This is a genomic window from Coraliomargarita sinensis, from assembly GCF_003185655.1.
GTDB classification, from domain to species: domain Bacteria; phylum Verrucomicrobiota; class Verrucomicrobiia; order Opitutales; family Coraliomargaritaceae; genus Coraliomargarita_B; species Coraliomargarita_B sinensis.
Window position 1 is genome coordinate 288,095 of the sequence record NZ_QHJQ01000004.1, and the last position, 57,671, is coordinate 345,765.

The following is a 57,671-nucleotide window of genomic DNA, read 5'->3' on the forward strand; positions in this document are numbered from 1 at the left end:
GCGCATCGTTGACCGCGTTAACTGTAATCGAGACCGTCGCGGTGTTCGAGTCCACCGTGCCGTCGTTCGCTACGAAGGTAAAACTGTCCGAGCCGTTGAAGTTCGCAACCGGCGTATACGTGAGGTTCGGAGCCGTGCCGCTCAGGCTGCCATTGGCAGGGCCAGTAACTACAGAGTAGCTCAGCGTGTCGCCGACATCCACATCGCTGGCCGTCAGCGTGATCGCGACTGCGTTGTCTTCATCGGATGCCGCCGAATCATCATTCGCGATTGGCGCATCGTTCGTATTATTCACCGTAATGTTCAACGTGGCCTCGATTGGCGTGGCAATAATGCTATCGGTCACGCTGATCGTGAAGGGCACCGATCCTACGTCATCGTTGGACGGCGTACCGCTGAGGTCACCATTGGTGGCCACAGTCAACCAGGCCGGACCACTCACCTTGGCGTAGGTCAACGGATCACTGTCTGCATCGCTGGCTGAACCGGCGATCGAAGCATTGTAAAGTGTGTCCTCGGTGGCATCGACCGCATTGAACGGGTCGGCGGCGAAGACCGGTGCGTCGTTGGTGTTGATGACCGTGATGTTCAGGGTCGCCTCCACCGCAGGAGCCGCACCATCGCTGACACTGACCGTGAAGCTGTTGGCGCCCACATCACTGTTCGACGGTGTGCCGCTGAGGTCACCATTAGTGGCGACAGTCAACCAAGCCGGGCCACTCACCTTGGCGTAGGTCAACGAATCACTATCCGCATCGCTGGCATCATCGGCGAGTGTGCTACTATAGGCCGCATCCTCGGTCGCATCGACCTCATCAACCGGATTAGCCGTCCAAGTCGGTGCAGTGTTTGGCCCCGCTACGGTGATGGTCACTTCATCAAAGCTTTGATCCGTCCCGTCATCTGCGGTCAGGCGCAGCACATAGTCTCCTAGCGTATCGAAGCTCGCATTGGTATCAACTGCTGAAGCGTCGTCGAAAGACACCGAAGCCGGACTACTCGAGACGCTCCAGGTTGTCGTCACTGTATCGCCCACGTCGGGATCACTCACCGTGCCGTCAAGTGCGACAGTGGTAGCAAGGTTGCCCTGTGGAGCGGCATCCTTGTAGGGATGACCTGCTGGCAGGCTGGCGGCAAAGCCCCATTTGTGAGCGAGGTAGCCTTCGATCTTCTGGCGGGTCTCTGCACTGACGGTACTGCCGATGGTAATGAACTCCGCAACCGCCCCGTCGAAATCGTCGGTCGTTCCGCCAGCACCGATCATGACCCCGGATGTGGTCGTGGTCACTCCCGCAGAAACACCTTCAGCTTCATTGACGCCATTCACCCACAGCTGCTTGATGTCCTCAGTGGTCGAATCATAAGCGCCCAGGAGGGTCGTCACACCTGAGGTGTTGGGAACGTAATTTCTTAGACTCACCGCAGTGCCGTTGCTGTAAAAGCGGAACATGGCATCCGGATTGTCCCAGACCCAGGTTTGGAGGTACCAGTCTGGGTTGAGTTCAAAGAAGTCTTCCCGCTCTTCTTGAGCACGATCCCGCTGCACAACCATGAAGACAAAGGCATCGTCAATCGTGGCACCAAAAGCATTGCTGTCCTCCTGCAACGCATCAGCACCATCGAAGTCCATGACGTTGAGGCCGTTGATGCTTCTAGCTCCGGTGACCGGCTGACTGGAGGCGCTGGCCTGTTTCATGTGATTGGCGTTGCCGCTCTTGTCATTCCATTGGGATACCAAGCCCGCGGACTCAATGATCGTTGAGGCATCGCTGGCATCATACCATGCCGTCGTCGTGATGTCCGTAGGCGTCCAGGGTCCACTCGCCCCATCCAGGCTGACCGTTTGATTCGTACCCGCATCGACGCTCGGCGCGTTGTTGATCGGATTGATCGTGAGGCTCACCGTCGCGATATTTGAATCCACCGTACCGTCGTTGGCCACGAAGGTAAAGCTGTCGGAACCATTATAATCCGGATTTGGCGTATACGTGAGGTTCGGAGCCGTGCCGCTCAAGCTGCCATTGGCAGGGCCAGTAACTACAGAGTAGCTCAGCGTGTCGCCGACATCCGCATCGCTGCCGGTCAACGTGATCGCGACATCCGTGTCTTCAGCAGTCGTTGCCAAGTCATCGTTGGCAACCGGTGCATCATTCACAGCCGTGACCGTGATGCTTACCGTGGCAATATTCGAGTCCACCGTGCCGTCGTTCGCCACGAAGGTAAAGCTGTCGCTGCCGTTGTAATCGCCGTTCGGCGTGTAGGTCAGGTCCGGTGCCGTACCGCTGAGCGTGCCGTTGGAAGGACCGCTCACGACCGAGTAGGCAAGCGTATCACCCGGGTCCGCATCCGTCGCGACCAGCGTAATCCCGACAGCGCTATCCTCGTCCGTGGTCACCGAATCGTCACTGGCCACCGGTGCGGTATTGCTGGTGTCCTCCTCCACTGTAATCGTCACATCATCGAAGGGCTGCACGGTTCCGTCGTCCGCAGTCAGGCGCAGCACATACGTGCCTGCCGTATCGAAGGACGCCGTGGTATCCACCGCAGCTTCGTCTCCGAAGACTGCCGTGGCGGGCCCAGAGAAGGTGCTCCAAGTGGTCGTTACGATATCACCCACATCCGCATCCGTCACCGTTCCATCGAGGGTGGCCACTGCAGTGATTACAGTATCTGGAGTCACCCGGTTGGTCATGGCATAGAGGTGGAAGGTACTCCCGCTTGCTGGCGTAATGGTGAATTCCTGAGTGGTGGCTGTCGCCGTGTAGACACAGGTGATACGGATGCCGTTGTTATTCCCATAGACCGACTGGTTGATATCCATGAATTCGCCGCCTGTGGCACTGAATGTCTGGATACGGTCGTCGTCTTCCCAGGCGACGCTATAGAAATCGACTTGATAGGTCTCGCCGACGGTCAAACCGCTCAAGGTTACGGTTCGTGGATCGCCATTGTAGACGAATTCCTCCGCAAGGTCTTCGCTACCGTCGGTGATAAGGGCGTCATCATCACCATTCCAATTACTCTGAGTTCCGGCGATGGTCCAACCCGTTCCCGAGCTGGCGAAGGCCTCTTCGAAGGCCACACCATTCACGGTCACAGGACCGCCATGGTTGTTACCGAAGTTGTGCGCAACGGTGTAGGTGTAAGCGCTGGAGATGTCGGCATCCGCATCGCCTGTCCAAGGGGCGAAACTCCAGCCCGTCGCAACCGGTCCTTCACTCAGGGTCACGGTTTGAGCATCACCGGCCAGTACGACCGGAGCATCATTAATGGCGCTGATTGTAATGCTGACCGTCGCGATATTTGAATCCACCGTGCCGTCGTTGGCCTTGAAGGTGAAGCTGTCGGTACCGTTGTAGTCCGCATTCGGCGTGTAAGTCAGGTCCGGAGCCGTGCCGCTCAAAGTACCATTGGACGGAGCGGTCACCACCGTGTAGGTCAGCGGATCGCCGTCCAAGTCGGTGGCGGTGAGAGTGATGGCCACCGAGCCGTCTTCGTCGACCGTTGCCGAGTCGTCATTGGCCACCGGGGCATCATTGGTATTGATCACAGTGATGTTCAGCGTGGCCTCAACCGCAGTTGCGGTTCCATCGCTCACACTCACCGTGAAGCTGTTCGTCCCCACATCGCTGCTGGTCGGCGTGCCACTGAGCGTTCCGTCGCTGGCCACACTCAACCAAGTCACAGGGCTGACCAGTGCGTAGGTCAGGGTATCCCCATCCACATCCGTTGCGCTGCCTGCAATCGTGTCACTGTAGGCCGCATTCTGGGTCGCATTGCTCGTGCTGAACGGATCGCTGGTGAAGACCGGTGCATCATTGACCGCATTGACCGTGATCGAGACCGTCGCGATATTCGAGTCGACCGTACCGTCGCTCGCCTTAAAGGTGAAGCTGTCACTGCCGTTGTAGTGACCATTCGGCGCATAGGTCAGATCTGGAGCCGTGCCGGTGAGCGTACCGTTAGCCGGTCCGGTCACAACGGCATAAGTCAGCGGGTCGCCGTCCACGTCGGTGGCCGTCAGGGTCACCGCAACGGATGTGTCCTCGTCCGTGCTGACCGACTGGTCGTCCGCCACCGGAGCGTTGTTGCCCCCCGTTGAATCCCCGCCGACCACCGTGGCAAATGTTTTTCCGATGCGGATATCATCGTAGGCATGATCCCCGCGTGCATTCGAGAAAGTCAGGATATTCAAGGTGCTTTCATCCACCACCCCGCTTGCCGACACTGCATTGGCCTCAAAAACCGCCTCGTCGAGAGTCTCCGACTCCTCAAAGGCATAGACCGAGACCTTGTCCGTGGCACCGAATTCAAACTTGAGCACCACCACGTAATCCCTGTCCCCTTGACCCGGCTGATGTGCGATATCCACTTGGCTACCACCGTTGAAAACAGCGACGCTGTAGTCCGTTGAATTGGACCCCTTCCATGCCAATCCAAGGCCATCGCCTGCCCCACTTCCATAGCTGCCGCTGGTATCCAGCGCCGTGCTTCGGGACTTGAAAGAGTCCGTCGTCAAGGCCAGCGCTCCATGCTGCCCGAACGAGTAGCTCCCCTTATGCCACAGCATGCTGGCCCACAAGACTCCGTCGGCACCCGCCAGGGTGCCCGCATCCAGAGCCAAGGGGCGGTAGGACTCCCATTTATCCCCGTCATTCGCGGTTCCACCCACAAAGTTGGCCGTACCGGTTTGGGTGTCAGGAAGGTTGTTCAAAACACCGTCCCAACTCAGGGTTCCGTAACCCGTGTCCACAGGAGTGACCGCAGTCGTCTCATCGTAAACCGAGGCGGTTCCCGATTCGGGGCCATCGGCCCAAGCGCCACTCAAACCTACCCCACCGCTGGCCCCAGCCAAGGGGCCAACCGGATAGTCGAACGGCTCGTGCACGTACAAATCAGACTGGCTCTCGGTTGTTGCGCTCAACGGGCTTGATGGCGCTGTCATGTTTTTGTTCACGCTTTTGTCACGTGCCACCACGGTGAATGTAAATTCCGTTTCCGGTGTCAGCCCATCCACCGTGTAGATCGGACTATCCTGCCAGCCGCTATCCGGCGCGCCTCCCGCAGTGCAGGTGAAGTAATATTCCACACCACTGGGATCGCTGGCCGTCGTGGCAGTCATGGTGATGCTGGAATACCCCTGTGCGACCGGTGCCACATCAAAGGTCATCGGATCCGGAGTGGGACTAGTTACATCGTAGTTGTTCTCCGCAAATGCCGCCACCGACGCCAATGTGTTGCCCACACGAATGTCATCGTAGGCATGATCCCCGCGTACATTCGAGAAGGTCAGGATATTCAAGGTGCTTTCATCCACCACCCCGGTCGCCGTCACCGCATACGCCTCGAAGACCGCCTCGTCAACGATGGTCGTCTCCTCAAAGGCAAAGGCCGAAACCTTGTCCGTCGCACCGAATTCAAATTTGAGCACGAGCAGGTAATCCTTGTTTAATTGACCCGACCGTATTGCGAGATCCACTTGAGAACCACCGTTGAATACGGCGACACTATAGTCCTTTGTGTTGGTTCCCGACCATGCCAATCCAAGGCCATCACCTGCCCCGCTTCCATAGCTGCCGCTGGTATCCAGCGCCCTGCTTTTGGACTTGAAACAGTCCGTCGCCAAGGCCAGGGCTCCATGTTGCCCCCATGACCAACCCTCCTTGTGCCACAACATGCTGACCCACAGGACGCCGTCGGCACCCGCCATTGTGCCCGCATCCTGGGCCAAGGTGCGGTAGGACTCCCATTTATCCCCGTCATTCGCGGTTCCACCCACAAAGTTGGCCGTACCGGTTTGGGTGCGTGGCATATTATCCAGCACACCGTCCCAACTCAGGGTCCCGTAACCCGTGTCCACAGGGGTAACCGCAGTCGTCTCATCGTAAATCGAAGCGGTTCCCGGTTCGGGACCGTCCGCCCACGCACCCACAAAACCGGTTCCCCCGGTATTACCGGCGAGTAGACCAACCGGATAGTCAAATGGCTCATGGACGTACTGTTCGATGCCTGCGTCCGGATCCACGTTGATTGTCACCGTGGCAGTGTCCGTATTTCCTTCGCTGTCCATCACGATGAAATCGAAGCTATCCGACCCCAGCGTGTAGGTGTAATTCGCAGTATATATCAAATTGGGTGCCGTGCCACTCAGTACTCCATGCTTCGGAGAAGTAGCGACGAAATAGACCAGCGGCAAACCTTCCGGGTCGCTACCGCCGAGGGTGATCGCTGCACGCACAGCGGGAGCCACTGAGACAGTTTGCGCATTGGCCACGGGCGGGTCGTTCGCAGGCAGCGTGCCGTCGGTGTCATACAAGGTGACGGCCACCGTCTCCGAGACTTCGGTGAGTTCGTATTCATCACTGGCCACCACTTCGAAGGTGTATTTGCCGGGCGTTCCATCAAATTGAACGGTCGTGGTGGAACTGGCCGTGGTTCCATTAATACTGAAGGTCACGTTGCCCGCACCATGAAGCTTGCGCCAGGTGTAAACGGTGTCGACTTCCCCGAGGTTGGTGACGGTTGCATGCAACTGCGTCTGGTCCGCGGGAAGGGTCAGCTGCGAATCATCCGCGCTGACCGAATCAAAGCGTTTCAATGACGTCAGCGACTCCGGATCGCTGTCGGCCGCGATCGCGTCCAGCGCCGCCTGGGCTGCAGCCTGATAACCCCCGGTGAGGAGTTTCTTGAGGAAGAATTCCACATCAGCCGACGGGGTCACATCGTCAACCGAGGCACCATAGCTGCCGAGGTTGTTGACCGCACCCGTTCTTTCGACCGAATCATTGAACAAATAAATGCTCGCCGGAACCCCATCCATGACATCGTTGGCTTGGAGATACTGGATGGCTGCCTTACGGTCGGCTCCGGCAAACATTCGATCCGCCAGAACCACGCTCATGGCGGACTTCAAAACCGTTCCCACCATGGGCTCAAAGTCCTCTGGCGCGAGGGATGGATAGGTTTGCACCAATGAGTTGCGCGTCAAGGCTTGCGGATGCTCAGCGACCGCCCGAATCGCAGGATACAGCAGGTTGCGATCGACACCATCAAGCTGGTTTCCGGCAATCACGCCTTGGGGGCCGAACGTGCCATCCGAATTGAACAGCAATCTTGATAGCTGTCCGTGGGCATGGTGCAGCGGATCCTCAGGATCGATCGGAAGCGCCGGTTTGGCCGTGGTCGCAACTGCCGACAGGATGGTGTCCAGTACAGTCAAGTTGGCCGATCGTGACAACTGTTGCATCGCTTTCGCCGATTCAAGGCGGACGCGGACATCCGCATCGGTCAGCAGCCCAGCGAGCACCGACGCACTGCTGTCATCGGCAATTCCCCCCAGAGCCATGCAAGCCCCTGCGCGCGACCTACCCCCATCCGGATCAGTCGCCATGCTGTGCAATGTCGGAAGAAGCGTGGCGTGCTCGGCAGTACGGCTGGCCAGTTCATTGGCAGCTTTTTGCTGCACATTTGAAGACCAGCTGTTCAAATCACTCAGAAGATCATTACTACTGCGCCCGGATGCATCGAAGCTAGCCGAGAACAGGGCATCCGCGACCTCGGCACTGCTCAGCCAATCCGCCGGGTCCTGATTGCGCCCGGTAATGTGCAACTGACGCAGGGGCATCGCATAGGTCAGCAGGGCTGGCGTCGACATCCAAAACTGATCTTTCCACTGCAAGCTGTTGCTTGAATCATTCACATCGTAGTCGAAGCCCCAATCCCAACGCCGGTTAAAGTCCAGCAGCCAGCTGATTTCACTGAAGTGGGCGGCCGCAGCCTCTTCGCCGCCAACGTTGGCACCCAAGGGTGTCCACAGGAAATTGAAGAAAGGACCGGTATGACCGCTCTCGCGCTCTTTGGCGCTGGCAACCGAAAGCTTGGCAAAATATGTGCGCTCGAAATCCCGTGTAGAATCGAGCGCAAAGGCCAGGGCCGCGGCACCTGACTTGCCGTTGCCTGCATGCTTTTGCGTCGTTGGCTCATGCTCGCCATAGGACATGCTTCCCCAGCCGGCATGGTATCCGACATATTTGCTCATCCGGTCGATCGCGGCATCGACCTCCGCAACGGAAATGCCACATTCCTTGGCCAGGCGCAGTCCCATAAAACAGGGCACCACGGTGGAGTTGATCACCCCATAGCCGACCCGATAGGGCCCGTTGAGGGAACCATCCGCGGCCTTGCCGGTGAGCTGGTGGCCCATGGTGCCGAACAAGCTGGTGCCGTTCGCAATCTGGATCGCCATCGCCTCAATGGTCGGCAACACGCTGGCGTCGTTGGTCTGCAGATAGTATTCCGTGAGTACGGTCAATTCATGCCCGAGCTTCCAGGAAATTTTACTTTCCCTGTCGATATCGCCGGACTTCCAGAAATCAATCCTCGCCTGATCCACGATCAAGCTGGTGGCATAGGTCTGGGCCTGACTCTGGCGCGCCGCATTCTTCGGATTCGACGGATCGTTGGCCGCCAGCAAAGCGAGCGCAGCCATGGAAAACTTCCCGGCGTCTTCATTGGCCATGATGTAATCGAGCCCATTCTCAAGGATGGCTGCCGACTTGGCGCAGTTGTAGGGCGCCGTGGCCGAATAGGCTCCGAGATATTGTAGCGGCACCTCTACCGTGGTAACGATGTCATCCCGCCATCTCAGCAGCTTGAGCACAGCCGGATTATTGGCCTCCGCATCCCCGATCGCGAGGGCCAGAGTCTTGCGCGCATCCGAAGTGAACTCCACAGGTTCGGCCCCGGTTCCATCCGCCCCGAGAATCACATCGCCCACGGCCAGGATGCCATCCGCAGGCGAGCCGGTCTCAACCGTGGTCACCAGAATCTGGCGACTGTCGCGAATGGGGCGATAGAGGTAGCCCCGCATGCCCGTCGGCCCGAGGTTGTAGCGGTAATCGTGGTCCGGCACCCCACCATTGGTCAAATCCGGCGGTGTCGCGTGGGACACGATTGAAAACAATGGCAGCAGGAAGCAGAGAAACAGAGTTCTCTTGAAGGAGAATACTTTATTCATAGTTAGGGGAAGTAGACTTAGGATAAGGTTTGTAGGATCAGACCTGGAAACTTGAATTAGATGAATGATTCCAACCTAAGCTAATACGAGATATTATTGTCAGTCTTGCTCGTATCTTTCCGGTCATGCTTTGAGCAAGAAGCCATAATGATAACCTGCATCTTCTTCCACTTCCTGCGGCTTAAAACATGTCGGCCATCAAATGATTCCAGCTATTTTCGCTCACTTCAAACGAGGGCAGACAAACACCGGAATGATCCGCTTTTTTGCTCCCCAAAGACGTTCGCTCACTTGGCGCCTGTAACGACGAAGAAACAGGAGCTAATACCGATTAATATGTTATGATCCGAAGGGTCGCAGGGCCCTGGAAGCGCTTGCTGGAATTACGTAGTGCGCCGCTTTAGCAAGCACTCCGCAGGCAACTTGGGTAGCGCTACGTGGCGCACGACGAACTTTTTACAGGCAGTTAAAGGTCAAAACTGTATGGCACTAACTTAAGCATCTAAATCGAACTTTCATCTTATATTTACAGATTTTAGGCCATCCCAACCCGGACGCCTGAGGGCAGGACGTCCCTACCTGCATATCGGATCAACACTTGGTTTCGAGGGTAGGGACGGCTGCCCTCAGCCGTCCGCGATCAGTTCGACCAGCAAGCCAATTCTCCCCGTTTAATTTCTTAAGTTAGCGCCATTCAGGTCATAACTTTTTAAAATTAGTATAAGGTTCAAAGTGGATTTCGAGCCTGCCGAATCTGGACCCTGCGGGGGAAAGGCACCTTCACCATCTCCTAGTTGGTGGAATCCGGATCGGAATCCGCCACCCAGGTGGGTACTGTCCCGCTGTCGGTGAAGTCGCTGGGATCCGTCGAAAACTGCACGGTATACCTCACGCTGCCCGAAGTTCCGTGGTCCTTGCGCCGCAGGAAGTAGAATTCCATCACACGCCCTGCCCCTTTCTGGACGAACGACCCGCCGTTGGAAGAACCATCGGTGGCAAGCTTGGGCTTCCCTCCCAGAGAAGAGGGTCTCCACTCCCCTTCTGGATCTTCCATGAACGACTCCCGGTAATGATCGACTCGGTCCAACCTGTGGGGAAGTCCGCCGATCCAACGAAACTTTCATCCAGCATGCTAACTGCATGCACATGACTGGTTAGGAGCGCCAAGGACAACAGAGCAGAGAATTACAGATTGATTGAAAAGGTACAAGTGAAGCCAAAGACTTGTGCTGGACCAATTGGTTGATGCCAATCACTAAGGAAGCCTTTCTTCAAACCGTAATAAAAAAAACGAAGTAACATCATGAAATGCAGCCTAGTCTTTTCATCCATTTTAATAACCGTTGCACTTTGCTCAGCACAACCAGTCTGTTGCGAAAATGCGCCGAAAGCCAGCGCTCTTCCGGACCCTACCAATGAAGCCGCACTTCTGGAAGCCGGTTTTAAACCCCTCTTCAATGGCAAGGACCTTGCTGGATGGAAGAAAGTGGGCGGCAATGCCAGCTATGAAGTCAAGAACGGCGCAATCCGTGGATTTGGGACTAAGATCAATCGCAACACCTTTCTTCGAACCGAAAAAGACTACAGTGATTTCATCTTCGTATTTCAGATGAAGATGTTGGACCGCAAGGGCAACTCGGGTTGCCAATTCCGCTCGAATCATAGAGAGGGCAATGGTCGCGTCTACGGTTACCAGTGCGAACATGACAACTTCAAGAAAGGCAAGCGCGCCTGGACCGCTGGTGTCTATGATGAAGCACGACGGGGCTGGCTCTACCCCGGCAAGTTGGGTGGCAACGATGAAGTGACCAAACAGGCGTTCACCGAACAGGGCGTAAAACTCTTCGACTGGGACGGCTGGAACACCATCGTCATCCGTTGTCAAGGCCGCCACATTCAAACATGGCTGAACGGGGAGAAACGGGCCGACTTCATTGACAAGGATGAAGAGAATTTCAGCCCCGAAGGCTTTTTCGGCTTACAAGTACATAGTGGCGAGTCAGGTGACATCCTGTGGCGGAATATATACATCAAGGAGCTATGACATGAACCCGGTGGGAAACATGGACCTCGGGTCCGTGGCCGGTTATCATCATGTGCGAATTTTGCACGCCCGGAGGTGGCCATGATACCCAGTACAGTGTTTTCGAATCGGTCAGCGTCGCCCCAATACCCGGAGGAGCCCGTTATCGGAAAGGAAGACGGGAATGGTGGAATTTGGTTAGAGCTTCGACTTTAAGAAAGCGTTATTAGCGAGTTCAGGCACCTCAAATCCCTTTCGGAATTGCGGGCGATTGAATGCCGCAGCGTTCGCCGGCCCGGAAACATCTCCAGTGGCAGGGTTCAAGATGACATTTGAACCCACCGTGCAAAGGGTCTTCTCGAAATCGATATTCCAATTTTTCAGCTGCTTCGATTGACGCTCGATCACATCGGCAAACTCTGCGGTTTGCGGCAAAACAGACGGTAACTTTGCCAGTGGCACTTGTTCGCCGGTGCGCAGTGAGATGTTGGCAAAATGAGGAATCGCTGCCGACTTGCACGAATTGATCAGTGGAGCTCGTAGATCCTGCGTCCGACGTGAACGAACCGCATCGAAAAAGTTCAGCATGTGCCAACGACCCGCATCGCCGGGAAACTTGGCGATCTTGGTTTTTCCGTCAGGACCCAGAACGTAACCACCACCACGACCACCGCGGAATTCACCGCCTTCGCAATTGACGACAATACCGATGCGAATGCCCTTGTAGTTCGCCGGGACATTGGCGTCCGGTTTTAAACTCATGTCGTTGACCTCAAAGTAACAAGGCACCCCATTGAGCTGGTAGGTCGCGAACTGCATATTGGCCGTCTCGCCCGCATCATCCCATCCAAAGCGACCACCATAACTAAAGACCTCCGTTGGCATTTCGGGGTCACCTAAAAGCCAGCTGATGAGGTCAAACTCATGCGGACCCTGATTACCAATATCGCCATTGCCGGTATTGTAGTCCCAATGCCAATCGTAGTGCAATTGTGGGCGGTAGATCGGTTTGTCCTGCGACGGCCCCAACCACAAGTTGTAGTCGAGGGAAGCCGGAGGCACCAGAGGCTGGTCGAGTTTGCCAATCGAATTGCGATTTTTGATACACAGCCCGTGCACGGATTGAATTGCGCCCAAATTGCCCTCTTTGAGGTATTTAAATGCGTCGATTAAACCAGAGTCCGACCGGTTTTGCGTGCCCGCCTGCACGATTTGTCCGTATTTTTCGACAGCCGCGAGCATTTGATTGCTCTCCCATACCGTGTGGGAAACGGGCTTTTCGACGTAAACATCTTTACCTGCCTGGCAGGCATGAATGGTGTGCAAGGCGTGCCAGTGGTTCGGGCTGGCTATAAACACCGCGTCAATGTCTTTGCGCTCAAGCAGCTTGCGATAATCGCGGATCATAGCCGGCTTCGTACCCGCCCGAGCGGCTGCCTTTTCCATGTGCTCCGTATCCGGATCACACACGGCCACCAACTTCGCATTCTTGATATATCCCTTCTTGGTCTGAAAGAGGAATTGTCCCAGCAAAGAATTGCCGCGCCCACCCAGACCAATGAAACCCACGCGGATTTGCTCGTTGGCTCCTACCACATCCTGCCCTCTCAACGCCATCGTCGATGCTATAAAACCACCGGATGTCGCTAAAAAACGGCGACGGGAAAATACGTTCACATCAGAAGATTTCATCGGAAAAAATTGAGATTGCCCGTCTCCCTGGTCAAAAAAAATCAAGAAACTTTCCCGTATCTTTTTAATCAGCCTTATCCTGCCGTATTCGCCTAGTCGTTCCTCCTCTCCGTTTTCTCGATGATAGTCGTTTAACAGCCCTCCGAGTCGGACGCGCGGGGCACCATCCGCCGTTCAAATTTTACGACCGAACCGCTATTCGATTGGTTCTGAGGGCTGCTCGGAAAAGGGATCAGGTACAGGTTGACACTGCCCAAAATTCGCAAGTCGTTGTTTTTGATGTATATAAACAAAAAACGTCAACCACTTTGTCGTTGGTTGACGTTTTCTGTTGAATGGCTGGCCAATCACTTTTGAAAAGGCGAACTAATCGTAATTGAAGCTAAGTGGTTAACAGCTCCAGAGCCCACTATTAAAGGGATTCCGAGCGTTTCGCCGATTTGATTTCGATCATTCCGATCAAAACCGGAGACTACAACCAAAACAGAAAGCTCCCACCAACGCCGATTTCTCTGCACGATTTCAATCATTTCGATCACTTTGACCGTTCCACGGAGCAAAGCGCAGTGCCACCGGAGGTGACCAAGCGAGCTAGTTCAGTCACGCGGGACTCCGCAACAAAAAGGCCGAAAAATCCCGCACGATTACGATCATTAGTCACCTTCGGTGGCACTTCTTGGGCAATCGCATCCTGCCGTTTACGGTTCACTTGTCACGGCGTAGCTTTAGCGTAGACGGATCTAACCCGCAATCCGGCCAATACCGAGGCGAAGCCGACACCCGAAGGCAATATTGCCATCTGCGTTTTCAAGTCGCTTTTTTCTTATTTCCGTAAGTCACTGGCGAGCAGAGCAGATCCAAAGTTTGAAGGGTACACCCAAAGCCAACTTCACATCCTTCTTCTCCAGCTGTTCTTTAAGTATCTCAAAGGCCAAAAATGAAATGAGGTCAATCGACACTGAGCTCTTTGACCTTGAGCTTGCGCCAGTGAATCGTGCCCTTTTTCCCGGAATGCACCTGTAGCCCGAAAAAACCGTTTTCACGCTCGTCGTTGACCAGATGGGCGACCGGCACGCCATTGATCCAGGTCTTGATTACGTTTCCTTCGGCTTTGATCGTAAGGCGGTTCCATTCAAAGTGATCGCGGACGGCCTGACGGGCATCCTTGAGGGCATCGCCTTTGAGAGGATATTTCCATCCGCCCATGGCTTCGCCGTAGATGCCTCCTGTCCAGCGTCGGCCCCCGGGGTCCATCTCTGCCTGGTATCCGAAAACCCGGTCGTTGGAATCCTTCGTATCCGCACGAAACATCACTCCGGAATTCCCCTTTTCCTCCCACTTGAATTCAGTCGTGAAAACGAAGTCGGAATAGGTCGCCTTGGTGCAAAGGAAACCGTTGGCTTCGCCCGGCACGCAAGTCCCGACGATCGCCCCGTCTTTAACTTCAAACCGGTGGTCGCCACCCTCCTGGACCCAGCCGTTCAGGTTTTTGCCATTGAACAACTCGACAAAGTCTTTCCCGCTGAGCGCGGGCTCGGGCGATGTATTCAGTGGCTGTTTATCGGCTGGGTCTGCCGAAGCGGTCAAGCTTAGCGCGAAAAGCGCTGCAAATAGAGTCAAGTATTTCATAATCGATTTTGTTGAGGTTTATTGGCCGGGTTTTTTATTGATGAAGTTTGTAAAATTCTTCCCATCCCCCGCGTGGCTTGGGATCGAGGAAGGCGCTCGCCAGCTTATTTCCTTCGATCTGTTTTGTCTCCCGGTCGAAATTAATTTCTCCACCAATCCGTTGAGCGATGCAGCCGAGGTTGAAGGTTTGCGAGAGAGGCCCGGCTACGCTGAAAGGAGAACGGGTTTTTTCTTCGCCCTTACAAGAGAGAATGAAGTTCGCATAGTGATTGGAGTTTTTCTGAGGGAATTTCGGTAGAGATTCACGTAGATCCATCATTTTTTCCCTCGGGATGATTTGCAGCGCAGAACCGTGGGTTCCGCCCTTGAAGACAAGATCCTTGGAATAAATCACCTTTCCGGCCCCTTTCAGGGTTTCCGGTTCCAGCCCTTCCGCCGCGCTCGTGTCCAACTCGGGATCGTTGTCCTGCCCGTCATACCATGTGACTTCGCAAGCCGGATGTTTTCCACGGGCGGGGAAGTTGAAGCGAATGGTCGACTTTTGCGGGTAAACAAAAGGATTTTCGCCGAGCCGCTTGACTGCGGTTATTTTCTGCGGCAGTCCGAACTCGAGAAATTCGTGACAGGTGTCGAGAATATGAGGCCCCCAATCACCGAAGGCACCGCTGCCGTAGTGAAACCAGCTGCGCCACTCCTGCGGATGCAGCTTTTGACTGTAAGGGTGGACCGGAGCGGAATCGATCCACTGATCCCAGTCGATGCCTTCCGGCATCGGATCGGTCGGATATTTCGTCGCGGTCTCCCCCCAGCCATGCCAGCGGCGCCAGCGCGTCATGAATGCCGTGACCTTGGTCACGTCCTTAATGACACCGGCCTCAGACCAGGCTTTAAATTGGAAATAGTTTGCCCCGGAGTGCCCCTGGTTGCCCATCTGAGTCACGACGCCCGTTTTCTCCTCCATTTGCATGAGTCGCTCGCACTGGCCAAAGGTGTGGGCCAGAGGCTTCTCGACATAGACGTGTTTGCCCAGATCCATGGCGAGCATGGTCGCGCAGAAGTGGGAGTGATCGGGAGTGGCAATCAAGACCGCATCGATCTGATCGGCCATGCGGTCGAACATAACCCGGAAGTCGGTGAAGCGTTTGGCTTTCGGGTGGGCGTTCAGCGTGCCCTGGACATGCTCACCTTCCAGGTCGACATCGCAGAGCGCCACCACATTGCAGTGGCCGGACTGGACCATTTGTTTGCGGTCCCTGTCGCCCTGGTGACCGATCCCGATCACGGCGAGATTCACTTTTTCGTTCGGAGCAACGAGGCCACTACGGCGATTTCCCAGCGCGATGTAGGAGGGCAAAATTGTCACGGCACCAAAAACGGCGCTCGACTTGAGGAATTCGCGGCGGGTAACGGAGTTTTTATTTGTTTTCATAAATTTGCTATTTCATGGTTTGCTTCGGACGGAAGGATTCCAAAAAGCTAAGGTTAAAAAAGGGGAGACAGATTAAGGTTAGGACTCATTCTTTTAAGTTGATTGATTTCCCGGCCGCTCCGATTCCCAATTCTTTGATGTGTATCCAAGGGCCACCGTAGCCATCAGCTCCGGTAACGGTGAATTTGACGTAGCGGGCAGTGACCGGATCGAAGCTGTCCGAGACGACGCCATGACTCCGATTCTTTGTCTGATCGACAATCGTCTCGTAGCCCGCATCGACCATGTTGGATGTTTCGACTTTATACTGGTAGGCCCGGTTCGAACCGAGTGTGACTTTGATAACATCGATGGGGCTGGGGGTATTTAAATCGACAATCACCCAGGCCGGATAACCGCTGGTGACGGTCCATGATGTCGAATAATCCCCATCCAGTAGATACAAAGGCGGGTCTTTAAAGCTCCCCTCCGAGTGATCCGTAATATAAGGTGCCAGCGGTCCGAGGTGGGAGATCTCATTATCCCGGATTTCCGTGGCCGAGACATGCTTCGCCAGGATGGCCGGGATTTGTCGTTCGGGGTCCAGCATTTTAATGACATTGCCGGTAACCGAACCATTGCTGACCGAGTCCAGATAGATCGCACATTGACCCGCAGTCGACCTGCTGCCTCCGTTGTAATAAGACTCGGAAAGTTCGATATAATTGTCACGGACGACCAGATTATGGACGTGATTCGCAGACACTGCGGGGGTATTGATGCCGTAAAAGGAATTGTTCTCGACGATGATGTTTACGAGGACGGTCGCTCCGTCGTTCAAATTCCACTCCGGAACTGCAAATCGAAGGACGCCGACATCCTGCAACTTCATCGGAATGGCTCGAAAGACGTTTTTCCGAATCGTAACATTATGGGCAAGCGGTCCCTCCCACCAGTAGAAGTGGGAGCCCGCATGAAGTTCATCACGGTTTCGAATAAAGAGGCAGTTTTCAATCAGTGTTCGCTTGGCGGCTTTTAAAGTGATGGGTTCGGCGGACGCATCGTGAAAGTAGGAATTTCGCACGACGAAGCTGTCCGGTCCGCTCGCAGGGCCAGCAGTTGTAAATACCCAGGACCACTGACTCACCTCGACCGGGCTTTTCAGTTTCACGTAGAAGGATTTATTGATCCAGCCATCCCGGTAATTATTGTCCTGTGATTCGCAGAAAACACGCCACTGCGCTTCGATCTGATCGGTCATTTCCCCGGGTGCCTCGGCGATTTCCGATACGACTGCGCTTTGTTTCTCTCCCGTTTCATAGTCACGGATTGTCAAAGTATTGCCGATTTTCGGACTGGTTCTGCCTGTGATCAGAATCACATCGGGTTTGATCTGTTGGTAGACCGAATTCACCTTCAGCATCAGGTTGATGCCATCATCGGTATGCGCACCGAACTCACAGCCGTCTATCAGGACAAAGCCCTCAGTCACGAGGAACTGTCCCGCGCTTCCCCCGTGAATCCGGTTGGTCCCAGGAGCGGGTCGCAAACGGATATTTCTGAACGTCAGGTCGCCGACTCCTTTCCTCACATCCCAACCGCCTCCGACATAGGAATCAATCCCATCAACGGTAATTCCATAGGAACTCCGGACGCGCAGGGTCGAAGAGACTCCCTTATTACGGTCCATCACAATAATATTCCCGACCTGGACAGCTTTGCCCCTGCCCAGGGAAACTTGAACACTACGGTCACCGACTAAGCTGGGGTTGGAGTATTTACTTTGATGCTGTTCAATACCCCGGCCCTGGCTGTCGAAAATGAGCCGATGCCCTTTTTCTGCCAGATCGCTGATTGCATAGCCCTGCGGCACGTAGACAGTGGCAAGATCCTCGTCGAGCGCTTCGATACGGCCGTGGACATACGTCAAATCGGTCGAGTCGACGGTGCAGGGCCCCTTCACGGTGATGTTTTTGGAATTTTCGATACCCAAAAACCCACCGGCTTCCATCATGAAATCGCAATTCGCGATGTTCAGTGTAAAGTTTTCCGCATTATCGATTCGTATGCCGCCTTCGGCAAAGCGATAAAACCCCGGCTCTGCGGTATAGCTTGCATCGCCGCGGTCGATGGCAGCCTGAATCTCGTCCAGCAAAATTGCCCCGGCTTTACGCTGCGCCGCCTCCTCTTCAGAGCCGTAGGTGACTGCGTAGGTCGGGTTATCGAAGCTGTAATTGCGGTGAAAGGCCTGAACCCCGAAACGCGCTTCCATTTCCTTCATCACACTATCCGGCGCACCGACATGAACTTCTTCACTTTTGAGGCCCTCCTGTGGGGCCGCCCCGCCCGGATTGGAATCGGCAAAAGCGCCGGAAGGGTTCAGATAAATGCCAAGTGGCAGAACCAGAAGCCCGAAAAAGAGCAAAATCCAGTTGTCTGGATTCTTTGAAGATCTGATTGGATTTTCAAACATGAAGCAAAATAATAAGAAAAGATTTCGGTCGTAACTCGGGTCCATTAATTCGGGAGAATTAGTATTATCCTCCCCGCACCAGTGTGAGACTAGCGGTCTATCCTCACGAAGTTCAGTTCCCAGTGAACTTTGTTTCCCCGGGTGAAAGGCACGAGTACGGCAGCGATCGGTTTCTCCGGTTCCCGATAGGTAATGAGCCGACTGTGCGTCAGCTTGTAGTTGTCTCCGCTTGCGGCTGCAATTTTTAGATTAAATTGGAAGGATCCGTTCAAATTTGTGGGAATCGAGACCGATTTGCGGGCGGGGATTTCCACCGGAGCGTCTTCGTTTATCTTTGCAAAGATATTAGTCGCTCCCGCATTGATTAAGAAAAGGCTTCCCCCGGGTGCGGTTTTTTCATCTGCGGCGACCGGGAAAAACCGAACTTCCCCCGGCTTTGAAAGATTGAAAAGGAGGTAATGCTCGGCATCCTTAAGTTGTGATTCATCGATCTGGGCAACGGGCAAATAGACCGTCTCTTCTTCGACAACAGTGCGTTTGAACACCTGAAAGGGCAGCAGACCGTCGTATTCGTGCTTGAGCCCCACCCCGCCATATCGAGCGCTGATCGGGCGGTACTGCTTTTCGTCTTTGTAATAGAGCGGATTGTGCGGCGAGCCAAGATCGGTTCCAAAGGATGAACTCCGCATATCATGGGGGGTATAAGACTGGAAGCTAAAGCTTGCCCGGGGTTGGGAGCTTTCTGGCTGCGCTTGTACCTGTGGGGAAGCGCCAAACCAGCCCAAAAATACCACACATAATAAGGGAAAAAAATAGTCTCGTCGCTGCATCGGATGGGGTTTCATCGTGGGGTAGTGCGTGGTGGATCGTAAGTGAGTCCGTCAAAGCGTTTTCTCATCGATCCACTTAAACTCGATCAACTTGAACTGTCGTCCAAAGTCGATGTTGGTTTGGGAGCTGAGCGCATCTGGAGAAATTTCGGGGTCATCCGCCGGATCGAGATAATTCGGCACGCGTTGAATGATCGCTTCGCAATAGGCTCTCGCGCCCTGCTTACCAGTGGCAAAACGTGTGCTCTCCCCATATGCCCGAATCTTAAAAGTGTCCGAGCGCGGCGATAGGATCGGCCCCAACCTTTGAAGCAGGTGGCCCTGCGACAGATGGCCGGGGGCACCTTCCATGTAAGCCCCCATCACCGCAGGACGATTGGGAACATTTTCGGGGTCGCGCAGATGCTTGTTCTCAGCGTATTCAAAAAAGTCCTGATCCGGATTTCCTTCGAAAGCACTGTTGAGACCCACCTTCTCAATCGCGGCTTGGAGTGTTCCAAAATAGCGTCGATCCTTAGCCAGATCCGCCAGAGTGGGTTGATCTGGAAGGTTAGCACCGTCTTCTGTAAAATTATCGCCCGGCCCTTGTTGGAAAATCCTTCGATTGACAAAACCGGAAAGACTGAGAAAGGGGCCTCTCGATTTGACCTCGGCGACGATGGCTGCAGCCAGCTCGTTGATTTGATCACGCTCCAATCGGCGATAGCCACCATACAGCTCGGTGGATTCGATACTTCCACCCTCGGGGAACGGACCCATCACTGGTTTGGGACTGTCGACGAAGGGGGACTGGTCGGTATTTTGGAAGGATACCCCGGTCGATGTCGTCACATCCTGTCCATAAAATTGCGACAGAAGCGCCTCCCAAGCACGCACCGAAGTCGAATTGATGTTGAACGCGCCATCGATCCCCAACAAGGATGCCGCAGTTCTGAAATCATAGAGTGCTTCCACTTGATCTCCAGGGAGGGGGGCCGTCCCCCCCTGCAAGGAGACAATTTTGCCGTTGCTTAAGGGAAAATCGGGCACGGAAGAAGGTTCCGGAAGCGTCGAAAAGAAAAAACGATCCCAGAATTGACGATTGGCAATCCATCGGCTGTCACGCAGCCGACCATTCTCGTATTCATTGAACGGCACCCCCATGTCGGCACGGCCTTCTCCGATGATTATGGGTGGCCCAAAATTTTGTTTCCCGCTATGATCCACCGAGGTGATGTCGAGATGGCGGAGATGCCCGACGGACGTGATTGATTCATCCTCTTTCGGGAGCGAAAAGTAAGCAGCCCGCTCACTGCCCAAAGGTCGGTCCGAATAACCGAGAAAAGTTGCTTTATTATCGGAGTGGGCATCAAAAACAGTATTTTCAAAGGTCTCTCCCGCTCGTCCGTGGAACGGATTGTTCCGCGGAATAAATCGACTGTAATTGGCATTTCTGTTTTTATAATAATTGGTTCCACCGGAACCTGGGAGATCGGGAGTCCCAAGCAAGGGGGCTCTTGGATTCAATCTCACCAAAGGCCGGTGGTGAATAAACTCAGCTGTCGCATCATCATTTTCCGCAAAGTAATCGTAAATCTTTGAACCCTTTTGCCCAAGCTGAAACTCGATGCCGACTGGGACCGATTCGTCATTTGAACTAAAGGGTTGGATTTTCTGACCTGGAATTAATCCAATTGGAATGACAAAGGGGCTCGAGCCTTTGTCATCGGTTCCAAAAACCGTCCCGGGTTGAATGTAATCCTCGTTTACACGATCTCTGACGCCACTGCCGAAATACATGTCCCTAACATTAATTGCCGAGTTATCGAATCCATTCAACGAAAGCTTCAATTGCCATCTAAGTCCGTCACTAACTCTAATATCCATCGTCAAATTACTGTTGTTCAAATCCGAGGGGTCCACATCGAACACCTTGTCGGCATCGATATAAAGGCCACATTGGTTCAATCCCTCCTCCATTAAAAATCCGGGATCACTTTCTTCTTCACTTGGGCTATTCGCAGACAAGGTAAAGACCCGGGACTCACCGGGCGGAATCACGACCGCATCAGTGTCCGTACCCTTCAACTCGAAATTATACCAATTATATCTTCCGAGGAAAGGATCGAAGTCGCTTTCCTCTTCGGATACCCATCTGTTACTCGCATCAAAATATCCAACCGTGTAGTCAATTCTGAACGGGTATGCAGTCATAAAATGGAAACCGTAACCATTTTCGGCATTAATCGTCACATCGTAGGGATTCCACAAAACAACAGCGGGAACTCCGTAAACCCGGGGACGGTAGCTTGGGTTTCCGGTATCCGGGTCAGACCCTTCGTCAACCAGACGAAAGGCCAAATAAAATTGGAATTTTTCGATTACGGGCATGACGGGGAATTGAGTTGTCACAGCAGGATCCTGTGACGCATCCTTTTCGATACGGCGCGCCTGATAAACATCGCCGACAGCGGTATCGATCAACTCCTGGTAGAGCCGCAAAACATTCCACCGAGGGCCCTCATAAGGCGGAGCCGACTTATAAGGCTGGAAAAGACGCTCGCCCGGCATCAGGGGTAAAAACTCGCTGTTAAACTCCGATTCGTCCAAACGCATAGCCGTCGTCAGATCGTAGCGAAGCCCCCCCCGCAGCGTGTCGGTCAACAAGCCGGTGCCATGGAAAGTGACATCATACTCCAGAGGGCCTGCGGCCTCGGGATCCTCCATCGTCTCCGAAACCAAAGCGAGGTCGTAAACCCGGCGCCAGTCGGAGGGCTCTGCGATATCGGCATCCTCCAACTCGGTGAAAGCGCTCACACCATTGCCCTCCGGAAGGAGCAATTTGTTCGGGTCCGCTTCATAATCTTCAACCACTGCGTTCAATTTGGTCTTTACCCCTTCGTCGCTGATCCAGTATGCGAATGCCCCGTCCGAAAATGATTCCCTGGGCACGCGGACTCCCGGGTGGAACGCCGCTTCCTCAGCAGCTCCTCTGGCTCTCGCCAGCCGGACCGCCTCAGCGGTACCTTCGACACCTTCTTTTGGAGAAACACGAAGCGGGTCTGTTGCCGAGTTTCCACTTACGAGCCATGTAACCAATTCCGCGCGGGCCCTGGGGTCCAAACCCTCCGGAAAATCATCCGGCTCCTCCACCTTGGGCTGATGCCACACGCCAGTCCAGGCGGGTTCGGCCACGCCTTCCATAATTAGAGTGCTTGGGTCCTCGTCGAGGATTTCAGCTCGCGCACTCACCCGTTGATCGCGGCCCATGGACTCCTGCAAGCGCCCCATTGCAATCTGTAAACCGAGCAAGGCGTTTTGACGAGCTTCCAATCGTTCTTCCGCGCTCTCTGCCGCTTGCGTTTCGACGCGAACGAGCGCTGCCAGAGCGATGCCCAATACGAGAATAAAGCCCATCACGGAAAGACTTGCGATTAGGGCAAACCCGGACTGAGCATTCTTTTTTGGAAACTGGCTAAGAGCGTGCGGCATGGGGTAAGTCACTGTAAAATCTGGCTGCTGAAATCAGTTACCAAATTGAAATAACATCAAAGACTGGGGAAATAATCGATCTCTTTGTATAAAGCCATACTCAGTTTTTTTTGAATCTCATCCCCTTTAGCAGATAGCCACGCTGACCGCTGTTACGGTAGATTTCCCGGATGGGAATCCGCCATATCTTTTGCAGGCTTTGGGCATCGTTATTTGTAGACCCACAAAATACCACAGTGCCTGCCTTCCTGTCATTGAACTTTCGCGGATTTATTTTGAACTTTTGCGTCGGGGGGATCAGACGAGGCCTGACGGCATTTAGCTCAACCTAGCGCGTATTTTGCTTGAAGCCCGAAAGCCAGGCGAGGTGACTTCTCATTGAAAAATACCATCTGTTCAATGCACTCACGCTTGATGGTTGATACGAGACTTTTCGCATAGCCGTTTTGCTGTGGGCACCCTACCCGAGTCTGGATATTTCGACACAGGAATCTGTGAGTATCTTGCGAGACTCCTTCGTATAAAGCGGATCATGGCCGCAGACGAAGAAACGCCTGCCTTTGAGAATGCCGTCGTAATTGTCTGTCATATTGCGGGCAACTTGTAACATCACCGCTCTATTCACCTGGCAGCCAATGTCGCTAGGAAAATCGTCGTTTGCGTCTTCAAAGCGCTTTTTTCTGATTTTCATAAGTCATTGGCAAGTAGAACAGTTCCTAAAGTTGAACCCCTCACGAACTCACCCAAAGCAAAAATGTCTTCGGCACTGTCAGCAGTACCATCACCGAAGGTCGGGCTGTCGGTACTCAAATCAGATGTGGTGGCGCTTCCATTCGCGACCACCCAAGACTCAATAGCAGTTGCGTTTACAGCTACTGCAGAGGCCGCGAGTGCCGCTAAAACAGTGGGGACGAAAGGTAGCGAGGCCATGACATTCAGATCGCCAGTTGCTTGAATGCATGGGAATTACTTAAGACAAACAGGTATCGTACCGGGATTCCCCCCGGATTCTCTTGGCCTGGTCGACTCGAACACAGCCAATCACCACAGGCTTGCACTTGGCAATGCCATGGAAGAGGTCGAAGGCTAGTTATGCGGTTGGGCAGTGCTCTTTGATTTCAAAATCAAAGTCGATGTTCCAGTCCATTGCCAGCGCTTCGATTGACTCGCAGTATTTGTCGAGGCGTTTGAAGACGGGGCGGATGGTTTCGCGGGTTCGGCCTTTGCCAAGCCAGAGCACCTCCTCTGGGCCTGCATCCGCAATAAGCGAAGCGTGATTCGATAGCCTTTGTCTGGCGGACTGGTCCATGGCCCGGCTTTTGAGCGAACCTGAAATTCACCTCCGGTAACTCGCGCTCCAATTTAAAACGATCGATGCGCCGGAAGGGGGGGGACGACCGGCCAAACCTCTCGATTGGTTGAGCTGCAGAAGATTGAACTGACTTTCAAGCAGCTTGCACGCAGAGGGCCAAAGGTAAAATGAGGCGCGATAATGGACTGTTTAGTTTTTGTCCCAGAATTTCTTTTTGTGGGCGTCTGCGATTGCCTGAAGCTTCGCCGCGACTGCGGGATGCTGTCCAATGACGTTCTTCGTCTCATAAGGATCGTTTTCGAGGTCGAAGAGTGAGCGTTTTATTTTCCTGCGTGCGGATCTGCCGGGCATACCGTCCTTTCCGGGCTTGACGACAACTCTATATCGATGAGGAAGGTGAAGCTTCCATTTCCCGTCTGCGCTGATAATTGCCTCGAAGCCACTTCCGGAGAAGGCGTAGTAGCTATGTGGGTTTTCGCTTCCACGCTTTCCGGTGATGATGGGCCAGACATCTTTTCCGTCGATTTCGTTTTCCGGCAGTTGTGTACCCGTCAGGCGACAGAGGGTCGGCAATAGATCGATGGTGCTGAGGGGTAGATCGCAGCTGGCTCCGGCTTTGACCTTGCCCGGGTATTTAATGATGGTGGCCGAGCGGGTCCCCCCTTCGAAACTGGTGCGTTTATTACCCCGGAAGGGCGTGGTTCCCGCGTGATTCCCGTAGACGGACCAAGGGCCGTTGTCGGAGCTAAAAATGACGATGGTGTTCTCTTCGAGCCCCGCCTCACGGAGCGCCTCATTTACTTGGCCGACCGACCAGTCAATCTCCATAATGACGTCCCCGTAGAGCCCGGCTCCGGATTTACCCAAGAATTTATCGCTGCAGAAAAGCGGCACATGGGGCATGGAATGGGCGAGATAGAGGAAGAAGGGCTCGTCTTTCTTGCGCTCGATAAAATCGACTGACTTCTCAGTCGCCCAGGTTGTCAGCATCGCCTGATCTTCCTTGTCGATATCATCGATGGTGACCTCGCGATTCTCCCAGAACTGAAGCGGTTTCCTGCCCCATTTTTTTGGTTGTGTGGGATGGAAGCGCCACATGTCATTGGAATACATTAGCCCGGCGTGTTCATCGAATCCCCTGGCGAGGGGACGAGTGCCTTCCTGGTCACCGATGTGCCATTTGCCGAAATGTGCGGTCGCGTAGCCGTTTTTCTTGAGCACCTCGGCCATGGTGGCAAATTTCCGGGGAAGGCCCCGACCTCCGGGGCCATGGGCGCCGTTGACTCCGGTCCTTCCGGGATAAGCGCCGCTCAGCAATGCCGCGCGAGAGGCCGAACAGACCGCCTGCGGCACGTAAAACTGGTTGAAGCGGGTGCCCTCTTCGGAAAGCTTTTGGACGTTCGGCGTCGGATAGGCGGGGGCACCAAAGGGGTGGAAATCACCCCAGCCGGAGTCATCCAGAAAAATGATTACGATATTGGGCCTCTCCTCCGCGTTCAAAGTTCCGGCGGACGACAAAGCCGCGAAAACCAGGGAGGTCGTTAGTAATCTGAATAGAGCAACCATACATGTAAAAGGAAAGACAGTTGAAAAAAACATAATAAAAAATCTTTATTCTCAGCGGGTAGGTCCGGTGCCCATTGGGCCCGGTCTTGTCGGCGCTTCACGCCTCGGAAGACGCACAGAAGTGGCCGCATTCTGGTCTTCTAATCCAGTCCGGAATACTTGCCAAATGCTGCGGACGTATGAGGGCATGACGCCCCTACCTTTTGACCGAGCATTTAGTAGGACCCTATTGAGTCGGGGATTGGTATAAAAGCTGTTTAGCGCCGGGAAACTTCAATAGGGAAATTCTGGAAACTTGATTGCAAGCTGACATCAGCAGGTAGGCACCTTCGACATGCCCACGACAGGCTGGAGGCACTGTCACTACGTAGCACAGGCTTCCAGCCTGTTTTCAGTAGTCCCTGATATTCGGATTTGTTTTGCTTGGCAATGGATTCGGAAAGCAAAATATCCGCCAGGGTGGGCTAAATGTCGTCAGGCCATCGTCTGATGGGTGTAATTTCAATGAGTAGTAGAGACGATCTTATCGTAGGGGCTTTCCTATGGGAAGCCAGCGATGACACAGGAGGGCTAGGCAAACTCAGAAAAACCTCACTAGTGTCCTGTTACAGGACACTAGTGGCCACCAAAAACCCGGCCCAGAATGTCCGGTCGAAACGGCCGAAATCAATCGGACTAAGCTGATCTACGGCGGCGGGATCCGAGGACCATCGCTAGAGTCAGGGCAAGAAGACCTACACTCGAAGGTTCGGGAACAACAGAACCGGGGTTTGTATAAAGATCATTAATTTGCGCTAAGCTCAGCATTTCATCGTAAAGTTGGAAATCGTCGAGGTAGCCGTTTGGCACATATCCCGACTTTGTAGCTTCTTGGAGAATACTGTCTCCGAAAACGAGCGGTCCCGGGGCGGTAGCGATGGCCTGGGAGTTGGAGCTGGCATTGAGGTCTGCACCCAGGGTTCCGCCCCGCACACCCGTATACCATGCGATGTCTTGGAACGTAGCGTTGTCGGGCACGGTGACAGCCACAAAATGCCAGTTCGCATCATCGAAATTAGCCGGGTCGGTCGTGAAACCCGCGCCCTCCACTTCAACGCGAAGGTTTGCGCCGCTGTCGCCATCCTCTCTTATGTCGAATCGGGTGCCGGAGCCCGATAAATCGCCATTAGAAAAGTAGGTCCCCCAGTTAGATTGTACGTTAGGGTTCTCGGCACGCCACCAGAAGGTAATTGTCCGCGCGTCGTTACTCCAAGTAAAATCGTTATCGGTCACCGCTCCGTCACCGGGACCGTTAATCGAATCCGAACCATTCATCCTGAGGGCTCCGGACCCGATCCGGTCTGCTACCGTGGTGTCGATTTCAACCCCGCCGCCAAGCGTGGCGAAGCTGGAACCAATCGAGTCTGATGTTTGGCCTCCGCTCTCCGAATCAAAGGTGTAATGCGAGATCAAAGCACCATGAATGGAACCGGTGAGGAGTAGGAAGCTGAAAATTAAGGTAACAGATCTCATCCTATTTTCTTTCATAACTTTATTTTTCATATCTTTTACAGGGTATGGATTATGGGGTTTGGATGTCGTTATTTGGAAATCCGCGAAATTAGATTAAATTAGATACTTCTTATACCACACTTCCTGCCCTCTTGTCATTGAACTTTTGCGGATTTATCTTGAACTTTTGCGTCAATGGTTCCGATGAGGCCCTGACGGCATTTAGCTCACCCTGACGCGTATTTTGCTTGAAGCCCGAAAGCCAGGCGAGGTGACTTCTCACTGAAAATACCCTCTGTTCGGCGCACTCACGCTGGATGGCTGTCCACGAAGTGCCACCGCAGGTGACCTACGAAACTTTCCATATGGTCATGTTGCTGCGAACACCCCACTCTCGTCTAACGCAGCGAAGCGAAGCGGGGCAAACACCAAGTGCTTGGGGCGAAGCCCTGAACACAGTGAATCAATGACTTCAACTTCGGAATCCGTAAGAATCTGGCGAAACCCTTTTAGGAGTGGACAACATACCCCGCACTTTTAATTGCACCCTTTCGGTTCTCCTCCAGAAGATACTCGACCACCTACTACTGCTTGCGGTTCACTTGTCACAGCGTAAGGCACTGAATACGGACCTGCCATCTTCTGCGGCCAGTACCGGGGCGAAGCCGACACCCGAAGGCAATATGGTCAATTGCGTCTTCAAGGCGCTTTTTTCGTATTTTCATAAGTCGTTGGAAAGTCATATAGATGCTAAATTTGAACCTCTCAGGATCCGCGCTTCAGCAAACGCTTCCTAAGGTCAACACCAAGCCATAACTTTTAGCAGATGGTATTACATATGTGGTCAAGGGGTGTACAGGGATGGGAAGCCTGAGCTGCAAGGCGCGATTGCGCCTGAAAATAAAAGGCCGTCTCCAAATCGGAGACGGCCCGTTTTAAAACGCCTTTCTGGATGGATCCGCTTACTTTACTTCGATGCCGGAGATCTTGGCATTGTCGACCTTGGTCTGAGCGGAGAGCAGAATCTCGCCGGAGGAGTCCGAAAGGGCTGAAAATTCTTCGACGATGGCGATGTTTTTACCACCCGCTTCGGCGAAGACGTCGTAATTTTCGAGCACGGTTGTTCCATGAATAACGATATCGAAGATGCGGGCGCCGACACTATCCCAGTAGGTCTCAGCAAAGTGCAGACGCACCGTGTAGAGCGTGTCCGGTTCTAGTCCTCGGATTGTGTAGTCGAAATTACCGTAGCGCTCACTTTGGTAAACGGCCTCCGGGGCCGGATTTGAGACGCCGGAAGTATCGATCGTTTCATAAAATCGGGCCGTAAGTCCTCCGGAGAATCCGTAGTCAGCGTCGAATGAATCGGCTGTTTCACCGCCCACATTGATTGAGGCGATCGGTTCTTTGGGTTCCTCATCCGGGGCCTCGGTTACGCCATGCACCTCGACTTCGTGGAGACTGAGCCATTCGCTTCCAAAGCTATTTTTACCCGTCATTTCGATGGTCACGTAGCGTCCCTCTTTTGGTGGAATGGGTATATCCAAGTAGCCTTTTCCTTTTTCGGTGTTTCCGTTAAATACCTCCAGTGTTCCCACTGAGATTTTGAGGGGGTAGGAACGATTCTTCCCCAGATAGGGCAACAAGCTTAATTTTTGGACTTTTTGGCTTTCCCCCAGATCATACCGGATCCAGGCAGATTCGAGCGTACCCAGGTTGGCCCAACGAGTTGAATCCTCATCATCGTATGAATCTTCGCTTGGTTTGTGGGATTGCTGTCCACCGACCAAGTCGGAAGCAATCGTCAGCTCGCCCAGGGTCGCTTCTGCAGTCACCGCGAATGCGGGACTCATTGGAGATTCATTCCCGTAAAGATCGATCGCGCTTACCCTGTAATAGAACGGGGTTCCGGTATTGGCAGTTTCATCGGTGTAGAAGTTCGGGCTGCTTCCCATATAAAAGGAAGGCTGGGTTTGGCCGATCAACTCATAGCCGCTGTCTTCGAATTCCGAACGGTAAATTCGATAATAGTCCAAATCGGATTCGCTGTTCTCTGCCCAATCCAGATGCACTAGGCCATCGGCGGTTCCTGCGTTTAAGTTGGAGGGCGCTTCCGGGGAAGTGACATCGCTGTCAGGGACGATGTGCAAATTGAATTCTTTGCAATAAAACCAACTTCCTGTATAGGAATTACCGCGCATGATCGTTATTTTTACGAATCGGCCCGAAACCGGGCTGAAGGTGTCCGTTATAACCTCGGCACTATCATAATTATAACGGCGGTCGACCACCATCTGATAGCCGGAATCCGGGCTGTCCGAGACCTCGACCGTATACGTGTAGTCACGATTCGATGCGAAGTAGAAGTCGGTGCCTTCGATTTGTTCAGTTTTTGTTAAGTCAAGAATGGCATGCTGAGGGTACCCATTGGAAAATGACCAAGAGGTGGACAAGTCTCCATCCAACATGTTAAGCGCTTCATGGCCCCCTCTCTCGGAGGTGACTTCGTAGAAATAGGGCTCGACCGATCCGATGTGGGAGATTTGGTTTTCACTGATTTCGGTGGATGTGGTATGCTCCGCCAAAATTGCGGGACCTTGTCGGATCGGATCCAGCATTTTGATGACATTGCCCGTAACCAGACCGTTGCTAATCGAGTCTAGAATGAGTGCATATCGATTCTTTGTTTGTCTTGATCCTCCATTGAAGTATATTTCTGACAACTCGATATAATTGTTTCGAATGACCACATTATCCACGTGGGATGCCTGGACCGCGGGCGCATTAATCCCATAAAAGGAGTTGTTTTCCACGGTTATATTTTCCATAGCAGTCGCCCCATCCTGTAAACCACCCCATCCAGGAAGGCTGAACCTGAGGACGCCTACATCCTGCAATTTCATCGGTGTTGCGATAAAAACGGAGTTTCGGACCGTGACGTTATTTGCCGGGGGGCCCTCCCACCAATAAAAATGGGCCCCCGCATGAAATTCATCCCTGTTTCGAATAAACACGCAGTTTTCGATCAGGGTTTGTTTGGCCGCTTTCATCGTAATCGGCTCGGCGGAAGCATCATGGAAATAGCAGTTACGCACGGTAAAGCTGTCCGGTCCGCTGCCCGGCCCCCCAACCGTGAATGCCCAGGCCCATGGGTTTACCTGAACGGGGCTTTCGAGTTGAACATGGTAGGATTGTTGGATCGCTCCGGATCGGCTATTCCCCACTTCATCCCAAAAATCCGATTTAATCTGGTCCGTAATTTCGCTCGATGCCTTTTCAACCTTCGAAATGACAGCAGTTTGTTCTTCGCCCGTGAAATAGTCGCGAAATGACAGAGTATTGCCCACCTTGAGGTCGGATCTGCCAGCGATAAGGACTTCCTGGGGGGCGGTCTGCTTGTAGGTGATGTGGAACGGTAGATATAAATTTATGCCATCATCGGTGTGGGCGCCGAACTCACACCCGTCGAAAAGGACATCGCCGTCGGGAACAAGAAATTGCCCGGCACTCCCACCAAAAATCCGATTGGTTCCGGGTGCGGGGCGCAGGCGGATATTTTTGAATGTCAGGTTTTTGGACCCGCTTTTGGCATCCCAACCACCTCCCACATAGGAGTCAATTCCATCGATGTAGACCCCATCGGAGTCTCGGATCGATAATGTCGAGGCGGCCCCGCCACTTTTCTTCATCACCACAATATTTCCGACCTGGACTGCTTTGCCTGAGCCAAGGCGAACTTCAACACGCCGGTCACCAATTGATTTGGGGTCGCTGTATGTGGCCTGGTGTTGTTCCAAGCCATAGCCCTGACTGTCAAAAATCAGGCGATGGTTATTTTGTGAAAGACCGTCGATGTCGTAGCCCTCCGGCACATAAACGATGGCAAGGCCGTCTTCCACCGATTCAATCCGCCCGTGTATATACTTCAAATCTGCTGAATCCACCGTGCAGGGCCCCTTTACGGTGATATTTCTGGAGCTGTAGATGCCCAAAAACTTGCCGGTTTCGATCACGAAATCGCAATACGCGATGTTCAGCGTGAAGTTCTCGGCGTTTCTGAATCCTATGCCTCCATCGGCAAAACGATAAAAGCCAGGTGTCGCGGTATAGCTCGTTTCACCGCTGTCAATGGCGGCCTGGATTTCTTCTTTCAAGGCGGCACCTGCTTTACGCTGCGCCTCCTTTTCTTCCTCTGTATAGGAAACGCTGTGGGTGGGATTATCGAAGTCGTAGGTCAGGTGGAATTCTTCGATCCCAAAGCGGGATTCCATCTCTTCCATAACTCCTTTAGCCCCGACGCCAAAAGTAAATGAGGAGAAAAAAAGGAAAAAGATGACGTGAATCGTATATCGAAGTGATAGGTGCTTTTTGAGCTCCGACTGGGTTTTAGTGTTTTTAGGGTTTCGGGTAGCACGGGGTTGGGGGAGTATAGACAACATAGTTCTGATTTATGGGATTTGGGGTTTCGATTATGGGTTTTGGATGTCGTTATTTGGAAATCCACGAAATTAGGTTAATTTGATTCACGTTATACCACACTTTCTGCTCTCTCGTCATTGAACTTTTGCGGATTTATCTTGAACTTTTGCGTCACTGGTTCCGATGAGGCCCTGACGGCATTTGACTCACCCTCGCGCATATGTTGCTTTCCTAATCCATTGCCAAGCAAAACAAATTACGAATATCAGGGACTTCTGAAAACAGCCTGGAAGCCTGTTCCACGTAAGACAGTGCCTCCGGCCTGTCCTGACCTGTGCTGAGCCTGCCGAAGTAGCATGTCGAAGGTGCCTGTGTCCTGATGCAAGGTCGCAATCAGGTTTCCAGAATTTCCCTATTGAACTTTCCCGGCGCGCAACACTTCCTAGATAAACTTGACCAGTCATTTACATCGATGTAACCCCATCTATCATCCTATTGGCGTCAGGTTCGGCTGCTCTTGTTCGCGTCCAGAGGCAGCCTGTTTGGTAGAATCAACACGGGGCGCGCGATTCCCAGCCTATCGCATCGAAAACGGAGCGAGCCCCTCCCCCAGTGCAGATTACGTAAAGAATTAAGGACATGGCGACAAGACTGACACAGACGAAACACTACAAGGCATCGCAGCGCATCGGGGAACGAATACAGCTCATGCTTACCGGGGAACACCCTCGGGCGCGAATTCCACCTCTAACTTTGCCAGTGAATACACATGGAAAAAGTATCCCATAAGACAAAGGCTTCGGATCGCGTCCCCTTTCCACGACTGGTCGGATACGGCACGGGCATGATGGGTTACGCCATCATGATCCAGACCTACATGCAGCTCTACAACCCGATCTTCAATGATACGCTGGGGGTGGATCCGGTATTGATCGGGTGGATTATCGCTCTTTCCAGAGTCTGGGATGCGGTGACCGATCCTTTTATGGGCAGTGTCAGTGACAATACACGCTCCAATTGGGGCCGGCGGCGACCATGGATCGCACTCAGCGCCCTGCTCTGTTCCGTAAGCTTTATCGCACTCTGGTGGTTTCCTTCCGGGATGAGTCAAAATTTCTACCTCGGGTGGCTGCTGGTGGGTTCTTTGATCTTCTATCTGGCTTTTACGGTTTATTCGGTTCCCTACATCGCATTGGGCATGGAACTATCTCCCGACTACCATGAACGCAGCCGGGTGATGTCGATTCGAACCGTGTTACAACAGGGCGGCTTCTTTATCGTCTCCAGCTTGTGGTGGCTCACCAGTTTGGACTGCTTCGAGGACCGGGCGGAAGGGATGCGCTGGAACAGTCTATGGATGGGGGCCGTGTTATTCGCGGCCATCATGATACCGGCCGTTGTCTCGCGCGAGCATCCGTGCATGTTCGTCGACAAAGATAGTCCGGGCCGCAAGCGCGTTCCTTTCCTGAAAAGCATAAAGGAGACCCTCTCCTGCTGGCCCTTCCTCAACCTGTCGCTGATAACCATCGTCAGCCTGTTGGGGCTCATGATGGTGGGCTCGCTGGGTTACTACGTGACGATTTACCACATGTATGACGGCGATAAGGGCGAAGCTTCCGGCAGGTTGTTGTCGATCGTCAATTACACGATCCCCATTTCCACGGTCATCGCGGTGCCCCTGCTCCAGAAAGTCTCCACCTCGCTCGGTAAACGCACGACGATGATTTTCGCCTTTGCCGTTGCCCTGGTCGGCACCTTACTGAAGTGGCCCTGCTACTCGATCATCTACCCTTATCTGGCGATCATACCCTCGATTCTCATCGGTGTCGGCAGCGCCGCGGCCTATGTTTTCGTCAATGCCATGATTCCGGAAGCCGTCGATGCCGACGAACTGAAAACCGGCGAGCGGCGCGAGGGCATGTTCAGCGCGGCCTACAGTTTGATGTTTAAAATCGGCGCCGCCGTCGCCCTCTTGTTTTCCGGCTACATCCTTTCCTGGTCCGGCTTCGACGCCGCACTGACGACGCCACAAAGCGAATCCACCATCTTCTGGATGCGGATCTATTTCACACTTATTCCGGCAGTAGCTTTGGCCGCATCCATTGCACTGGCCGCCTATTATCCAATCACCGAAACCCGCGCCTACGAAATTCGAAGCGAACTGGAAGCGCGCAGAGAAAAGGCCGCACCGGCATGAAAACAAAACAAAATATTACAATCGCTCCGACCGAGGGCGACATGACCCGCATCGTTTACGATGCGATCTCGAATTGCGGGACGGATGCCACGATTTCCCTGGCTCCGGGCGAGTATCATTTTTACCCGGATCTGGCCTGCGAACATTACTGCTTCGTCTCCAACAATCGCCACGGCTTGAAGCGAATTGCTTTTCCGATCATCCAGAAAAAGGGCCTGACGGTCAAGGGGAGCGGCGCCCGACTGATTTTCCACGGCGAGATCGTGCCCTTTTTGATCGAAGCTTCCGAACGCATCGCCCTGGAACATTTTTCCATCGACTGGGAACGACCGTTTTACTCCCAGGCAACGGTGATCGGCTCGGACGCCAAGGGGGTGGATCTGGAATTTGACCGAATGGCCTATCCCTACCGGATTGAGGGCGATACGATTATCTTTGAAGGCGAGGGCTGGGAAAACACCCCGGTCGATGGCGTCTTCGCTTTTGATCCACAAACACGCGCGCCCGTCCATAAGAGCGGCGACTCGCTCGGGACCGGTTTTCCGGATCATATTTCGGTCAAGGATCTTGGCTCGGATCGCGTGCGCTTGAATGGGACTTTTCCACAGTTGCCGAAGAATGGCGATATCCTGGTCATGCGGCACTACGCGAGAGATAGCCCCGGCATCTATTTGCATCGAAGTAACGATACGACACTCGATCAGGTCGATATCCATCATGCCGGAGGCATGGGACTGATCGCGCAATTTTGCGAAAATGTAGCCATGACACGTTCACGGGTTACCCCTTCAGGCAAGCGTCTGTTCTCCACGACCGTCGATGCGACCCACTTCGTCAATTGCCGCGGCATTATCACCCTCGAAAACTGTCTGTTCGAAAACCAACTCGACGACCCTTCCAATATCCACGGCATCTACACCCGAATCCGCAGCATCGAGGACGCGCACTCAGTCGTCACCGAATCGGTGCATCCCGAGCAATACGGCGTGGAGATTGGCTTCCCCGGAGACCGAATGGCTATTGTCGACGAGACAACCCTCTTGGGCTATGCCGAGTTGGAAATACTCGAAGTGGAGCGAATCAACGGCAGCTTTTCGAAACTAAGCTTCAAACAAGCCCTGCCGAAAGGAATCAAAAACGGAAATGTGATGGAAAACCTTTCCTGGACACCCGACCTGAAGATCACGGGATGTATCGCACGCAACAACCGCGCACGCGGATTCCTTATCACGACACCCGGTAAAGTCGTGGTCACCGGCAATGAGATATCTTCGTCCGGGGCCGCGATCAAAATCAGCGGCGATGCCAAAAGCTGGTTCGAGTCGGGGGCGGTCAACGATGTTTTCATCTCCCGCAACCGTTTTGGCGACTGTTGCTACGGAGCGCCGGAATGGGGCCGGGCTTGCATCGACATCGACCCCGAAATCAAAAATTCGAAAACGAATCTTGCCTGCTACCACCGGAATATCCGCATCGAAGACAATGAGTTCGCCACCTCCGAATCATCTCTCCTGTTCGCCCGGTCCGTGCAGAACCTTAAATTTTTGCGCAATATGGTAGGGCCGTCCGGCAACGACCCGGCGGATTCCAATAAAACCCAAGCCGTCGTCACAGAAGGCTGTCTCGATACGGAAATAGATTCAACCCTTCGCATCGCCCGTAAGACGGATGATGCCCGGCGTGTCGAACCTTGCGACAATTAATGAACTTGAGGATCGCTCTACTGTGCTTGTCGGTCAAAGTCGCGTAAGCTAACGTTTCCACTTCGCCCAATGAAAAAAATTCCCCGTAAAAAACCCAGTCCGCGGGTCGCCTTGCTCATCGAATCCTCCCGCAGCTATGGGCGGGAACTGCTCATGGGAATTGCCGAGTATGTGAGAATTCACGGGCCGTGGTCGATCGAATTCGAGGAGGGTAATCCCCTGGATCAACTCCCGGAATGGTTCGGTCGCGAAAAATGGGATGGCATCCTTGCACGGGTGAACACCCCGGACATGGCCAAAGCGCTCCGCCGGAAGGGGGTGCCGGTGATCGACTTGAGCGCGAGCCTGCCCGAGTCCGCTTTTCCGCAGATACGCTCCGACGAAGACGCTGTGGGCCGCTTGGCGGCGGAACATTTGATGGAGCGCGGATTTAAGCAGTTCGCGTTCTGCGGGTACAACGGCACGGATTGGTCGGATGCGCGGCGGGACAGCTTCGAGCGGCGGGTGGCGGGTGCCGGTCTCGCCTGCCAGGGATTCGAAAATCCCAGGGCGATGCCCCCGCCCTCTGCTACGGACTACGAAGAACACGGCGAGCGGCACGAGCGGGATCTGATATGCTGGCTGAAAACCCTGCCGAAACCATGCGGTCTCATGGCCTGCAATGACGCCCGCGCACGGCAGGTCCTCAACTGTTGCCGTGAGGCGGGAGTGAGCGTGCCGGATGAGGTGGCCATCATCGGCGTGGACAAAGACGAAATCTTCTGCGAGCTCTGCGACATGCCGCTGTCGAGCGTGATACTCAACACGCAGCAGATCGGCTTCAAAGCCGCCGAACTGTTGTCCTCCATGATGACGGGTGAGTGCACCGAACCCGGCCCCATCGCGGTCCAACCTTTGGGGGTGATGGCGCGGCAATCCACTGATGTCCTTGCGATCGACGACCGGCACATCGCCGCCGCGCTCAGGCAAATCCGCGAACACGCCTGCGACGGCCTGGACGTGGAGACTCTGCTCAAAACCACCCCGCTCTCAAGGAGCGTGCTTGAACGTCGCTTTTCGCAATTCATCGGAAGCTCGCCCAAGGCGGAGATCCTCCGCGTGCGCCTGGACCGGGTGTGCCAACTGCTGGCGGGGTCCAGCCTGCCTCTCGCCGAAGTTGCCGGAAAAACCGGATTCGAACACCCGGAATACATGAGCCGTCTGTTCAAGAAAAAGATGGGGATGACGCCGGGCGAGTTCCGAAAATCTACGAGGGCGAAAGAGAGAAAAGCCCTCGGCTACACGACTGAGTAAAATAACGGTTTTCAATTGAACTAATCTCGCGTCACCTCAGTGACGCAAAAGTTCAAAAGATTTATGCAAAAGTTCAATGATATTTGTTCAAGCAGTGTGGTATAGTTCGGTTTGAATCGAACTACTTACCCCACCCCAGCCTGGCCGCTAGGGCAGCGATACTCCTCCTTGGAGTAACAACTGGGGGCACGAAAAACACTATGGACACTATCATGAAGCAAATCCGAATCTCCTTCGTCGTCGGTATCGGTCTGGCATCGTTCCTTATCTCCGGCGCTCTCAGTGCGCGTGACGCGGGAGTGATCAACATGGCGGCTCTCGGCGCGAAAACCGACGGGAGCGACACGACACCCATCGTCAGGGCGGCACTGGCCGAGGTACGCAGGGGCGAAGCAACCAAACTGGTCTTTCCTCCGGGGCGCTATGATTTTTACTCCGTGCGCGCGAACGAAGAGTATCTTTTTGTCAGCAATAACGACGCGGGACTGAAGCGCATCGCGTTTCCCCTGCAGGGAATGGAAGATGTCACGATTGACGGTGGCGGAGCGACCTTCGTTTTCCACGGAGAGATCGTGCCCTTTCTGATCGGCGATTCCAATGACGTGTCGCTCAAAAACTTTTCGGTGGATTTCATCCGCCCGTTCCACTCCGAAGGAAGGGTGCTGGCGGTAACGGAGGACTATGTGGATTTGGCCTTCACCGAGGAGTTTCCCTACGAAATCCGCAACGGGGTGCTCGTCTTCACCAGCCATCAGCGTTATTCCGGCCCGGCAACAACGGTGTCGAGCGGCGAGGTGCTCTACCCTTACAGCAGTCTGCTCGCCTTCGACCCGGAAAAACAGGAAACCGCGTACATGGCGAAGGACCGCTACGGCCTCGGAGAAGGAGCGGCCGCGGAGGAGATCTCGGACGGCCGTGTGCGGCTCAAACTCCCGAACCTTTCCGCCGACCCCGGAAACATTCTCGTCTTCGGACCTGCAAAACGGAATTACCCGGGCTTTATCATTACCGACTCTTCCGGAGTCCATCTCTCGGGTATCAACCTCCATCATTGCGGCGGCATGGGTGTGATCGCCCAGCGCAGCGCGGATCTGTTTCTCAAGAATATCCGGGTGACTCCGCCGGCGGGAGGCAAAAGGATTCTGAGCATCACGGCGGACGCGACCCACTTCGTCAACTGCACGGGCAGGATCGAGATGGTGGATTGCCTGTTCGAGCAACAGAAGGACGACGCCACCAATATCCACGGCCTCTACGCGAAAATCACCCGGATCCTGGCGCCCAACCGCTTCGAAGTCAGATTGGTCCACCCGCAGCAGGCCGGAGTCGATTTCATCAAGTCCGGCACCCGCTTGGAACTGAACGACGGCCCGAGCTTGCAGAGACACGGATTTGCGCGCGTCAAATCCGTGGAGCGTATCAACAAGGAAATGACGCTCGTCGAAACGGAAGCGCCGCTGCCGGAGGACATCGTCGTCGGTGACTCGATCGCCGACGCAGATGCCAACACGGCCGACGTCCTGATTCGCAACTGCGTGATCCGCGGAAACCGCGCGCGCGGGATCCTGTTGGGCTCCCGTGGCAAGATGGTCATCGAGGGCAACACCTTTCACACGCCCGGCGCCGCAATTCTGTTCGAGGGCGATTCCCGATACTGGTTCGAGCAGGCGGGCGTGCGGGATGTGGTGATCCGCGATAACACCTTCGACAACTGCAACTACGGCGTCTGGGGCAACGCTTGCATCCAGGTCGGCTCCGGCATCGAGAAGGAGTTCAGGAGCACTTCCCGCTACAACCGGAACATCCGGATCGAAAACAATCTCTTCCGCGTCTTCAGTCCCCTGCCCCTGCTGAGCATGTATTCGGTGGATGGTTTGACCTTCGTCGATAACCAACTGGAGAGGACCGAGGCTTATCCGGTTCCTGAAGAAAAAGAGGAGAAACTGTTCGTGATTACCAATTCCGAAAACGTGAAGGTGGAGGATCCACGTATGGTCTCCAAACGACAGCGAAAAGAAATGACCGCGAATCGGGGGAACACGGTAATTCACCCCAAAGCCGTAAACTTAAAGGATAACAGGCTCCGGCACGCGTTCCACTAGGGTTTCCAAGCCAGTCAACCGTCGAAGTGGCTCAAATGGAACCCTCTCAATCAGCCGTTTGCGCATCATTCAACTCGAGATGAAAGTCCGTAGATTTTTTAGCCGCTGACTTCCCACAAATCATAACTGAACGCTCGTATCTTGAATTAGATAAAAAATGTAATGTCTGAAAAATCGCCTAGCACTCCGAAGAATCGAGCAATTTCGCTCCTTTCACTTCTCTTTATTTTGATGATTGCTCTTGGCGCTTATCTGTATTCCTCGACTGGACCGATCGATTCGGCCACGGAGGCGAAAAGCATCTCAAGCGGGGAGGCCCCAGTTGAGGAAGTTCGAGCGGGTGCACCTAAAAGCATCAAGCAAGCTTTGGAGGCGCGTTTCGGCATTAAGGCCTTTCACCGTAACTACAGCTTTGACGACCCGACTTATGCGGTGACTTATACTCCGGAAGAAAAGGAGGCGCAGCGTAAAGCAGGTGCCGCCTTGAAAGAAGAAATCCAGGCCGCCATTGACAGCGGTGAAACGAGCTATACCGCGACACCTGGCTTTTATCGCTTTGCCGATGGAGGCATAGGATTCAGAAACGCCGAGAACTTCACGCTGAACATCGCGGATTGCGATTTCATGATCGAAGCAGGCGGTTTTATATCCATCAAAGATTCAAACGACATTATGGTAAAAGGCCCCTGCACGGTGGATTCAGCGGATTATAAGTATGTACACGGCCGGATTGAATCGCTGGATGACGGCATCGCCACCGTTTACGTGCCCGAGGGTTATGACATCGACGGCCTTTCACAAAAGAACCATCGCCTGATTTTTGACAGTCAGGGCTATGGCTTGGAACAACACCAGGCCAAATACAGCGACCCAAAATCAATTGGTAATCGGCGTGTTGAGGTTCGCCTTGGCTCAGGCAAAGCAGTCCAGGTCGGAAATATTGTGGTGATGAAGAAAAGTGGCGGGGCCGCCTCGACATTATCGATCCGAGGCTCCGATGGGGTCTACATCGATGGAATTGACTCCTATGTGGGAGGTGGTTGGGATGCCAAAAGCGGGTCCAAAAACCTGACATTCAAAAATATCCGCCTGCGCCCCGCACCCGGAACCAATCGGATTTTCGGTGGGAGTGCCGGGCAATTTCTTGTTCCCGACGGCGATGTCCTTTTCGACGGGTGTGAGTTCGGCGCCCACACCGATGATGGCATCAATTTATATCTACCGTTCCACATCACCTACAAGCAGACCGCCCCCGATCTGGTCCTCGTCGCTGGCAGAAGCGACCTCAATGTGGGCGATACTTTGGAATTTCGCGACTATCGAACCGGCAAAAAACAAACCGCTGTCATTTCGAAAATCAAAAGTGCATCGAGCGAAACCACGGACCAGATTAAATCGGATTGGGATGATTTTGAAGATGAGGTAGGCAGCAGATCCCAAAACGGAGCGATCCGACGATCCTATCATGTTCATCTGGAAAGGCCCGTTCAGGTAACCCCTTGGTCCTGGGTATTCAAGGTGGGGGGGCCGGGCAGCGGACCGGACAGCGTTACCGTGCGTAACTCTTATTTCCACGATGCTTCCGCCGAGCCGATTACGATGAAAGCGGCCAAACAAACCCTGATCGAAAACTGCGTGTTTATTCGAAACAGGGATGAATTTCATGCGGGGGCCCATTTTTATTGGTGGGAGGGCCCCCCGGCAAATAACGTCACGGTCCGAAACTCCGTTTTTGTCGCAACACCGATGAAATTGCAAGATGTAGGCGTCCTCAGGTTTAGTCTTCCTGGATGGAATTTACAACCCGGGGCGACTGCTTTGGAAAATATAACCGTGGAAAACAACTCCTTTTATGGGATTAATGCGCCCGCGGTCCAGGCGGCCAATGTGGACAATCTGGTCGTTCGAAACAATTATATCGAGTTGTCAGAAATATACTTCAATGGAGGAGGTAGATCGCAAGTGGGCAAATGTGCAATCCACCTGGACTCCGTCAGCAATGGTCTGGTTACGGGCAATGTCATCAAAATGCTGGACCCGAAACGTCAAGGCACGGCTATCCTGACAAAACACCTGAGCTCCACGCAGATCCGGGATAATCAGATCATCCATTTGGGCCCGGTAGCGCCGCATGTCGTGACATTCCGAAGGGAATTTCAAGGACCCGCCCGCATTTTTACTGGACGGGGATCGCTCGACCTCCTGGACCTCCGCCAGCGGTTATCCGGCCTGGATCATCGTCGATTTGAATAAGCCCAAGCCGATCCGTGAGATCAAAGTCGCACTTGGGGCGAGTCGGCCTTACCAATACAAGGTCGAGGGATCCAATTCTCTGGACGGGCCATACACGATAATCGTGGACCAGACACGCGCCCTGCCAGAATGTGACAGGGCGCGAAGCGGTAAATGGCTGCTCAGGCTGGGATCGAACCAGCGACCAAGTGATTAACAGTCACCTGCTCTACCGCTGAGCTACTGAGCAGTATGAAAGTCGGGTATGAAGGTAATTTTGGGGGGTGCTGTCAACATCTAGTCTGGAAAATTTTCAGGGTTTTGCGCGACGCTACTTTTTCGGAGTTAACGGGCGCTTGAGAGACTGTGATTCAAGGCTCCAGCGGGAGGACAGTGCGGCCTTACCCACGGCAGCAGCTATGGGTGCACCACCATCAAGCAGCGCGATGCGCAGGCCTTTGGGCTGGTTCGGCTCAGAGAGAAGCTTGTCGTAGATATCGAAGGCCATTTCGGAGGCGCCGAGTTCGTGCAGTAGATTGGCGATGCGCTGGACCAGTGCAGCCTCGTCTCGACTGAAGCTGGTGATGTAGCGAATTACTTTGAGGACTTCCAGCGCTTCTTTTTCCTGACCACGCTCCTTGTAAATCCGGCCCAAGCGGTAAGCCACAGCCAGTGAAGGATGTTTGAGAAAGAGTGTTCGCCCGTAAGCGAGGGCTTCATCTACTGAGGTCTCCGCTTCGAGTCGGTTCAACTGCCGAAGTCCCATATAGGCCGCAAAGGGTGCCTCGGTTGAACTCTCCAACTGGGCATCCAGATCTTTTTGGAAGGGCCGGTAGAGGGGATCGCCAACAGCTACCGTCTGCCAACTGAGAACAGGGTTACTGTACATAATAGCGTCGCCAAAATTATTCCCTCTGAGCAAGTGCTGTAAAAATAAGTGCGGCCGGACCGTAAACTCAAGGTAAGGCTCGTAGACGTAGCCGAAGGTGGCGCAGTACCCTTGAGAGATGAGTGGCCCGATCCACGACTTGGTGGCGGAACGAACGGTCGTCGCGGAAAAGCTGTGCAGATGGTAGGCAATCGCACCGGGCGGCACCGACCAACGGGCCTCACGCCAGGGGCCGTAGGCATTGGAACGATACCAGCCAAAATAGAGTGCGGGCGCATCGAGGCGGTCCTGATAGCCGCGCGGGCGTTTGCTGGTCTCGAACTCGGTATCAAAATAAGCGCCTTCCGCGAGATCACCGGCCTGATTGATCCATTCGTCGCCCTTGGCGTGGGGACCACCGGCATCGATGTAGGCACGACCCATTAAACCGTATTTCTCGGCCTGAATCGTTCGATCGATCAGCCGGATGACATCCGCTTTTGTCGGCCCGTCCAGACGGGCGACTTTAAGAATACGATTCGCATCGGAATCAGAAACCGGCTTACCCTCGAAATAAGGGTTCGCCTGGAAGGCGGTCATTGAAAGATTGGGTGGCGCAGGAAGCAGGGCCAGCTCGGAGTCCACCGAGGCACGATTCACCTTGAACTGCTTCGGAATCTTCTCCTGCCCGGGCTCGATCAGGTCGCCCGTATTGGCAATGCGCAGGGGGACTCCCCGGACAGTGACTAAAAAACGGATGCGATGCACCGAAACGGAAAGGCGTTCGCGTCCGTAGCGATCCTTTTCCGCGCTTTTCACTCCGTTGATCCACTCCCGTTCCAGCAACTCATCCAGCAGAGGATTACTGATGGTGGTCACATAATCACTCAGGCTAATAGTTTCGTCGCTGCTGGTTTTGAGCCGGACGATATTTTCAACCGGAATGCCACGCTGCTCGGCATAATACTCACCGATGGCGACTGAATCCGGATCGTTTTCGTTCACGACCACAACGACCGAATCCGCTTCGGCGGCGAAGCCCCCAACGCTCAGAGCCAGCGAGAGCCAAGCGAGAAGAAAACAGAAATTGTTCATTGTCTTCTTCACAGAATTAAAATGCCTCAATCCACTCAAAGTGCGCATGCGGCGTGCGCCATGAGCGAATTAGCTCTCGTCCTCTTCCTCTTCGTGATCGTCGCTTTCGTCAGGCGCATGATCGGGAGCATTGAACTTCAGCTTGCGCCGGCTCTCCGGTAAGGGTGAAAGAATTTGCGTGACCTGACGGCCGACCAGCTTGGGGTCGGAATCCGGCGTGGAAACACCGGTTAATTCGTCCGCCGCCATTTTCACGCGTTCGACACCGAGTTCCTTATGCTCGTTCTCACGGCCGCGGAACTGAAGGGTAAGCTTCACCTTGTTCCCATGGTCGAGAAAGCTTTCTGCCCGGCGCAGCTTGGTGACAAAGTCGTGCTGGTCGATCTTAACGCGAAACTTCACTTCTTTGAGCTTCGTCGTATGGCTCTTACTGTCCTTCTGCTTCTTACTTTCCTCGTATTTAAATTTTCCATAATCGAGGATCCGGCAAACTGGAGGCTTTGCCGTGGGCGAAACCTCGATCAATTCGAGCCCGACTTTCTTGGCCAACTCAAGCGCTTTGGCCGGGGGCATAACTCCAAGGTTGCCTCCTTCAGGACCGATGACACGCACTTCAGGTGCGCGAATGCGTTCATTACGTCTTGGACCGCGTGGCTTACGATTGCGGTTATATTTACCGCGTGAGTTCGGATATTTAGGCATTAATTAATTAGGCTTACGTATCACCCGCATACGGATGTGTGAATGGAAGAACCAACCGTTACAAAAGCCCGGGCAGCGAAGCGCCGCCCTTCTGAAAAGGCTTCTATCGTCATAGTGTGGGTTGAATGACCATGCGGGAAAAAAGAAATATGTAAGTATCCGATCCGAGCTTTCAACCCTAAATACTAAAGCTCTCGCCACAGCTACAACTGGACTTGGCATTCGGGTTACTGAATTTAAAACCTCCACCGACCATTTTGTCGGAGTAATCGAGCTCGGTGCCTTTGAGATAGAGCGCACTCTTGGTGTCGACCAGAATCAAGGCGCCTGAGGAACGAACGAGAATGTCACCCCGTTTGGGGGCTGCGACAAATTTCATTTTATAGCTTAAGCCGTTGCAACCACCGCCCGTGATCTTGACGCGTAGATAGTCCCCCTTCTGTTCGCGTTCCGTCAGGGCACTCAATTTGGCACCGGCAGCTGGTGTCACGAGGACGAGTTTCTCGTTTCCTTCGCGTACGCCTTCCGGTATTTCTAAAGCTTCAACCATAAATATAGCACTAGTCAAAATGGATACCGCCGCAACCATCAAGCGGTTAATTCCCGAAGCACTCGAACGGCCGCCGCAAAACTGCCGACATCCGCTCTCCCCTGGCCCGCCAATTCAAATGCGGTACCGTGGTCCGGACTGGTGCGAACGAAGGGCAGGCCCAGCGTCACATTGACCGCACGGTCAAACTCCAGTGTTTTCAAAGCGGCCAGGCCCTGATCGTGGTAAGCCGCCACCACGACATCGAAATCCCCCCTGAGCTGGCGATAAAAGACCGTGTCACCGGGCAAGCAGGAGGACAGGCCTGGCATATTCTCGCGCAGTCGATCCAAGGCCGGGTTCATCACCTCAATTTCCTCATTCCCGAGCAGCCCCTGCTCTCCGGCATGTGGATTCAATCCGCAGACGCCGATCCGGGGCTCAGCCACACCGTAAAGCTTAGCCAGGTCGTAGGCACGCGCCACGGCCTTTTCCAAACATGCCGCATCCAGCGCATCCGGCACTTCCCGCAAGGACATATGCCAGGTCGCCAAGACGACCTTCAACTTCTCTCCGACAAAAGCCATGGTCGGCTCCCCACCCCAGGCCTCGGCAAAAAATTCCGTCTGCCCGAGAAAAGAAAAGCCGGTCTGGTTGAGCCAGTGCTTGTTGACCGGTCCGGTCACCACTCCGCGGTAGCGACCTGCCTGGCAACCCTGGGCGGCAGCACCCATTGCTTCCAGGGCCAGCGCCGCACCCTCGACACTGGGTAAGCCCGGTTTCATATCGAAGGACGCCTCACCCACCGGCAGCGTCCGCACTCCGGTTCGGGCATGAAGGTCCTCCAACCAATGCGCGGGACCAATAACGACCGCCTCAGTCGCGAGTGACGCATCCTTGTTCAGGGCGGACTCAATTACATCGGGACCGACGCCTGCCGGATCGCCACAGGTAATGGCAATGGGGAGTTTATCCAGCGGTGCACTCATCAACCGAAAAGATTCATCTGCGGTTCCTTGACCATATCGTAAAGTTTGAGCACACGCATGAGCTGGAGCAGCTCCGATTTCTGGTAGCTGTGGTTCACTTCGACATGCCGGAGGAGATTCTCCAGAATCGTGCTGAAAGTAATGATCCCATCGATCCCGCTTTCTTGAAATAAGCTGATCGCTTCGCTGCGCTGCGGGTCGCTGGTCGGTATTCCCGGCAAGACCAGAATCTTCTTACAGGACACTTGCTCCGTCGAAGTCTCTTCATCGAAAAGAGCTTCCTCAAAATCAAAATATTGGTCCGCTCTATTGAGAACATTCTTCTTCAGGTAATCAAAAATCCGCGAGCTGCTTTTTAAGATGGACGGTGTAAAACGTGAGCTGTGCCAGGCCTGCACCACCACGACCGCACGTTGGATCTTCAGCATATCCGCGGAAAAGAGCTGATAGCCAGTTTCCGCATCATCGGCCGGTGCACCGGGATTATACACCACCAGTGCAATGGCTTCATCCGCTTGTTTCTTACGGGTCTGCACCTGATACTTCTTCAGCTGACGCACAAAGAACTTATTCAGTTCGAAGTACTCGCGCACGATATTTTCATCAAAGCCAGCCATGATGGTTTAAGAATTGCCTCTAAATACTAAAGGTCAATGCCATCGCGCCGATCAGACATTTCTCATTCATACTTCTAAAACATATTAGGAAAGACACTTATTCCATGTCATTCTACCCTCTGACATGCTGGCATGCGCAAGCGCAGCCTCTACTGATCGACACAACGACAAATTCAAACCGTGTAGGGCTTCTTGAAAATCGCCCCACTCCGGCGCCGCTCGGCAATCCGGTCCTTTTCCTCCTCATTCATCGGGGCCGGGTCGCCGGTCGCCGGGTCGATCTTCCACATAGCCGGCTTCAGATCGTGATCCACCGCAACCCGGTAATCGAAGACAAAACAATCGCCTTCCCAGAGGCTCTTGTCCTTCGGCATCATTTCGAGATAGCGCAAAATGCCGCCCTTGAGGTGGTAGACGTTTTTAAAACCCTTCTTCTTCAGGTAGGCCGTCGAACGCTCACAGCGAATCCCGCCGGTGCAATACATGGCAATCTTCTGGTCCTCTTTACCCTTGAGCTGCTCGTCGACAAACTTGGCGAAAGACACAAAATCCTCGGTGTCCGGATTGGTCGCCCCTTTAAATCGACCGACCTCCACTTCGTAGTCGTTGCGGGTATCGATGGTGATGACATCCGGATCCTGGATCAGATCATTCCACTCATCAGGCTCAAGATAGGTGCCCACCACATCGCGGGGATCGGCATTCTCCTGCCGGAAGGTGACAATTTCAGGCTTCTTTTTCACCTTGAACTTCGGGAACGGGCAGAAATCCGCGTAGGAATATTTGACATCCATGCCCTCAAAGCGCGGATCGGACTTCAGCAAGGCAATCGTACTGTCGATGGCCTCGTGTGAACCGGCACAGGTCGAGTTGACGCCCTCGGGCGCGACGATCAAAGTCCCGCGCAGGCCGACTTCCAAACCATGGTCCACCAATCGCTCGGCCCACTCATCGCGGTCCGGCAGTTCGGTAAAATGATAAAAAGCGGCTATTTTCCAACTGTCTGACATGCGGCACATATGTGCCGAGTAAAAGTGAAAGTGAAGGTGAAAGTGAAAGTGAGCATTTGATCCAAAACACGAATGGCCGCTTCTGTTTTCTTTCTTGTGCATGGCAAGCAGACCTGTCACTCCCCTACGACTTCACTGCGAACAGTAGCCACCGGATTCTCACTGATCGTTTTTTTAACCGTTCATTAACGTGAATCGACGTTAATTTTTTATGAGCATTTTCGGCACATTGATTCGTCCTGCCGGCAAGACGATATCCGCAGGCACACGGAATGAACCCAGAGTGCCCGAATATTTTGCTGACTCACTCAATTGCTCACGCTGAATCCTCCCTATCATTTATCAACAACATCGAAACCATTCACGTTAATGAACGGTTTCAAAACAACTTCCATGGACACGACTTTTACAGACCTCGGGCTGAGCCCGCAACTACTCGACGGCATACACAAACTCGGGTTTGAATCCCCCTCGCCGATTCAGGCACAAACGATTCCGGCCATCCTTTCCGGCAAAGACATCGTCGGCCTTTCCCAAACCGGCTCGGGCAAGACGGCCGCCTTCGGCCTACCCGCACTGCAAGCGGTGGATATCAATCAAAAGGAAGCACAGGTCTTGGTGCTCTGCCCCACGCGAGAGCTCGCCGTCCAAGTTTGCGCCGAGATTCACCGGCTTGGTTCGGCATTAAAGGGCCTCTCAGCCGTCCCGGTTTACGGCGGCGCTCCGATTGACCGGCAAATGCGTGCCATGCGAAAAGGCGCTCACGTGATCGTCGGCACGCCCGGCCGGGTAATGGACCACCTGCGCCGACGCTCACTCAAGACCGACGGCATTAAGATGTGCATCCTCGACGAAGCCGACCGCATGCTCGACATGGGCTTCCGCGAGGACATGGAAGTCATCCTCGACCAACTGCCGGCCGACCGGCAGACACTCTTCTTCTCCGCCACCATGAACAAAAGCGTTCAGGGGCTGATCCGGGCCTTCAGCCATGAAGCGGTGGAAATCAGCATCGAGCGTAAAGCGCTGACCGTCGACACCATCGCGCAGGAATACTACGAGGTCCGCAACCGGTCGAAGATCGAAGTCATGTGCCGGCTGCTTGATCTGGAAACCAAGCCACGCGGCATCGTTTTTTGTAACACCAAACAAATGGTGGAAGATGCCACCGAAGCCCTCGCCGCACGCGGCTATCTCGCCGACCGGATCCACGGCGACATTGCCCAGAATAACCGGGAGCGGGTGATCAAAAAATTCCGCGATGGCAGCGTAGAGCTACTCGTCGCCACCGACGTGGCCGCGCGCGGCCTCGATATCGACGATGTGGACGTGGTTTTCAACTACGACCTGCCCTACGACCCCGAGGATTATGTCCACCGCATCGGCCGCACCGGGCGGGCCGGACGCAGCGGCAAATCGATCACCTTTGTTTACGGCCGGGACATTTACCGCCTCGAAGCGATCGAGCGCTACACCCGCCAGACGATTCGCCGCATGCGCATTCCTTCCCTCGAAGAAGTGGAGGGCCGCAAAACCGACAATGTGTTCAATGCGGTCCGCGAGCGTCTGGAATCCGGCGACTACAAGCGGCACGATGACTGGATCGAGCGCCTGCTCGACGCCGGCCACACGCCGACCGATATCGCCAGCGCCCTATTCGATTCCTTCAGCAAAGCGGACAACAGCGGCGGCGAGGAAATCGCCGAAGACCGCGAGCCCTTCGAAGCCAATCCGAAAAAGGGAGGCAAGCCCGGCAAGGGTAAAAAAGGGAAACGTGGCAAGTTCTCCGGCAAAGGACCGTATAAAGGCAATTCAGGAAAATTCGAAAAGAAGCCTTTCAAGCCTAAAAGCAACCTGGCCGGCGCCAAGCCCAAGAAGAAATTCTCGGATAAAAAAGCGAAAAAGAACCCCGAACCGAAACGACGCTTCAAGGTACCGAAGTGATCGGGACACAGGCGGGACGCCTGTGCTACGTATAACAGGCGTCCCGCCTGTTTCCTTTCAGTTTTGTCCCGACCATATAAGCCAACGCTTTCCAGTTGATTTCTGGGCATTCCCGCAGCTTCATATCCACGTGTCCGACAGCGAAGCAACCAAGCCATTTCTTTCACCGAGCCAGAAGCGTATTATCGCGACGGGCTGCACCGCACTGGCCGCCCTCTTTTTGGCTGCTGCCGCCTACTTGCTCTTTGCGCTACTGCGGGACTTTGTCGGCGCCTTTCAGGATGTCCTGCTACCCCTGGCCATTGCCGCCATTCTCGCGACTTTGCTTCGCCCGATCATTAGCTTTTGTGAAAGCCGCACGCGCTTGAATCGGACCGGGGGTATCCTGCTGCTCTTGGGCCTTGTCGTGCTCGTGCTACTTGCCGTCGGAGTCTATGCCGTGCCACCCGTGCTCCACCAAACCGGTGAATTTCTAAAGGAGCTGCCCGGGCTTCTCGAGCGCTTTCTGGAATATTTGAAAGGCCTGGCGCCGTCCATGTGGCAGTGGCTGAAAGAACAACTGGGGCAGCCGCCGGACGTCTATTTCCAAAATTTGCTCAAGGAAAATTCCAGCTTGATCCAGAACACTCTGGCTAAAGCGTCTTCCTCGTCCGGACCTCTTTTCGGCTTACTCGGCGGGTTGTTCGGAAAGATTGCGGCGTATTCGATCATACCGGTCTACCTCTTTTTCATTCTCAAGGGGGATCGTAATATCTGGAAAGACATCGACAAGCAGCTGAACTTCCTTCCCAAGGAGCGCCGCGACGACCTCATTTTCCTGATCAAACAGTTCAGTGATATCCTCATCGCCTTCTTCCGCGGCCAGATCATCATCGGCCTTTTACTCGGCCTGGTCCTGGCAATCGGGTTCGGCCTGGTCGGTCTGAAGTTCGGCATCTTCCTGGGCTTCGTTCTGGGGCTGCTCAATATCATCCCTTATCTTGGCACCATGATCGGCCTGATCATGGCCCTGCCCCTGGCCTACCTTCAAGACGGCGGTGGCCCGACTCTGGTCGGGCTTTGTCTGATTGTTTTCATTGTCGGACAAATCCTCACCGACTACGTCTTCACCCCGCGGGTGATGGGCGATAAGACCGGAATGAGCCCGATGCTCATTATTTTCTCGGTCTTCTTCTGGGGCGCGGCCCTCGGCGGCATCCTCGGGATGATCCTGGCCATCCCGCTCACCGCCTTCTTCCTCGTCTTCTGGCGACTGGCCCGCGAAAAGTACCTGCCGGCACTGACGGCGAAAAAATAGTCCGCCTATCGTATTAACGATCATTTCGGACACCTGATCGTAAAATAAAGTAAACCGTTAATTTACGTTTATTGACGTTAATTTTTAAAGAAGTAAGAAAATCCATAGAGCTGTTCGAAGCCGTCAAGACTCTGACGCTTCAGCACTGTCCAAGACCAAACCACCGAAACACCATTCACGTTAATTAACGTACATTAACGGTTTAAAATAAGATGACAGAACAAACCCAAGAACCTTTCGCCCGTCCCGACGGCCGCGCCGTCGATCAACTGCGTCCGATTGATTTTCAAATCGGTATCGCTCCACACGCCCTCGGCTCGGTGCTCGTTAGCTTCGGAAATACGCGCGTGATTTGCGCGGCATCAATCGACAATCGTGTGCCCGGCTGGATGCGCGCCCAAAAGGTCGAAGGCGGCTGGATGACGGCGGAATATTCCATGCTCCCCTACAGCACGCACGATCGCAAGCAACGTGATATCAGTCGCGGCAAGGCCGATGGGCGGACCATCGAAATCCAGCGCTTGATCGGTCGATCCATGCGGGCGGTTTTCGACTTGAAAAAACTGACCGGCAAGACGATCTGGCTCGACTGCGATGTGCTACAGGCCGACGGCGGCACGCGCACCGCCTCCATCACCGGGGCTTACGTCGCGGCGCAGATCGCCATTCAGAAATTAATCGCCAAGGAAGAACTCGAGGAAAACCCGTTCACCGATTCGGTCGCGGCCGTATCGGTAGGCGTCTACAAGGATACGCCGGTTCTCGACCTCAATTACCCGGAGGACAAAGACGCCAGCGTCGATGCCAACCTCGTCATGACCGGTTCCGGAAAATACGTGGAAGCCCAAAGCTCGGGCGAGGAAGCCACCTTCACCCGGGAGGAACTGGATACGCTTCTAGAGCTGGGAGCAAAAGGTATCGCCGAAATCAGCCAACTTCAGAAAGCCGCTATCTGCGAAGGATTGAAATAAGAAGTTAGGCCGGTGGCGTATGAGCCCGGCATCGCTTTTTCTCCATCTTCCAGTCATCCATGACGAAGCCGTGACCGATATCGGTGACAACCGGTCCACTCATGGCGAAGTCATTTTGCGCGTAAAACTTAATCGCGCTGTGGTTCTGCTTGTTTACCGTAAGACGGATACGGCACTCGGGATAGCGCTGACACAATTTATCAAGCGCCCATTTGCCGACTCCCCGCCTCTGTGTGCTTGGTAATACATAGAGTTTACTCAGAAAGAGATGCTCCTCGCAAAGATCATAGCCGAGGTAGCCCAAGGGCTCGCCGTCAGACTCACGAATAATCGCATACTTGCGACCTGCGGCAATTTGTTCACGGATCGATTCAGTCGACTGGTATTGGCGCAACATGTAGTCGACCTGAGCTTCCCCGATAATCGGAATGTAATGATGCTTCCAGCAGGTTTCCGCCAAGCGGGCAATACAATCAATCTCTTCGGCGGTCGTGACTGCTGCGAGTTTCATGCGATGGCGTCTTCCGGATAAAGGCGAGTCATCGGGCTTAAGTTTCCTGAATATCTTCCTCAATCCGCTCGCCCAAGTGCCGGCCGGGCTGATCGGACAGGAAACAGACCGAGTCACCAGGTTGAACGGACTTCACATCCACCACCTCCCCGGCCTGGCGCATCAAGCGAACACTGTCGGCTTGCTGCAGCGTTGCGGAAATACGCTTCCCCGCATACCGCGCGATTATACGGAGGAGCGGCCGCTTCTCGATTTTAATGCGGCCGATCGGTACCATGCGTTGCGCGCCGCTTCCAGCATGCACCACCATGACCGACATCTCGGGCGTCAAATCGCTCAGATAACGGGTCTTTTCATTCTCGCCCAGAAGGTAGTGGTGGATCGCGCCACAGTTCACACGGAAGGGACGCGGCGGATAGGTTTCCGAGGATTGGTTCTCGGACAGAACCAGTAAATAGCCGTGCCCCGTGTCCCCGAGCAAAAGTCCCTCCTCGGGTTCCAAACGGTCAGCCAGATCCAGACAGACCCGAGTGCCCTCCCCGATGGTTTCCACCGCTTCGACTTCACAAAATTGCAACCGGCTAGACATAACCACCATCATGAAGGCAACCGTCCATGAACGTCAACGCAGGTCCGTCTGAATTGTCGCAGGTCGATGATGTGGTCATCAGCCTTACGGACCGTTGCTACATTTTCGTTTTCTATCCCTAAAGTTCCCGAACCTGTAGCCGAACGCCTTAGCGTTTGGTCCCGGTGTAGCTGAACGCCTTAGCGTTTGGTCCGGATATCGCGATCATCGGCCTCACGGACCGATGCTACATATAAGCTGTCTTTCTTTCTCTACGCCCTGCCCGATATTTGCCCAACTATCCGCCGGCTCGAACCGGCTGAAAGCCGCGTTTTTCCAATTCGGCAACGGCGCGGTCCCGCACATCGCCCTGCAGCTCAATCGTGCGCCCCTTCAAAGTACCGCCGCAGGCGCAGGACTTCTTTAAATCGAAAGCCAATTTATCCAGCTCACCCAAAGGCAAATGCGTGGCGAAGTCCGACAAGGTCGTCACGGTCTTGCCGCCCCGGCCACTTTTTTCACGTCGCAATTCGACTCGTCCTTTCTTTGGAGCCGCCTTGGGCTTTTTTTTCGAGGTCGCCCCCGACGATCCTTTTTGGGCTTTCGGCAAGCCGGTCGAAGAAAGTGTGTCGAATGGATTCGCGCCGAGTGATTCCCCGCCGCCGGTATCGATGCGCTTGCTCATGCTTCGTGAGGCATATCGGGATTCTCCAGCCACTCAAGCGCTTTCATGTAGCTTCGACGGCTCAGGTAATGGGCGAGATCCCGCGGAAGTGCTTCCTCCTTCGCAATCGCATCCAAACCGGCGAGAGCCTTCCGGATGGAGAGCCCGTCTTGAGGGGGCTCCGCGCCGGTCGCGACTTTCAGAAATTGACGTATTTGGTCCTTATTCATATCTTGATATCAAGCTAAAAATCCGTAAATACAAGCACTATAACGAGTTCCTGAATTAAGCTAAGCTTATAGATCATAAATTTACGCTTAAGAATTTGAGTTTCTAATGTAACAACGTAGACCTCTCCAACGAATTCTGCCACAAAAAATGAAACATTCCCCAGTCGCAAGCCGTTGGAACGCGGATCTCATCGACCAGAACTACGAAACCTGGCTGACCAACCCGTCAGCGCTTGACCGTGAGTGGCAAGCATTCTTCGAGGGTTTTAACCTCGGACTCAGCGAAGCGCCCCCCTCTGCGGGCGATTCGGCAGAAGGTTCTACCGACCCGGAACGCTTTTCCGAGGACAGTTTTGCCATCAAGCAGGCGCGCGCCATCGGCTTGATCTACGCCTACCGTTCCATCGGCCACACCATAGCGCGTTTCAACCCCCTGAACAAGGAAGCGCCGACAAACCCGAGACTGACCCTGCAGCGTCTCGGCTTCGACAAATCCGACTTGGAGCAGGTCTTTCACACAGGCAACTACCTGGGTGGTCTGGAAATGAAGCTGGGCGAATTGCGGGAGCGTCTGGAAAAGACCTACTGCAGCACAGTGGGCGTTGAGTACATCCACATTCAGGAAACACCCAAGCGTCGCTGGATCCAGTCCTGCATTGAACCGGAGTGCTTCAGTCCCAGCTTCGACAAGGCGAAGAAGAAGCAAATCCTGCGCTCCGTGATCGAGGCAGAAGCTTTTGAGAACTTCCTTCAGACACGCTATGTCGGCCAGAAACGTTTCTCTCTCGAGGGCGGCGAAACCTTACTCGCCTGCCTGGAAAGCATCCTGCAACGTTCGAAGCGGAACAAGGTCGACGAGATTGTCATGGGGATGGCCCACCGCGGTCGTCTGAACGTGCTGGCGAATTTCCTGGGCAAATCGTTTGAGTACATTCTTCGCGAATTTTCCGAGAACTACGTTCCCGACACTATTTACGGCGATGGTGACGTAAAGTATCACCTCGGCTACGAAACCCGGCGCAAGACGGAAGACGGCCATGAAGTCGATATTCGACTGGCGGCCAACCCCAGCCACCTGGAAGCGGTCAATCCTGTCGTCGAGGGCAAGGCCCGGGCCCGCCAGCGTATTCGCGGGGACCTGGAGCGTAAGAAAGTACTGCCCGTCCTGATCCACGGTGACGCCGCCATCGCCGGTCAGGGGATTGTCGCGGAAGTCTTCAATTTCTCACAGCTCAAGGGTTACCGTACCGGTGGCACCATACATATCGTTATCAATAACCAGATCGGCTTCACCACCAGTCCCGAAGACGCCCGTTCCAGCCGCTATTGTACCGATGTCGCCAAAATCGTGGAAGCTCCCATTTTCCACGTCAACGGAAACGACCCGCTGGCGGTCGTGGCTGCGATGGAAGCAGCCTTTGACTACCGCCAGACATTCGGCTGCGATGTGGTGATCGACATGTATTGCTGGCGTAAGCACGGGCACAACGAGGCAGACGAGCCTGCTTTCACCCAGCCGGTGCTTTACAAGACCATTAAAGAGATGAAGCCGGTCGGCGAGAGTCTGGCCAAACAGCTGGTTGATAGCGGTGAATTTACCGAGGAGGAAATCGAGGAAATCAGGAAGGCCTACCATGACCGGCTCAATACGGCTTTTGACAAAGTAAAGGAGGAAGAAGGCAAGCACGTCCAGCACAAGGACGAGTCCTCCGCCACCAAGCAGCCACCATACAACTTCAAGGGCTTTGAGACGCGTGTCTCCAAAGAACAATTACACCACATCGTCGAAGAGCACACGCGTTTCCCGGAAGGCTTTAATGTCAACCGCAAGATCAAGCGCCAGATGGAGGCCAAATTAAAAGCCTTTGAAGAGGATACCGGTATCGACTGGGGCATGGGCGAAGCACTCGCCTTCGGTTCCCTCCTGATGGACGGCACCCCCGTCCGTATCAGCGGTCAGGACTCCAAGCGTGGCACATTCAGCCACCGCCACGCCGTGGTCTACGATACGGAAACACGCGAACGCTACACCAACCTGCTCAATTTGAGCGAGGATCAGGCCCAGTTCTGCGTGCACAACTCTCTACTCTCCGAGGCGGCCGTACTCGGCTTTGACTACGGCTACTCACTGGATTATCCACAAATGCTCTGCATCTGGGAGGCTCAGTTCGGCGACTTCGTCAACGGGGCCCAGGTTATCATCGACCAGTTCCTGACCAGCTCGGAATCAAAATGGGGCCGACTCAGCGGCCTCGTCATGCTGCTGCCTCATGGCTATGAAGGTCAGGGGCCGGAGCACTCCTCCGCCCGTCTGGAACGTTTCCTCCAGGCCTGTGCGGAAAATAACATCCAAGTCTGTAACCTGACGACACCGGCACAGCTCTTCCACGTGCTCCGCCGCCAGATGAAGCGTGAATTCAAGAAGCCGCTTATTATTATGGCGCCCAAGAGCCTACTAAGGCACAGAGAGTGTGTTTCGAAGGTAGCCGAGTTTACGGATAATGAATTCTGGTCGATTCTCGACGACAGTTCCGTCACTAAAAAGAATACCAAGCGTATCATACTTTGCTCGGGCAAGGTCTATTACGACCTGCTCGCCTACCGCAGGGAGCATAAGATTAAGGATGCGGCTTTGGTTCGTGTCGAACAATTCTATCCGCTGAACACCGAACTGATCAAAAAGATCGTCAGCAAATACCCGGACGATGCAGAGCTGGTCTGGTGTCAGGAAGAGCCCAAAAACATGGGCGGCTACACATTCATGATGCCACGGCTCCTCTCGGTGCTCGAAAGAATGCCGCGTTACGCGGGCCGTCGCGCTGCGGCCAGCCCCGCAGTCGGCTCACTTGCGAAACACAAACGTGAACAGCAAAGGCTCGTCGAAGCTGCCTTCGGCCTAGGCGACCCGAACGCGAACAGCTCGGAAATCGATTAACCTTCTCCCGCCACGGGAGCACCATTCATCATTCAACGATCCACACCCAACTAATTTTATGGCTACCGAAGTAAAAGTTCCCGCGATGGGCGAATCCATCAGCTCTGGCATTCTGGCCGCCTGGCACGTCAAGTCCGGCGACTACGTCGAAGAAGGCCAGACCATCTACGAACTCGAAACCGACAAGATCACCTCCGAAGCAAACGCCGAAGTCTCCGGTGTCATTACGATCGAAGTCGAGGCCGATGAAGAAGTGGAAATCGGACAGGTCGTCGCCACGATTGACGAAAGTGCTTCGGCTGGGCCGAAGAGTGAAAGTGACGGTGAGAGTGAAAGCGGTACTTCGGCTTCGGACGATTCTGAAGACAAGGAAGGCGGCTCTGGCGAAGACGATAATCGTTCGGATTCCGAGGAGCAACCGAACAAAGACGGGCAGGAGCTTGCAGCTTCCGGCGGGAAAAAGGTCGACCCGGAAGCCACGCTTTCCCCCGCGGCTCGAAAGGCGGCCGAAGAAACCGGGGTCGACGTTTCAAAACTTAATGGTAGCGGCAAGGATGGTCGAGTCACCAAGGACGACATTCTGAAGGCGGCCGAAAAGGCAGACAGCAGCCAAAAGTCGGGGGACAGAAGCCAGAGGACAGATGACAGAGGACAGAAGTCCGAATCGCCCGCTCCGGCACCCTCCGCCCCGAAATCGGGTGAGCGCGAAACGCGTAAGAAGATGTCTCCGCTCCGTAAGAAGATCGCCGAGCACCTAGTTAACGCTTCGCAACAATCTGCCATGCTCACGACCTTTAACGAGGTTGATATGAGCGCGGTGATGAAACTTCGCAAAACCCATCAGGACGCATTTGTCGAACGCCACGGCATCAAGCTAGGCTTCATGTCTTTCTTCACCAAGGCCGTGACGCACGCGCTCAAGGCAGTACCGGAGGTCAATGCACGTATCGAGGGCAACGAGGTCGTCAGCCAGCACTACTACGATATCGGCGTGGCCGTCGGCACGGACAAGGGACTGATGGTGCCCGTGGTCCGCGAATGCGACCAAAAGGACTTTGCCCAGATCGAGAAAGATATCATCGGCTACGCTAAGGCCGCCCGCGACGGCAAGATACAGATGTCCGATCTTCAAGGCGGTGTCTTCACTATCTCCAACGGCGGGATCTACGGCTCGATGCTGAGCACACCGATCATCAACTTCCCGCAACCCGCGATTCTGGGACTGCACAACATTCAGCAGCGGGCCGTTGTCATCGACGGTGAGGTGGTCGCGCGCCCGATGATGTATCTGGCACTCAGTTATGACCACCGTCTGATCGACGGCAAGGAAGCCGTTACCTTCCTGGTAAAAATCAAGGAAGCCATCGAGGATCCCGCCCGTTTATTGTTCGGCATCTAGCCGAACAATAAACGGGCGGGTGTCAGAAAGTGAAAAGTATGAAAGTGAAAATGTGTCTTATCACTTACACCTTCCTACCCTCTCACCTTCCTGCTTTCCTACCTTCTCACCTGCAAACTTTCCCACCAAATTATGTCTCAAGAACAACCATTTGATATCGCCGTCATCGGGTCAGGCCCCGGTGGCTATGTCGCTGCCATCAAGGCCGCACAACTCGGTTTCAAGACCGCCATCGTCGAGAAAAGCAAAAGCCTCGGCGGTACCTGCCTGAACGTAGGCTGCATCCCGAGCAAGGCCCTTCTCCACTCTACGGAGATGTATCACTTTGCAGCGCACGGCGCCGATGACCACGGCATCGATCTGACCAACCTATCGATCAACATCGAAAAATTGATGGCCAAAAAGGACAAGATCGTCAGCCAGCTGTGCGGCGGGGTCTCCCAACTGATGAAGGCCAACAAAATCACGGTTTTCAACGGACTCGG

36 protein-coding genes and 1 tRNA gene (2 of these 37 running past the window's edge) are annotated in these 57,671 nt (G+C 54.2%); 13 read left to right on the forward strand and 24 right to left on the reverse strand.

The window, feature by feature from the left end:
• Both DDZ13_RS07760 and DDZ13_RS07765 read right to left on the reverse strand, forming a co-directional pair.
• A protein-coding gene (locus tag DDZ13_RS07760; protein ID WP_110130869.1) for an Ig-like domain-containing protein crosses the window boundary here: on the reverse strand, window positions 1-9,016 show its 5' portion. 1,820 nt of this gene lie to the left of the window's left edge; 9,016 of the gene's 10,836 nt are visible here — the first part of the coding sequence; it begins with the start codon at window positions 9,014-9,016; its stop codon lies beyond the left edge, outside the window.
• Between the two features lie 790 nt (window positions 9,017-9,806).
• Window positions 9,807-10,070 (reverse strand): hypothetical protein, encoded by a 264-nt coding sequence (locus tag DDZ13_RS07765; RefSeq protein ID WP_110130870.1) that lies wholly within the window; start codon window positions 10,068-10,070, stop codon window positions 9,807-9,809.
• 249 nt (window positions 10,071-10,319) lie between these two features.
• On the opposite strand from DDZ13_RS07765, the gene DDZ13_RS07770 reads away from it, so the two are divergent.
• A complete protein-coding gene (locus DDZ13_RS07770; protein WP_110130871.1) occupies window positions 10,320-11,060 on the forward strand; it encodes a 3-keto-disaccharide hydrolase in 741 nt (246 codons plus the stop codon).
• Between the two features lie 177 nt (window positions 11,061-11,237).
• Here DDZ13_RS07770 and DDZ13_RS07775 read toward each other — a convergent pair whose 3' ends face one another.
• The 11 genes from DDZ13_RS07775 to DDZ13_RS07830 form a co-directional block, all read right to left on the reverse strand.
• Complete coding sequence (locus DDZ13_RS07775) at window positions 11,238-12,731, reverse strand: Gfo/Idh/MocA family protein (RefSeq protein ID WP_110130872.1); 1,494 nt, start codon at window positions 12,729-12,731, stop codon at window positions 11,238-11,240.
• 948 nt (window positions 12,732-13,679) lie between these two features.
• On the reverse strand, window positions 13,680-14,360 hold the full coding sequence (locus tag DDZ13_RS07780; RefSeq protein WP_110130873.1) for a 3-keto-disaccharide hydrolase: 681 nt from the start codon (window positions 14,358-14,360) through the stop codon (window positions 13,680-13,682).
• Between the two features lie 34 nt (window positions 14,361-14,394).
• A complete protein-coding gene (locus DDZ13_RS07785) occupies window positions 14,395-15,789 on the reverse strand; it encodes a Gfo/Idh/MocA family oxidoreductase (RefSeq protein WP_110130874.1) in 1,395 nt (464 codons plus the stop codon).
• Window positions 15,790-15,874: 85 nt separating this feature from the next.
• A complete protein-coding gene (locus DDZ13_RS07790; protein ID WP_158279835.1) occupies window positions 15,875-18,241 on the reverse strand; it encodes a discoidin domain-containing protein in 2,367 nt (788 codons plus the stop codon).
• Between the two features lie 89 nt (window positions 18,242-18,330).
• Window positions 18,331-18,930, reverse strand: a complete 600-nt coding sequence (locus tag DDZ13_RS07795; RefSeq protein WP_110130876.1) for a hypothetical protein — start codon at window positions 18,928-18,930, stop codon at window positions 18,331-18,333.
• A 192-nt stretch (window positions 18,931-19,122) separates the two neighbouring features.
• A complete protein-coding gene (locus tag DDZ13_RS07800; RefSeq protein ID WP_110130877.1) occupies window positions 19,123-22,542 on the reverse strand; it encodes a hypothetical protein in 3,420 nt (1,139 codons plus the stop codon).
• Between the two features lie 460 nt (window positions 22,543-23,002).
• Entirely contained in the window at window positions 23,003-23,233 is a 231-nt protein-coding gene (locus DDZ13_RS07805; RefSeq protein ID WP_110130878.1) for a hypothetical protein, read from the reverse strand.
• 399 nt (window positions 23,234-23,632) lie between these two features.
• Window positions 23,633-23,851 carry a transposase gene (locus DDZ13_RS07815; RefSeq protein ID WP_110130880.1) on the reverse strand — a complete coding sequence of 73 codons (219 nt, stop codon included), beginning with the start codon at window positions 23,849-23,851 and terminating at the stop codon, window positions 23,633-23,635.
• A gap of 192 nt (window positions 23,852-24,043) precedes the next feature.
• The gene (locus DDZ13_RS07820; RefSeq protein WP_158279836.1) at window positions 24,044-25,354 is read right to left on the reverse strand and encodes a sulfatase family protein; all 1,311 of its coding nucleotides are present in this window, start codon (window positions 25,352-25,354) and stop codon (window positions 24,044-24,046) included.
• 741 nt (window positions 25,355-26,095) lie between these two features.
• Window positions 26,096-26,932: a LamG-like jellyroll fold domain-containing protein gene (locus DDZ13_RS07825; RefSeq protein WP_158279837.1), complete on the reverse strand. Its 837-nt coding sequence runs from the start codon at window positions 26,930-26,932 to the stop codon at window positions 26,096-26,098.
• A 941-nt stretch (window positions 26,933-27,873) separates the two neighbouring features.
• Window positions 27,874-31,182, reverse strand: a complete 3,309-nt coding sequence (locus DDZ13_RS07830; RefSeq protein ID WP_158279838.1) for a discoidin domain-containing protein — start codon at window positions 31,180-31,182, stop codon at window positions 27,874-27,876.
• A 917-nt stretch (window positions 31,183-32,099) separates the two neighbouring features.
• On the opposite strand from DDZ13_RS07830, the gene DDZ13_RS07835 reads away from it, so the two are divergent.
• From DDZ13_RS07835 to DDZ13_RS16000, 6 genes are all read left to right on the forward strand, one after another.
• Entirely contained in the window at window positions 32,100-33,527 is a 1,428-nt protein-coding gene (locus tag DDZ13_RS07835) for an MFS transporter (RefSeq protein ID WP_110130883.1), read from the forward strand.
• On the forward strand, window positions 33,524-35,230 hold the full coding sequence (locus DDZ13_RS07840) for an alpha-1,3-galactosidase-related protein (protein WP_110130884.1): 1,707 nt from the start codon (window positions 33,524-33,526) through the stop codon (window positions 35,228-35,230). The genes DDZ13_RS07835 and DDZ13_RS07840 overlap by 4 nt, the downstream gene beginning before the upstream one ends.
• Window positions 35,231-35,299: 69 nt before the next feature.
• The gene (locus tag DDZ13_RS07845) at window positions 35,300-36,523 is read left to right on the forward strand and encodes a DNA-binding transcriptional regulator (RefSeq protein WP_110130885.1); all 1,224 of its coding nucleotides are present in this window, start codon (window positions 35,300-35,302) and stop codon (window positions 36,521-36,523) included.
• A 212-nt stretch (window positions 36,524-36,735) separates the two neighbouring features.
• Window positions 36,736-38,625, forward strand: coding sequence for a right-handed parallel beta-helix repeat-containing protein (locus DDZ13_RS07850; protein ID WP_158279839.1), 1,890 nt, complete (start codon window positions 36,736-36,738; stop codon window positions 38,623-38,625).
• Window positions 38,626-38,787: 162 nt separating this feature from the next.
• Window positions 38,788-40,878, forward strand: coding sequence for a right-handed parallel beta-helix repeat-containing protein (locus tag DDZ13_RS07855; protein ID WP_110130887.1), 2,091 nt, complete (start codon window positions 38,788-38,790; stop codon window positions 40,876-40,878).
• Complete coding sequence (locus tag DDZ13_RS16000; RefSeq protein ID WP_110130929.1) at window positions 40,805-41,074, forward strand: discoidin domain-containing protein; 270 nt, start codon at window positions 40,805-40,807, stop codon at window positions 41,072-41,074. Before DDZ13_RS07855 ends, DDZ13_RS16000 begins: the two co-directional genes overlap by 74 nt.
• Here the strand turns inward: DDZ13_RS16000 and DDZ13_RS07865 are convergent.
• The 7 genes from DDZ13_RS07865 to trhO all read right to left on the reverse strand — a co-directional run bounded on the left by DDZ13_RS07865 (window position 41,033) and on the right by trhO (window position 46,667).
• Window positions 41,033-41,107, reverse strand: a tRNA-Asn gene (locus DDZ13_RS07865). The genes DDZ13_RS16000 and DDZ13_RS07865 overlap by 42 nt on opposite strands.
• 81 nt (window positions 41,108-41,188) lie before the next feature.
• Window positions 41,189-42,820, reverse strand: a complete 1,632-nt coding sequence (locus tag DDZ13_RS07870) for a TIGR03790 family protein (RefSeq protein WP_110130888.1) — start codon at window positions 42,818-42,820, stop codon at window positions 41,189-41,191.
• Window positions 42,821-42,889: 69 nt separating this feature from the next.
• A complete protein-coding gene (infC, locus tag DDZ13_RS07875) occupies window positions 42,890-43,522 on the reverse strand; it encodes a translation initiation factor IF-3 (RefSeq protein ID WP_110130889.1) in 633 nt (210 codons plus the stop codon).
• A gap of 178 nt (window positions 43,523-43,700) precedes the next feature.
• Entirely contained in the window at window positions 43,701-44,072 is a 372-nt protein-coding gene (locus tag DDZ13_RS07880) for a HesB/IscA family protein (protein WP_199221080.1), read from the reverse strand.
• A gap of 38 nt (window positions 44,073-44,110) precedes the next feature.
• A complete protein-coding gene (gene pdxA, locus DDZ13_RS07885) occupies window positions 44,111-45,040 on the reverse strand; it encodes a 4-hydroxythreonine-4-phosphate dehydrogenase PdxA (RefSeq protein WP_110130891.1) in 930 nt (309 codons plus the stop codon).
• Entirely contained in the window at window positions 45,040-45,657 is a 618-nt protein-coding gene (locus DDZ13_RS07890) for a hypothetical protein (protein ID WP_110130892.1), read from the reverse strand. Before DDZ13_RS07890 ends, pdxA begins: the two co-directional genes overlap by 1 nt.
• Window positions 45,658-45,830: 173 nt before the next feature.
• A complete protein-coding gene (gene trhO / locus DDZ13_RS07895) occupies window positions 45,831-46,667 on the reverse strand; it encodes an oxygen-dependent tRNA uridine(34) hydroxylase TrhO (RefSeq protein ID WP_199221081.1) in 837 nt (278 codons plus the stop codon).
• Between the two features lie 393 nt (window positions 46,668-47,060).
• Here trhO and DDZ13_RS07900 point away from each other — a divergent pair, with 393 nt between their 5' ends.
• From DDZ13_RS07900 to rph, 3 genes are all read left to right on the forward strand, one after another.
• Window positions 47,061-48,611, forward strand: a complete 1,551-nt coding sequence (locus DDZ13_RS07900) for a DEAD/DEAH box helicase (protein ID WP_110130930.1) — start codon at window positions 47,061-47,063, stop codon at window positions 48,609-48,611.
• A gap of 130 nt (window positions 48,612-48,741) precedes the next feature.
• Entirely contained in the window at window positions 48,742-49,908 is a 1,167-nt protein-coding gene (locus DDZ13_RS07905) for an AI-2E family transporter (protein ID WP_158279841.1), read from the forward strand.
• Between the two features lie 212 nt (window positions 49,909-50,120).
• Complete coding sequence (gene rph / locus DDZ13_RS07910; protein WP_110130895.1) at window positions 50,121-50,879, forward strand: ribonuclease PH; 759 nt, start codon at window positions 50,121-50,123, stop codon at window positions 50,877-50,879.
• A 4-nt stretch (window positions 50,880-50,883) separates the two neighbouring features.
• Here rph and DDZ13_RS07915 read toward each other — a convergent pair whose 3' ends face one another.
• From DDZ13_RS07915 to DDZ13_RS07930, 4 genes are all read right to left on the reverse strand, one after another.
• Window positions 50,884-51,390, reverse strand: coding sequence for a GNAT family N-acetyltransferase (locus tag DDZ13_RS07915; RefSeq protein WP_110130896.1), 507 nt, complete (start codon window positions 51,388-51,390; stop codon window positions 50,884-50,886).
• A gap of 37 nt (window positions 51,391-51,427) precedes the next feature.
• Complete coding sequence (locus DDZ13_RS07920; RefSeq protein ID WP_110130897.1) at window positions 51,428-51,979, reverse strand: 3-dehydroquinate synthase II domain-containing protein; 552 nt, start codon at window positions 51,977-51,979, stop codon at window positions 51,428-51,430.
• Between the two features lie 277 nt (window positions 51,980-52,256).
• The gene (locus DDZ13_RS07925; protein WP_110130898.1) at window positions 52,257-52,643 is read right to left on the reverse strand and encodes a translation initiation factor; all 387 of its coding nucleotides are present in this window, start codon (window positions 52,641-52,643) and stop codon (window positions 52,257-52,259) included.
• Window positions 52,640-52,852, reverse strand: a complete 213-nt coding sequence (locus DDZ13_RS07930) for a hypothetical protein (RefSeq protein WP_110130899.1) — start codon at window positions 52,850-52,852, stop codon at window positions 52,640-52,642. Before DDZ13_RS07930 ends, DDZ13_RS07925 begins: the two co-directional genes overlap by 4 nt.
• Window positions 52,853-53,000: 148 nt before the next feature.
• Between DDZ13_RS07930 and DDZ13_RS07935 the strand changes: the two genes are divergently transcribed.
• The 3 genes from DDZ13_RS07935 to lpdA form a co-directional block, all read left to right on the forward strand.
• A complete protein-coding gene (locus tag DDZ13_RS07935) occupies window positions 53,001-55,787 on the forward strand; it encodes a 2-oxoglutarate dehydrogenase E1 component (protein ID WP_110130900.1) in 2,787 nt (928 codons plus the stop codon).
• A 58-nt stretch (window positions 55,788-55,845) separates the two neighbouring features.
• A complete protein-coding gene (gene odhB, locus DDZ13_RS07940) occupies window positions 55,846-57,186 on the forward strand; it encodes a 2-oxoglutarate dehydrogenase complex dihydrolipoyllysine-residue succinyltransferase (protein WP_110130901.1) in 1,341 nt (446 codons plus the stop codon).
• A gap of 132 nt (window positions 57,187-57,318) precedes the next feature.
• Window positions 57,319-57,671: the 5' portion of a dihydrolipoyl dehydrogenase gene (gene lpdA / locus DDZ13_RS07945; RefSeq protein ID WP_110130902.1), read on the forward strand. The gene runs 1,057 nt beyond the window's last position; only the first 353 of its 1,410 coding nucleotides appear in the window; it begins with the start codon at window positions 57,319-57,321; the stop codon falls past the right edge of the window.

What these genes read in the sequence shown, in the direction of transcription:
- DDZ13_RS07765 (WP_110130870.1), bottom strand. Translation starts at nt 10,070, where the DNA reads ATGGAAGATCCAGAAGGGGAGTGGAGACCCTCTTCTCTGGGAGGGAAG.
- DDZ13_RS07770 (WP_110130871.1), top strand. Translation starts at nt 10,320, where the DNA reads ATGAAATGCAGCCTAGTCTTTTCATCCATTTTAATAACCGTTGCACTT.
- DDZ13_RS07775 (WP_110130872.1), bottom strand. Translation starts at nt 12,731, where the DNA reads ATGAAATCTTCTGATGTGAACGTATTTTCCCGTCGCCGTTTTTTAGCG.
- DDZ13_RS07780 (WP_110130873.1), bottom strand. Translation starts at nt 14,360, where the DNA reads ATGAAATACTTGACTCTATTTGCAGCGCTTTTCGCGCTAAGCTTGACC.
- DDZ13_RS07785 (WP_110130874.1), bottom strand. Translation starts at nt 15,789, where the DNA reads ATGAAAACAAATAAAAACTCCGTTACCCGCCGCGAATTCCTCAAGTCG.
- DDZ13_RS07790 (WP_158279835.1), bottom strand. Translation starts at nt 18,241, where the DNA reads ATGTTTGAAAATCCAATCAGATCTTCAAAGAATCCAGACAACTGGATT.
- DDZ13_RS07795 (WP_110130876.1), bottom strand. Translation starts at nt 18,930, where the DNA reads ATGCGGAGTTCATCCTTTGGAACCGATCTTGGCTCGCCGCACAATCCG.
- DDZ13_RS07800 (WP_110130877.1), bottom strand. Translation starts at nt 22,542, where the DNA reads ATGCCGCACGCTCTTAGCCAGTTTCCAAAAAAGAATGCTCAGTCCGGG.
- DDZ13_RS07805 (WP_110130878.1), bottom strand. Translation starts at nt 23,233, where the DNA reads ATGAAAATCAGAAAAAAGCGCTTTGAAGACGCAAACGACGATTTTCCT.
- DDZ13_RS07815 (WP_110130880.1), bottom strand. Translation starts at nt 23,851, where the DNA reads ATGGACCAGTCCGCCAGACAAAGGCTATCGAATCACGCTTCGCTTATT.
- DDZ13_RS07825 (WP_158279837.1), bottom strand. Translation starts at nt 26,932, where the DNA reads ATGAGATCTGTTACCTTAATTTTCAGCTTCCTACTCCTCACCGGTTCC.
- DDZ13_RS07830 (WP_158279838.1), bottom strand. Translation starts at nt 31,182, where the DNA reads ATGGAATCCCGCTTTGGGATCGAAGAATTCCACCTGACCTACGACTTC.
- DDZ13_RS07835 (WP_110130883.1), top strand. Translation starts at nt 32,100, where the DNA reads ATGGAAAAAGTATCCCATAAGACAAAGGCTTCGGATCGCGTCCCCTTT.
- DDZ13_RS07840 (WP_110130884.1), top strand. Translation starts at nt 33,524, where the DNA reads ATGAAAACAAAACAAAATATTACAATCGCTCCGACCGAGGGCGACATG.
- DDZ13_RS07845 (WP_110130885.1), top strand. Translation starts at nt 35,300, where the DNA reads ATGAAAAAAATTCCCCGTAAAAAACCCAGTCCGCGGGTCGCCTTGCTC.
- DDZ13_RS07850 (WP_158279839.1), top strand. Translation starts at nt 36,736, where the DNA reads ATGAAGCAAATCCGAATCTCCTTCGTCGTCGGTATCGGTCTGGCATCG.
- DDZ13_RS07855 (WP_110130887.1), top strand. Translation starts at nt 38,788, where the DNA reads ATGTCTGAAAAATCGCCTAGCACTCCGAAGAATCGAGCAATTTCGCTC.
- DDZ13_RS07870 (WP_110130888.1), bottom strand. Translation starts at nt 42,820, where the DNA reads ATGAACAATTTCTGTTTTCTTCTCGCTTGGCTCTCGCTGGCTCTGAGC.
- infC (WP_110130889.1), bottom strand. Translation starts at nt 43,522, where the DNA reads ATGCCTAAATATCCGAACTCACGCGGTAAATATAACCGCAATCGTAAG.
- DDZ13_RS07880 (WP_199221080.1), bottom strand. Translation starts at nt 44,072, where the DNA reads ATGGTTGAAGCTTTAGAAATACCGGAAGGCGTACGCGAAGGAAACGAG.
- pdxA (WP_110130891.1), bottom strand. Translation starts at nt 45,040, where the DNA reads ATGAGTGCACCGCTGGATAAACTCCCCATTGCCATTACCTGTGGCGAT.
- DDZ13_RS07890 (WP_110130892.1), bottom strand. Translation starts at nt 45,657, where the DNA reads ATGGCTGGCTTTGATGAAAATATCGTGCGCGAGTACTTCGAACTGAAT.
- trhO (WP_199221081.1), bottom strand. Translation starts at nt 46,667, where the DNA reads ATGTCAGACAGTTGGAAAATAGCCGCTTTTTATCATTTTACCGAACTG.
- DDZ13_RS07900 (WP_110130930.1), top strand. Translation starts at nt 47,061, where the DNA reads ATGGACACGACTTTTACAGACCTCGGGCTGAGCCCGCAACTACTCGAC.
- rph (WP_110130895.1), top strand. Translation starts at nt 50,121, where the DNA reads ATGACAGAACAAACCCAAGAACCTTTCGCCCGTCCCGACGGCCGCGCC.
- DDZ13_RS07915 (WP_110130896.1), bottom strand. Translation starts at nt 51,390, where the DNA reads ATGAAACTCGCAGCAGTCACGACCGCCGAAGAGATTGATTGTATTGCC.
- DDZ13_RS07920 (WP_110130897.1), bottom strand. Translation starts at nt 51,979, where the DNA reads ATGTCTAGCCGGTTGCAATTTTGTGAAGTCGAAGCGGTGGAAACCATC.
- DDZ13_RS07925 (WP_110130898.1), bottom strand. Translation starts at nt 52,643, where the DNA reads ATGAGCAAGCGCATCGATACCGGCGGCGGGGAATCACTCGGCGCGAAT.
- DDZ13_RS07930 (WP_110130899.1), bottom strand. Translation starts at nt 52,852, where the DNA reads ATGAATAAGGACCAAATACGTCAATTTCTGAAAGTCGCGACCGGCGCG.
- DDZ13_RS07935 (WP_110130900.1), top strand. Translation starts at nt 53,001, where the DNA reads ATGAAACATTCCCCAGTCGCAAGCCGTTGGAACGCGGATCTCATCGAC.
- odhB (WP_110130901.1), top strand. Translation starts at nt 55,846, where the DNA reads ATGGCTACCGAAGTAAAAGTTCCCGCGATGGGCGAATCCATCAGCTCT.